The sequence below is a fragment of the Rhodococcus sp. SMB37 genome (genome assembly GCF_004345605.1).
Classification (GTDB): Bacteria; Actinomycetota; Actinomycetes; order Mycobacteriales; family Mycobacteriaceae; genus Rhodococcus.
Map to the genome: position 1 here is coordinate 285718 of NZ_SLVY01000004.1, position 57492 is coordinate 343209.

The 57492-nt window shown below is 67.2% G+C and carries 58 protein-coding genes (2 of these 58 cut by a window edge); 38 read left to right on the forward strand and 20 right to left on the reverse strand.

All coding sequences use genetic code 11. The features are described from left to right. Positions 1–246, reverse strand: the 5' end (the start) of a protein-coding gene (locus EV641_RS09130) for a carotenoid oxygenase family protein (protein ID WP_132471559.1). It extends 1149 nt beyond the left edge of the window; only the first 246 of its 1395 coding nucleotides appear in the window; it begins with the start codon at positions 244–246; the stop codon falls past the left edge of the window. A 155-nt stretch (positions 247–401) separates the two neighbouring features. Between EV641_RS09130 and EV641_RS09135 the strand changes: the two genes are divergently transcribed. Beyond that, positions 402–1337 carry a winged helix-turn-helix domain-containing protein gene (locus tag EV641_RS09135; protein ID WP_054715360.1) on the forward strand — a complete coding sequence of 312 codons (936 nt, stop codon included), beginning with the start codon at positions 402–404 and terminating at the stop codon, positions 1335–1337. Positions 1338–1452: 115 nt separating this feature from the next. After that, on the forward strand, positions 1453–2175 hold the full coding sequence (locus EV641_RS09140) for a DUF1906 domain-containing protein (RefSeq protein WP_132471560.1): 723 nt from the start codon (positions 1453–1455) through the stop codon (positions 2173–2175). 17 nt (positions 2176–2192) lie between these two features. Here EV641_RS09140 and EV641_RS09145 read toward each other — a convergent pair whose 3' ends face one another. The 3 genes from EV641_RS09145 to EV641_RS09155 form a co-directional block, all read right to left on the reverse strand. Then, positions 2193–3623: an MFS transporter gene (locus EV641_RS09145; RefSeq protein WP_132471561.1), complete on the reverse strand. Its 1431-nt coding sequence runs from the start codon at positions 3621–3623 to the stop codon at positions 2193–2195. A 122-nt stretch (positions 3624–3745) separates the two neighbouring features. Continuing rightward, entirely contained in the window at positions 3746–4093 is a 348-nt protein-coding gene (locus EV641_RS09150; protein ID WP_132471562.1) for a hypothetical protein, read from the reverse strand. Between the two features lie 109 nt (positions 4094–4202). Beyond that, the gene (locus tag EV641_RS09155) at positions 4203–5039 is read right to left on the reverse strand and encodes a hypothetical protein (RefSeq protein WP_132471655.1); all 837 of its coding nucleotides are present in this window, start codon (positions 5037–5039) and stop codon (positions 4203–4205) included. Between the two features lie 351 nt (positions 5040–5390). On the opposite strand from EV641_RS09155, the gene EV641_RS09160 reads away from it, so the two are divergent. Continuing rightward, positions 5391–6635: a mannosyltransferase gene (locus tag EV641_RS09160; protein ID WP_132471563.1), complete on the forward strand. Its 1245-nt coding sequence runs from the start codon at positions 5391–5393 to the stop codon at positions 6633–6635. On the opposite strand, the gene EV641_RS09165 is transcribed toward EV641_RS09160, so the two are convergent. After that, entirely contained in the window at positions 6580–6867 is a 288-nt protein-coding gene (locus EV641_RS09165; protein ID WP_132471564.1) for a 4a-hydroxytetrahydrobiopterin dehydratase, read from the reverse strand. The two genes, EV641_RS09160 and EV641_RS09165, sit on opposite strands and share 56 nt — an antisense overlap. A gap of 53 nt (positions 6868–6920) precedes the next feature. Then, entirely contained in the window at positions 6921–7103 is a 183-nt protein-coding gene (locus EV641_RS09170) for a hypothetical protein (RefSeq protein ID WP_132471565.1), read from the reverse strand. 356 nt (positions 7104–7459) lie between these two features. Here EV641_RS09170 and typA point away from each other — a divergent pair, with 356 nt between their 5' ends. From typA to EV641_RS09190, 5 genes are all read left to right on the forward strand, one after another. Next, the gene (gene typA, locus EV641_RS09175) at positions 7460–9358 is read left to right on the forward strand and encodes a translational GTPase TypA (RefSeq protein WP_054715314.1); all 1899 of its coding nucleotides are present in this window, start codon (positions 7460–7462) and stop codon (positions 9356–9358) included. Positions 9359–9431: 73 nt separating this feature from the next. Further along, positions 9432–11450 (forward strand): ABC transporter family substrate-binding protein, encoded by a 2019-nt coding sequence (locus EV641_RS09180; RefSeq protein ID WP_132471566.1) that lies wholly within the window; start codon positions 9432–9434, stop codon positions 11448–11450. Then, complete coding sequence (gene mshB, locus EV641_RS09185) at positions 11447–12331, forward strand: N-acetyl-1-D-myo-inositol-2-amino-2-deoxy-alpha-D-glucopyranoside deacetylase (protein ID WP_132471567.1); 885 nt, start codon at positions 11447–11449, stop codon at positions 12329–12331. Before EV641_RS09180 ends, mshB begins: the two co-directional genes overlap by 4 nt. 35 nt (positions 12332–12366) lie before the next feature. Then, on the forward strand, positions 12367–12525 hold the full coding sequence (locus EV641_RS29435; protein WP_199233193.1) for a hypothetical protein: 159 nt from the start codon (positions 12367–12369) through the stop codon (positions 12523–12525). A 55-nt stretch (positions 12526–12580) separates the two neighbouring features. Next, entirely contained in the window at positions 12581–13015 is a 435-nt protein-coding gene (locus tag EV641_RS09190) for a hypothetical protein (RefSeq protein ID WP_054715305.1), read from the forward strand. On the opposite strand, the gene EV641_RS09195 is transcribed toward EV641_RS09190, so the two are convergent. The 3 genes from EV641_RS09195 to EV641_RS09205 are packed head-to-tail and all read right to left on the reverse strand — an operon-like array spanning position 12978 to position 15771. Then, positions 12978–13715: a uracil-DNA glycosylase gene (locus EV641_RS09195; protein WP_054715302.1), complete on the reverse strand. Its 738-nt coding sequence runs from the start codon at positions 13713–13715 to the stop codon at positions 12978–12980. The genes EV641_RS09190 and EV641_RS09195 overlap by 38 nt on opposite strands. Beyond that, entirely contained in the window at positions 13712–15298 is a 1587-nt protein-coding gene (locus tag EV641_RS09200) for a PH domain-containing protein (RefSeq protein ID WP_132471568.1), read from the reverse strand. Before EV641_RS09200 ends, EV641_RS09195 begins: the two co-directional genes overlap by 4 nt. Further along, positions 15295–15771 (reverse strand): PH domain-containing protein, encoded by a 477-nt coding sequence (locus EV641_RS09205; protein ID WP_132471656.1) that lies wholly within the window; start codon positions 15769–15771, stop codon positions 15295–15297. The genes EV641_RS09200 and EV641_RS09205 overlap by 4 nt, the downstream gene beginning before the upstream one ends. 142 nt (positions 15772–15913) lie before the next feature. On the opposite strand from EV641_RS09205, the gene EV641_RS09210 reads away from it, so the two are divergent. The 9 genes from EV641_RS09210 (at position 15914) to EV641_RS09250 (ending at position 26727) form a co-directional block, all read left to right on the forward strand. After that, positions 15914–16129 carry a hypothetical protein gene (locus EV641_RS09210; RefSeq protein ID WP_241996990.1) on the forward strand — a complete coding sequence of 72 codons (216 nt, stop codon included), beginning with the start codon at positions 15914–15916 and terminating at the stop codon, positions 16127–16129. Positions 16130–16184: 55 nt separating this feature from the next. After that, complete coding sequence (locus tag EV641_RS09215) at positions 16185–18776, forward strand: bifunctional FO biosynthesis protein CofGH (protein ID WP_132471569.1); 2592 nt, start codon at positions 16185–16187, stop codon at positions 18774–18776. Positions 18777–18929: 153 nt separating this feature from the next. Beyond that, positions 18930–19253 carry a ferredoxin gene (fdxA, locus tag EV641_RS09220; protein WP_054719028.1) on the forward strand — a complete coding sequence of 108 codons (324 nt, stop codon included), beginning with the start codon at positions 18930–18932 and terminating at the stop codon, positions 19251–19253. Between the two features lie 6 nt (positions 19254–19259). Next, a complete protein-coding gene (gene dapC / locus EV641_RS09225) occupies positions 19260–20369 on the forward strand; it encodes a succinyldiaminopimelate transaminase (protein WP_132471570.1) in 1110 nt (369 codons plus the stop codon). 59 nt (positions 20370–20428) lie between these two features. Then, positions 20429–22084: an L-glutamate gamma-semialdehyde dehydrogenase gene (pruA, locus tag EV641_RS09230; RefSeq protein ID WP_132471571.1), complete on the forward strand. Its 1656-nt coding sequence runs from the start codon at positions 20429–20431 to the stop codon at positions 22082–22084. A gap of 23 nt (positions 22085–22107) precedes the next feature. Then, positions 22108–23070 (forward strand): proline dehydrogenase family protein, encoded by a 963-nt coding sequence (locus EV641_RS09235; protein ID WP_054719766.1) that lies wholly within the window; start codon positions 22108–22110, stop codon positions 23068–23070. A gap of 30 nt (positions 23071–23100) precedes the next feature. Continuing rightward, positions 23101–23784 carry a rhomboid family intramembrane serine protease gene (locus EV641_RS09240; protein ID WP_132471572.1) on the forward strand — a complete coding sequence of 228 codons (684 nt, stop codon included), beginning with the start codon at positions 23101–23103 and terminating at the stop codon, positions 23782–23784. A 53-nt stretch (positions 23785–23837) separates the two neighbouring features. Next, a complete protein-coding gene (locus EV641_RS09245; RefSeq protein WP_132471573.1) occupies positions 23838–25280 on the forward strand; it encodes an acyl-CoA synthetase in 1443 nt (480 codons plus the stop codon). A 226-nt stretch (positions 25281–25506) separates the two neighbouring features. Next, complete coding sequence (locus EV641_RS09250; RefSeq protein WP_241997007.1) at positions 25507–26727, forward strand: helix-turn-helix domain-containing protein; 1221 nt, start codon at positions 25507–25509, stop codon at positions 26725–26727. Positions 26728–26783: 56 nt separating this feature from the next. Here the strand turns inward: EV641_RS09250 and EV641_RS09255 are convergent, their stop codons facing one another. Beyond that, positions 26784–28115 (reverse strand): amino acid permease, encoded by a 1332-nt coding sequence (locus tag EV641_RS09255; RefSeq protein WP_241997009.1) that lies wholly within the window; start codon positions 28113–28115, stop codon positions 26784–26786. 85 nt (positions 28116–28200) lie between these two features. Then, a complete protein-coding gene (gene dapD / locus EV641_RS09260) occupies positions 28201–29154 on the reverse strand; it encodes a 2,3,4,5-tetrahydropyridine-2,6-dicarboxylate N-succinyltransferase (protein WP_132471575.1) in 954 nt (317 codons plus the stop codon). 98 nt (positions 29155–29252) lie between these two features. Here dapD and dapE point away from each other — a divergent pair, with 98 nt between their 5' ends. The 10 genes from dapE (at position 29253) to EV641_RS09310 (ending at position 37838) form a co-directional block, all read left to right on the forward strand. Then, positions 29253–30329 (forward strand): succinyl-diaminopimelate desuccinylase, encoded by a 1077-nt coding sequence (dapE, locus tag EV641_RS09265; protein ID WP_132471576.1) that lies wholly within the window; start codon positions 29253–29255, stop codon positions 30327–30329. A 10-nt stretch (positions 30330–30339) separates the two neighbouring features. Further along, a complete protein-coding gene (locus EV641_RS09270) occupies positions 30340–31152 on the forward strand; it encodes a TIGR00730 family Rossman fold protein (protein ID WP_054716906.1) in 813 nt (270 codons plus the stop codon). After that, complete coding sequence (locus EV641_RS09275) at positions 31146–31706, forward strand: TIGR00730 family Rossman fold protein (protein WP_132471577.1); 561 nt, start codon at positions 31146–31148, stop codon at positions 31704–31706. The genes EV641_RS09270 and EV641_RS09275 overlap by 7 nt, the downstream gene beginning before the upstream one ends. Before the next feature lie 116 nt (positions 31707–31822). Next, complete coding sequence (locus EV641_RS09280; protein WP_132471657.1) at positions 31823–33598, forward strand: long-chain-acyl-CoA synthetase; 1776 nt, start codon at positions 31823–31825, stop codon at positions 33596–33598. 19 nt (positions 33599–33617) lie between these two features. Beyond that, positions 33618–34571 (forward strand): dihydropteroate synthase, encoded by a 954-nt coding sequence (gene folP / locus EV641_RS09285; protein ID WP_132471578.1) that lies wholly within the window; start codon positions 33618–33620, stop codon positions 34569–34571. Beyond that, positions 34568–35485 carry a glucosyl-3-phosphoglycerate synthase gene (locus tag EV641_RS09290; RefSeq protein ID WP_054716279.1) on the forward strand — a complete coding sequence of 306 codons (918 nt, stop codon included), beginning with the start codon at positions 34568–34570 and terminating at the stop codon, positions 35483–35485. The genes folP and EV641_RS09290 overlap by 4 nt, the downstream gene beginning before the upstream one ends. Before the next feature lie 34 nt (positions 35486–35519). Next, the gene (locus EV641_RS09295) at positions 35520–35969 is read left to right on the forward strand and encodes a DivIVA domain-containing protein (RefSeq protein ID WP_132471579.1); all 450 of its coding nucleotides are present in this window, start codon (positions 35520–35522) and stop codon (positions 35967–35969) included. Further along, entirely contained in the window at positions 35966–36538 is a 573-nt protein-coding gene (locus EV641_RS09300) for a DNA-3-methyladenine glycosylase I (protein WP_132471580.1), read from the forward strand. Before EV641_RS09295 ends, EV641_RS09300 begins: the two co-directional genes overlap by 4 nt. Positions 36539–36689: 151 nt before the next feature. Beyond that, complete coding sequence (locus EV641_RS09305; RefSeq protein ID WP_011211259.1) at positions 36690–36857, forward strand: DUF3117 domain-containing protein; 168 nt, start codon at positions 36690–36692, stop codon at positions 36855–36857. Positions 36858–36962: 105 nt separating this feature from the next. Continuing rightward, a complete protein-coding gene (locus tag EV641_RS09310) occupies positions 36963–37838 on the forward strand; it encodes a putative RNA methyltransferase (protein WP_054716276.1) in 876 nt (291 codons plus the stop codon). Here the strand turns inward: EV641_RS09310 and glgA are convergent. After that, positions 37825–38997 carry a glycogen synthase gene (gene glgA / locus EV641_RS09315; protein WP_054716273.1) on the reverse strand — a complete coding sequence of 391 codons (1173 nt, stop codon included), beginning with the start codon at positions 38995–38997 and terminating at the stop codon, positions 37825–37827. The two genes, EV641_RS09310 and glgA, sit on opposite strands and share 14 nt — an antisense overlap. Positions 38998–39148: 151 nt before the next feature. Here glgA and glgC point away from each other — a divergent pair, with 151 nt between their 5' ends. Further along, the gene (gene glgC / locus EV641_RS09320; protein WP_132471581.1) at positions 39149–40363 is read left to right on the forward strand and encodes a glucose-1-phosphate adenylyltransferase; all 1215 of its coding nucleotides are present in this window, start codon (positions 39149–39151) and stop codon (positions 40361–40363) included. A gap of 22 nt (positions 40364–40385) precedes the next feature. Here glgC and EV641_RS09325 read toward each other — a convergent pair whose 3' ends face one another. Continuing rightward, the gene (locus EV641_RS09325) at positions 40386–41021 is read right to left on the reverse strand and encodes an O-methyltransferase (RefSeq protein ID WP_054716265.1); all 636 of its coding nucleotides are present in this window, start codon (positions 41019–41021) and stop codon (positions 40386–40388) included. 288 nt (positions 41022–41309) lie between these two features. On the opposite strand from EV641_RS09325, the gene sigE reads away from it, so the two are divergent. The 4 genes from sigE (at position 41310) to tatB (ending at position 44495) form a co-directional block, all read left to right on the forward strand. Continuing rightward, positions 41310–41936, forward strand: coding sequence for an RNA polymerase sigma factor SigE (gene sigE, locus EV641_RS09330; protein ID WP_132471582.1), 627 nt, complete (start codon positions 41310–41312; stop codon positions 41934–41936). 16 nt (positions 41937–41952) lie between these two features. Then, on the forward strand, positions 41953–42327 hold the full coding sequence (locus EV641_RS09335; protein WP_054716261.1) for a hypothetical protein: 375 nt from the start codon (positions 41953–41955) through the stop codon (positions 42325–42327). A gap of 177 nt (positions 42328–42504) precedes the next feature. After that, complete coding sequence (locus EV641_RS09340; RefSeq protein WP_132471658.1) at positions 42505–44001, forward strand: trypsin-like peptidase domain-containing protein; 1497 nt, start codon at positions 42505–42507, stop codon at positions 43999–44001. A 68-nt stretch (positions 44002–44069) separates the two neighbouring features. Then, on the forward strand, positions 44070–44495 hold the full coding sequence (gene tatB, locus EV641_RS09345) for a Sec-independent protein translocase protein TatB (RefSeq protein ID WP_054718755.1): 426 nt from the start codon (positions 44070–44072) through the stop codon (positions 44493–44495). Positions 44496–44573: 78 nt separating this feature from the next. Here tatB and EV641_RS09350 read toward each other — a convergent pair whose 3' ends face one another. From EV641_RS09350 to EV641_RS09370, 5 genes are all read right to left on the reverse strand, one after another. Then, the gene (locus tag EV641_RS09350) at positions 44574–45707 is read right to left on the reverse strand and encodes an Mrp/NBP35 family ATP-binding protein (RefSeq protein ID WP_054718757.1); all 1134 of its coding nucleotides are present in this window, start codon (positions 45705–45707) and stop codon (positions 44574–44576) included. 25 nt (positions 45708–45732) lie between these two features. After that, positions 45733–46614: a lytic murein transglycosylase gene (locus EV641_RS09355; protein ID WP_054718752.1), complete on the reverse strand. Its 882-nt coding sequence runs from the start codon at positions 46612–46614 to the stop codon at positions 45733–45735. A 296-nt stretch (positions 46615–46910) separates the two neighbouring features. Further along, the gene (locus EV641_RS09360; RefSeq protein ID WP_132471583.1) at positions 46911–47825 is read right to left on the reverse strand and encodes a hypothetical protein; all 915 of its coding nucleotides are present in this window, start codon (positions 47823–47825) and stop codon (positions 46911–46913) included. Between the two features lie 103 nt (positions 47826–47928). Next, positions 47929–48450: a DUF1003 domain-containing protein gene (locus tag EV641_RS09365; protein ID WP_054713651.1), complete on the reverse strand. Its 522-nt coding sequence runs from the start codon at positions 48448–48450 to the stop codon at positions 47929–47931. Further along, positions 48443–49717 carry a CBS domain-containing protein gene (locus tag EV641_RS09370; protein ID WP_054713650.1) on the reverse strand — a complete coding sequence of 425 codons (1275 nt, stop codon included), beginning with the start codon at positions 49715–49717 and terminating at the stop codon, positions 48443–48445. The genes EV641_RS09365 and EV641_RS09370 overlap by 8 nt, the downstream gene beginning before the upstream one ends. 58 nt (positions 49718–49775) lie before the next feature. Here EV641_RS09370 and EV641_RS09375 point away from each other — a divergent pair, with 58 nt between their 5' ends. Further along, positions 49776–50732, forward strand: a complete 957-nt coding sequence (locus tag EV641_RS09375; protein ID WP_132471584.1) for a CoA ester lyase — start codon at positions 49776–49778, stop codon at positions 50730–50732. Between the two features lie 89 nt (positions 50733–50821). Continuing rightward, positions 50822–51307 (forward strand): general stress protein, encoded by a 486-nt coding sequence (locus EV641_RS09380; RefSeq protein WP_054713641.1) that lies wholly within the window; start codon positions 50822–50824, stop codon positions 51305–51307. Between the two features lie 15 nt (positions 51308–51322). Here EV641_RS09380 and EV641_RS09385 read toward each other — a convergent pair whose 3' ends face one another. Next, positions 51323–51982, reverse strand: a complete 660-nt coding sequence (locus EV641_RS09385; RefSeq protein ID WP_054713640.1) for a response regulator transcription factor — start codon at positions 51980–51982, stop codon at positions 51323–51325. Next, positions 51973–53247, reverse strand: coding sequence for a sensor histidine kinase (locus tag EV641_RS09390; protein ID WP_199233194.1), 1275 nt, complete (start codon positions 53245–53247; stop codon positions 51973–51975). Before EV641_RS09390 ends, EV641_RS09385 begins: the two co-directional genes overlap by 10 nt. A gap of 224 nt (positions 53248–53471) precedes the next feature. On the opposite strand from EV641_RS09390, the gene EV641_RS09395 reads away from it, so the two are divergent. The 4 genes in view from EV641_RS09395 to EV641_RS09410 are tightly spaced (at most 44 nt apart) and all read left to right on the forward strand, a layout consistent with a single transcriptional unit that may run on beyond the window. Further along, positions 53472–53735, forward strand: coding sequence for a hypothetical protein (locus tag EV641_RS09395; RefSeq protein WP_132471585.1), 264 nt, complete (start codon positions 53472–53474; stop codon positions 53733–53735). A 44-nt stretch (positions 53736–53779) separates the two neighbouring features. Next, positions 53780–54511, forward strand: coding sequence for an ABC transporter ATP-binding protein (locus EV641_RS09400; RefSeq protein WP_132471586.1), 732 nt, complete (start codon positions 53780–53782; stop codon positions 54509–54511). Next, positions 54508–56997, forward strand: coding sequence for an ABC transporter permease (locus EV641_RS09405; protein WP_132471587.1), 2490 nt, complete (start codon positions 54508–54510; stop codon positions 56995–56997). The genes EV641_RS09400 and EV641_RS09405 overlap by 4 nt, the downstream gene beginning before the upstream one ends. Before the next feature lie 20 nt (positions 56998–57017). Further along, positions 57018–57492 carry the 5' portion of a hypothetical protein gene (locus EV641_RS09410; protein WP_132471588.1) on the forward strand. The gene runs 380 nt beyond the window's last position, so only the first 475 of its 855 coding nucleotides appear in the window; it begins with the start codon at positions 57018–57020; its stop codon lies beyond the right edge, outside the window.

A 57492-nucleotide genomic window follows, 5' to 3' on the forward strand; every position in this document is an offset into this window, starting at 1 on the left:
GTACCGCACTGTGCCGTCGCTGATTTCGACGCGGTGCACCATTGCGTCGCCGTCGAGCGGATAGACGTAGGTGCCGATCGGATCGAACCTCGGGTTCGGCCCGTTCCGCAGATAGCTACCGTACAGATCCGGTGGCAGCTCACCGGATACCGGGAGGTTCGCCACGTCCACTTCGTTGCGTTGCGGGGCGAACACCCCGCTCAGGTAGGGGTTGTGGGCCATATCGACCGGTGCGGGGCGATTCACGGCCGGCCCGCAGACCTCGTGGGAAGCACGGCTTCCATCGTAGGGCGCGCGGCAGGTGCCCGCGCCGAAACGGACACCGTCGATCCGATAGGGTGTTTCCCGACCTGTAGGAGCGACCGGCGGTACTGGGCAAGGCCGCAACGAATGGGGAAGGTGTGCAGCGCCGAAACGTTGTCGGAAACCCCGTCGGAAATGCAGCGAGTGCAGCCGGCGACGAGAGCGCGCTCCCGCCCTACACCGATCTGCTGTGGCCGACCCTGCAGGCGGTGATCGGACTCGGCGGATCCGGCGCGATCGACGAGATCGACTCCGCAGTATCGGAACGCGTCGGACTGCCGGCGGCAGCGCGTGCCGTGCTGCACGGCGACGGTCCGGGGACCGAGATCGAATACCGCGTGGCCTGGGCGCGCACCTACCTCAAGGGCATGGGGCTGCTCGCCAACGCACGTCGCGGGGTGTGGAGCGCTACCGATCAGGGGCGTGCGGTGCGGGAATCCGAGATCAGGCCCATGCAGATCGCCTACACCGCCGAGAAGCGGCGCAAACGGATGGTGCGCACCTCGTCGGGTGCTCAGGTCGTGCCTCTCGTCGCCGCCCCCGAGGATCCGGAACTGTGGCGCGAACCGGTTCTGGGTGCCGTCGCCGATCTGCCCGACGACGGATTCGAGCGGTTGGTCACGGCAGTGCTTCGCGCGGCCGGGTTCACGACGCTGACGACCCTCGACCCGGACGAGAGCACCGACGCCGACGTCGTCGAGGGCACCGGAGTGTTGCGGGTGTCGCTGCTCAGTTTCTCGGTGTTTTTCCGCTTCGTCCGCGGCCGCGAGCGGGTGGCTGCCGATGTCGTGCGTGAGTTCCGCGCCGCGATGGTCGGCCGGGGCGAGAAGGGGTTGCTCGTATCAACCGGTGAGTTCACCGACGACGCCCGGGCGGAGGCGCACCGGCACGGAGCTCCTCCGATCGACCTGGTCGACGGAGAAGGCCTGTGTGATCTGCTCCAGGAACACGGACTGGGTGTGCGCACCACGGTGCGGACCGTCCAGGACGTCGCCCTGGTGCCGGCGTTCTTTGCGGAGCTCGCGGGGCACTGACCACCGAACCCTGATCCGGACGAATCGGTCACCTTCGTCGATGCGACAGGTGTGACCGGTGGTGCTGTGGTGCAATACCGGGTGGCATCTGCCCCACCTGCGAAGCGAGGCGCGCATGACACTCACCCGTCGGGAACTGCTGCGGTATACGGCGATCGGATCAGGAGCTGTGGTTGCCTCCGCGCTCGCCGCGCCGGGGATCGCCCAGGGGCGCGAGGTGCTCGGCACCATCGTCGACTACTCCGCCGGTGTACCGTCCCCGTCCTCGATCCGTTCCGCTGGGCACATCGGTGCGATCCGCTACGTCTCCGACCGCCGACCGGGAGCGGAATGGATGTTGGGCAAGCCGCTCACCGAAAGCGAGGCCGACGCGCTCACCGGCAGCGGCCTCGAAGTGGTGTCGAACTACCAGTTCGGAAAGGGCGAGACCTCAGACTGGCTCGGTGGCTACCAGGCCGGGTTGAAACACGCGCGACGCGGACTCGAACTGCATCGCGCGGCGGGGGGACCCGACGATCGGCCGATCTATGTCTCGATCGACGACAATCCGACCTTCGTGCAGTTCACCACCCAGATCGTCCCGTATCTGCTGGCATGGCAGGAAGTGGTCGGACCTTCGAACACCGGCGTATATGCGAATTCGCCGACCATCGAGTGGGCGTCTGCCGTCGGCCTCGGGGCCTTCTACTGGCAGCACAATTGGGGAACGCCCAAGGGGTTCGTCCACGGATCCGCACACCTGCACCAGGTGTCCGGGGGTGAGATCGACGGCATCGGTATCGACGTCAACAACGTTCTGGCCGCGGACTACGGGCAGTGGTCACTCTCGAAACTCTGAGGTCGGTCGGCTCGAGCTCAGTTGTTGCCGAGTCGCCGCGGGGCCGGACTCGGTCTTGGGATCAGTGCGGTGATCGCCAACGAGACGACCGCTGCGACGACCGCGATCAGGAACGTGATCCGGAAACCGTCGAGGGACGGGACCACGGCACCGCCGATCCGGGTGGTCATGGCGGCAAGCACGACACCGATGACCGCTGCTGCCGACGACGTACCGATCGATCGCATGAGCGTGTTGAGGCTGTTGGCGGCGGCAGATTCGTGCAGGGGCACGGCAGCCATGATCAGAGCGGGCATCGCAGCGTACGACAGGCCCACCCCGGCGCCGATGATCATCGCCGCGACGAGCAGATGCCAGATCTCTGTGTAGAGCACGTACGCCACCAGATACCCGACCCCCACGGTTGCCGCGCCGCACGCCAGGGTTGCGCGCGGACCGAACTGTCGGGTGATCCGTGCGGACACGGGCGACAGGGCCATCATCACGAATCCGCTCGGAGCGAGCACGAGTCCCGCGCTCACCATCGACAGACCGAACCCGTACCCGGTCTCGGTGGGGGCCATGAGCAGCTGAGGGAACGCGAGAACGTTGGAATACATCGCGAATCCCAAGGCGATCGACGCGAGGTTGGTCATGAGCACCGGACGTCGCGCGGAAATCCGGAGATCGACGAGGGGACGAGGCCGACGCAGCTCGTACACACCCCACCCGAGGAACACCACGGCCGCGCCGACGAGCATTCCGATCGTCGACGGACTCGTCCAGCCCCACGCGTTGCCCTTGCTGACCGGGAGAAGGAGGAGCACCAGCGCGATCGACAGCAGTATCGCGCCGACGAAATCGAATCGGCCCGGATTGCGTTGTGGCGACTCGGGGACGAAATACAGCACTGCAGCGATGCCGATGACGCCGATGATCCCGGATACCACGAACAGCATGTGCCAGTTGGTCAGTTGCGCGACGAACGCTGCGAACGGCAGACCTATCGCACCGCCGACCCCGAGTGTGGCGCTGAGCGTCGCCATGGCGCCCGGGATCTTCCGTGGTGGAAGTTCGTCGCGCAGAATCGCGATGCCGAGGGGAATCGCGCCGACAGCGGCGCCCTGGAGGGTACGGCCGACCACGAGGGGTACCAGGGTGGTCGACAGGGCACACACGGCGGAGCCGAGGACCATCATGCCGAGGCTGACTGTCAACATCCGGCGTTTGCCGAACATGTCGCCGAGGCGGCCTGAGATCGGGGTGATGACGGCCCCGGCGAGAAGTGTCGCGGTGACGGCCCAGGAGGTGTTCTCAGGTGTTGCGTCGAGGAGTACCGGCAACTGCGGCAGGAGCGGAACGATGAGTGTCTGCATGAGCGCCACACCGATGCCACACAGTGCCAGAACCGGAACGATTGCACGCGGTACGGGCCGCTCCCGTGTGGGAATCGGGCTGTCGACGGCCATGGGGTCCTCGTCCGAGCCACGCTCGACCGCGGCCTCAACTTCGATGTGTGCGAAAACAACTATGTCGCAACTTGTCTAACATGCCGACAGTTCGGAAGCCCAGCGGACCCACCGCATATGTGTCAGGACTGGCAGTGACCGGCGGGGTCGGTTTCGTCGGTCGTGACCACGAGGCGTGGATGCTCCTCCGGCGCCGAATGCACCCCGCGCCACGCCATCAGCGACCAGCGCGACAGCGCCGACATGCACGAGCCCACGCTTCCGAACGACAACGACGACAGTGCCGAGGCTGCGGATCCGGCGGATCCGACCGACAGGATCGAGCCGACGCTGCCGATCGACAGGATCGAATAGGCGGACCCGACGGAGAGGATCGACCCCTCCGAGGCGATCGACAGGATCGAGCGGCGCGAGCGCAACGCCCGGATCGACCGGTGCCGCTGTGGTCGTGGCTGGGGTATGCGGGCCATGCCTCGGTCTACCACGTGCGGCGGCCGGTGAGAAGGGAACGGGAAACTCGGCTGCATACGCGACGAGGCCACCGGAAAGATTCCGGTGGCCTCGTGCTGACGGTGCCTGTCAGGGAACTGCGACGAGCCCCAGCGTCGGCAGGAAGGTGCACGAGCGCGCGTCCGCGCCCTCTTCCTGCGTGGTGATGCCCCCCGAGATCACGGCGACGACCTGGCCGGGCCCGGTGTCGGCGATCGCGGTCAGCGTGGTCGGGCCGTCAGGGTTGACATTGGCCTCGTTGGTCAACGGCTGCATCCCGGTGCGACCGTTGGAGATGTTGATCCAGGTCAGGGTGAGCGGCTCGGCCTGCTCAGCGGCCGCCGGTGCGGTGCCGAGTGCAGTGAACACGAAACCGGCCTGGCCGGCGCCCGGTCCCGGGGGCGGCAGCAGTGCCGGACCTGGGACTGCGAGTGCGGTGCCGACGGAGTCGGCGCCGTCGCCGATGCAGTCCTGGCCGAGCGTCGGGTACAGGAACTGGGAGATCACGACTTCACCCGGAGCCGGGAGATCGGGGCCGCCGCCTCCGCTGCCGTCGAGGAAGGTGATGACCCTCTCGAGCGTGCTCTTCACCGAATCAGGAAGCTCGGAGTTCGCGAGGAGTTCCTTGGCCTGAGCGAGGATGTCGTTCTTGCCGTCGTCCGCGATGTCGGAGGGGCCGGCAGCAGCCCCCACGATGGCGGGGGCGAGAGACGCGAGGGCCTCGGTCTCGGCGAGGTCGACCTCGGACCGGGGGAGGAACTGCGTCAGCGACTCGATGGACAGATCGGCCGGCACAGCGAACTGGGGGAGCGAGACGAGCTCGGCCAGATCCGGTAGCGCGGGCGGTGCAGGTTGCGCGACTGCGTGCGTCGGCACGGCAAGCCCCGCGGCGGCGGCGAGTGCGCACACCGTGAGCGCCCTCCGCATTCCTCGAGTACGAAGCACTGTTCCCCATCCTTGTCGTTGAAGTATCCGGTGTCCTGGACGGGCAACCAGATACTGACGGCTCGAGGAGACACTCTATGTAGCCCCCCCGTCCGGTACAAGCGGCAGCGCCCGTTTGTCGAGGGCGTGGGCTGATACCTGCGGGGAGTGTAGCCACAGGGTGTTCCGTATGGCGGTTCCCGGTTGACGGTAACGCCAAAGGGATGTGAAAGGTGTGACCAGAGATGAAATTGTTACGTGAGGGGTCATTGCTTTTCGATCTGTCGCGTCGCACCGGTAACCTCTGACGCCGGGTCGGAGCACCCGGACGACGACGACGGGAGGCGCACCGCAGTGCCAGAACGTGCTCGGTCATATCGTCTGTGGTGCGTGTTGCTTCTGCTGTTGTCGGTGGTGGCCAGGCTCGCATGGGGTCTACTGACTCCCAACGGTATGAACCTCGTCGACCTGCATGTCTACGTCGATGGTTCCGCTGCGCTCCTGAGCGGTGAGCTCTACGACTTCACCTATTCGCGCGACACCCCGGATTTCCCGCTGCCGTTCACCTATCCGCCGTTCGCGGCCCTCGTGTTTCTGCCGCTGCACTATCTACCCTTCGGGCTGCTCGGCGTCCTGTGGTTGCTCCTGACGATCGCAGCGCTGTTCTGGGTCATCCGGATCGCACTCGAACTGCTGGTCGGTCCGGCGGCGCGCGGAAGTCACTGGACGTCGGTGGCGTTGGTCTGGACGGCCGTGGCGGTGTGGAGCGAACCGGTACGCACGACCCTCGATTACGGGCAGATCAACGTCTTCCTCGTGCTCGCCGTGATGGTGGCGGTGCGCAGCAGCCGGTGGTGGCTGTCCGGCGGGATCGTCGGCATCGTGGCCGGCATCAAGCTCACCCCGGCGATCACGGGCGTGTACTTCCTGGCCAGGCGACGCTGGCGTGCCGCGTTCTTCTCGGCCGTCGCGTTCGGTGCCACCGTGGTCGTCAGCAGTGTGCTGCTCGGCGAGCAAGCACGCACCTACTTCACCTCTCTGTTCGGTGACGCCGATCGGATCGGCCCGGTGGGATCGGTCTGGAATCAGTCGCTGCGGGGTGCGCTCAGCCGACTTCTGGGCCGTGACGTGGACACCGGCGCGGTGTGGATCGTCGCTGTTGCTGCGTGCGCGGTCCTCGCGTTCGCGGCTTGGCGGTCACTCGGCCCCGACGATCGGCTCGGCACGCTCGTCATCGTCCAGCTGTTCGGGCTGTTGGTGTCGCCGATCTCGTGGGTGCACCACTGGGTGTGGGTCGTACCGATGTTGTTGTGGCTCGTCTACGGTCCGCTCGCGGGTCGTTTCGGCACCTGGGTCGTGGCGGCCTGCTGGACCGTGGTGACGCTGGTGGGAGTGCCGTGGGTACTGAGCACCTACCAGGCTTCGATGTGGGACATCGACCGGCCGGCACCGCTCGCATGGCTCGGAGCGGTGAACGTCGTCGGCGTTCTCATCGTCTACCTATGGATGGTCGTCGCGCCGCGAGTGGGTACCGGCGAGTCCGCTACGGCCCCGCCAGCGAATCGATCTGATGAGCCAGATCCGGATCGGCCGCGGTGATCCCGCCCGCGGAGTGAGTGCTGAGCGAGTAGGTCACCTTGCGCCACCGGATGTCGATATCGGGGTGGTGCTGTGCTTCCTCCGCGATCTCGGCCACTCTGCCGACCAGAGTGATCGCGTCGGGGAACGTCGGTGATTCGATGGTGCGCACCAGGGCGTCGCCGGCCCGGTGCCAATGCGGAAGGTCGGACAGTGCGGCGTCGATCTCGCCGTCGGTGAGCAACTGGGCCATGACCCATTGTGTCGCCTCACCGGAGGCACCCGCAACGGCCGGGAGGCAGCGGGTCAGGCGGCGCGGACTTTCTCCAAGTGCTTGCGCAGCTGTTTCTCGCTCATCCCGTCGTCCTGGACCTTCTTCATGCGCATGATCACGACGGGACATTTCACACAGCGCGTCTTCTTGCGGCAGCACTTCTTCTTCGGCTTGAGGCTTGTAACAGTGCTCGCCTTGAACTTCTTCTTGCCCATCGTCGTCCTGCTCCCGTCCGTGCGCGTGGAAGTCAGGTTAGCGTTCCCTCACTTGAACGCCAAGGGTCACTTTCTGGCTGTCTACCGTCCCGAAGCTGAGCTCTTCTACGTGTCGAACGTCACTTCGGGGTACGCTGAGCTGGGCCGATAGGTTCGCGATGCCGCGTGCTCACCTGTGCGGGCTGTAGGGTATTCGTGGCCGCAGTGCCCGCACGGACCTTCGGAGAATCGATCTCGAAGTCCACGCCGGGTGTCTCGCATTCGCGTCGCGGCCCAGAACGAAATTGCGCCGTACGGGCGAGGTGCCAACCGGGTCCAGTGCCGTGTGGCCGGACTACAGCCAGGAGAGCCATCGCGTGAGCACCGCTGATTTTCGAAACGTCGCCATCGTGGCGCACGTCGACCATGGAAAGACCACCCTCGTCGACGCAATGCTGCGGCAGTCGGGTGCGTTCGCCGAGCGCGCTGAACTCGTTGACCGAGTCATGGACTCCGGCGACCTCGAACGCGAGAAGGGCATCACCATTCTCGCCAAGAACACCGCGGTGCACCGCCACCATCCCGATGGCAGCGTGACCGTCATCAACGTCATCGACACCCCCGGCCACGCCGACTTCGGTGGCGAGGTCGAGCGGGGCCTGTCGATGGTCGACGGTGTCGTGCTCCTCGTCGACTCGTCCGAGGGTCCACTGCCGCAGACCCGCTTCGTTCTGCGCAAGGCACTCGCCGCGTCGCTTCCGGTGATCCTGGTCGTGAACAAGACCGACCGCCCCGACGCCCGCATCGCCGAGGTCGTCGAAGAAAGCCAGACGCTGCTGCTCGACCTCGCGTCCGATCTCGATGACGAAGCCGCCGAAGCCGCCGAGCTCGCTCTCGGTCTTCCGGTCCTCTACGCGTCCGGCCGTGAGGGCAAGGCAAGCAGGAAGCAGCCCGAGAACGGGCAGGTTCCCGACGCGGAGAACCTCGACGACCTGTTCGACGTGCTGATGGAATATGTCCCCGCGCCCAAGGGCGACGTTGCGGCACCGCTGCAGGCGCACGTCACCAACCTCGACGCCTCCGCATTCCTGGGCCGCCTCGCGCTGGTCCGTATCCACAACGGCGAGCTCCGCAAGGGCCAGACCGTGAGCTGGATGCGTGTCGTCGACGGCGAGCCGGTCGTCACCAAGGCGAAGATCACCGAACTGCTCGCCACCGTCGGCGTGGAGCGGCATCCCGCCGAATCGGCCATTGCCGGCGACATCGTGGCTGTCGCCGGGTTCCCCGACATCATGATCGGCGACACCCTCGCAGACCTCGAGAATCCGGTGGCGCTGCCCCAGATCACCGTTGATCAGCCTGCCATCTCGGTCACGATCGGCACGAACACGTCGCCGCTGGTCGGCCGCGTCAAGGGACACAAGCTGACCGCACGCATGGTCAAGTCCCGCCTCGACTCGGAACTCGTCGGCAACGTGTCGCTCGAGGTGCTCGATATCGGACGCCCCGATGCTTGGGAGGTCCAGGGCCGAGGTGAGCTGGCACTGGCGATCCTGGTGGAGCAGATGCGCCGCGAGGGCTTCGAGCTGACCGTCGGCAAACCGCAGGTGGTGACCAGGCAGGTCGACGGCAAGCTGCACGAGCCGTACGAGGAGTTGACGGTCGACACCCCCGAGGAGTACCTCGGTTCCATCACGCAGCTGCTTGCCAACCGCAAGGGCAAGATGGTGCAGATGACCAACCAGGGTACGGGTTGGGTGCGAATGGAATTCCTCGTCCCGTCCCGCGGCCTGATCGGTTTCCGCACCGACTTCCTCACCGAGACGCGCGGCACCGGCATCGCAAACGCCGTGTTCCACGGCTACGCGCCCTGGGCAGGCGAGATCCGGGCGCGCCACACCGGGTCGCTCGTCTCCGACCGCGCGGGGTCCGTGACGCCGTTCGCGATGATTCAGCTGGCCGACCGCGGCACGTTCTTCGTCGAGCCCGGAGCGGACACCTACGAGGGCATGGTTGTGGGTATCAACCCGCGTCAGGAAGATCTCGACATCAACGTCACCCGCGAGAAGAAGCTGACCAACATGCGTCAGTCCTCCGCCGACGTGATGGAGACCCTCGCCAAGCCGATCGAACTCACGCTCGAAGCGGCCATGGAGTTCTGTGCCGGCGACGAGTGCGTGGAGGTCACACCGGAGATCGTGCGGGTGCGCAAGGTGCATCTGTCGGCCACCGACCGTGCCCGTGCGCGTTCGCGTGAGAAGGCCCGTAATCAGTAGGGAATAGTGTGAAGCGGCCCCGGTAGCCCAGGCTCCCGGGGCCGTGACATAGGTCGACGAGAGGAAGCCCCGAGTGTTGCGTTCGCGCATCCGGCATCGGCGGTGGATCGGTCCGGTGGCCGTCGCGACAGTCGTACTGGCGTCGACGGCATGTACCGCAGATCCACCTCCGCCGATCGAACAGACGGAGCCGACAGCAGCACCCGCGCCCGCCCAGAAGCGCAACACCGTGGTCGTCGCGATCGACGGGGTCGAGACCGGTTTCAACCCGCACCTGCTGGCGGATCAGTCGCCGGTCGGCGACGCGATCGCACAACTGGTCCTGCCGAGCGCTTTCCGCCCCACTCCGAGCACGGAGGACCCCGCTCTCACCGAATGGGTGCTCGACGACTCGGTGCTGGTGTCCGCGGAGGTTGTCTCGCAGGCGCCATTCACCATCGAATACGAGGTTCGGACCGACGCCCAGTGGTCGGACAGCGCGCCCATCGCGGCGGAGGACTTCCATTACCTCTGGCAGCAGATGACCTCGCAGCCAGGAGTCGTCGACGCCGCCGGCTACCGGCTGATCGAGGACGTCCAGTCCTCGGGCGGCGGCAAGACGGTCACCGTGACGTTGCGCGAGCCGTACCCCGCGTGGAGAGAGCTGTTCGCCGACATGCTGCCCGCACACCTCGTCAAGGACACCCCGGGTGGTTTCGACACCGGCCTGTCGGAAACGATCCCCGTGTCGGGCGGCCCGTTCAAGGTGGAGTCCGTCGACCGCGGCCGCGGCGAGGTGCTGCTCGAGCGCAACGACCGGTTCTGGGGCGAGCCGGCTCTGCCCGACGAGATCCTCATGCGCCGTGGTGGAAGCGACGCCCAGCTCACCGAATCCATGCGTAGCGGCGACACCCAGATCGCGCAGGTCTCCGGAGGATCGGCGTTGCTTGCCCAGCTCGGTGCGGTATCGGACTTGCGGACCCACGTGCAGCTCGAGGCCCGGACGCTCGAATTGACGCTCAACACACGTACTCCCACCCTTGCCGACCCGCGGGTGCGTCGCGGTGTGCTCGGTCTGCTCGACCCGGAAATGCTGGCCTTGGTCGCAGCGGGGTCCGAGGCGGAGGTCGTCCCCGACAGGGCTCAGGTTCTCGCGCCGTCCGATCCCGGGTACGTGCCGACGATGCCGCCGCGGCCCAGTCGTGAGGAAGCGCTCGCGCTGCTCGCGGACTCCGGATATCTGCCTGCTGCACCGGATCCCGGGCCGACCCCCGAATCGTCGTCTCCGGATTCGTCGCCCCCGGGCGAAACGACGACACCGGCGACCACCACATCGGAAGAGTCGTCCTCGGATGAGGATTCGCAGGAGCGGACACCCACGGGGCGCGCCGAACCGATCACGGACGGCTCGCTCGTCCGCGACGGCGTCCCGCTCGTACTCGTGCTCGGTGTCGCGGAAGGGTCCGAGACCGCGCACACCGTGGCACGGACGGTGGCGGACGTCTTGACCGGCGCGGGAATCGCGGCCACGGTGAGCGAACTACCGCCCGACGAGCTCTACGGAGACGCCCTCGTCGACGGCGATGTGCACGCGATCGTCGGCTGGATGCAGGCGGGTTCCGACCCCGCGACGGCAGCGCTCTCCCGATTCGGGTGCCCGCCCGCACTTCCGGCCTCGTCCGTACCCGAGACGTCCGACACGACGGAGACCTCGGAGACGACGGAGATGGCGCCCACGTCGACGAGCGAGGCCGTGACCACAGTGGACGTCCCCGACTCGGGTGCTGAGAACGAGGATTCCGGCGACCAGCAATCGGGAGATGAGACGGAAGAGGCCGCCGTCGCCCAACTCGAAGCACCCAGCAACCTCTCCGGTGCGTGTGATCCCGAAGTGCAGACCCAGCTCGTCGATGCTGTACACGGGGTAGGGGACGTCCCGGCAACGCTCGCCGCGGTGGAGCCGAGGCTGTGGGATCTCGCAGTGAACCTGCCGATCATCCAGGGCCGGTCCGTTGCCGCTGCCGGTCCCGGTGTGGACGGAGTGGCCCTGGCCGGCCCGGTGTCCGCAGGCATCGTCGGTGATGCTCGATTCTGGTGGAGGAACATACAGTGACCGCTGACGAACCGCGCAGACTGCTGCTCGTCCACGCACATCCCGACGATGAAACCCTCACCACGGGTGGCACTGTCGCCCGGTATGTCGCCGAGGGAGCCGAGGTCACCGTGGTGACCTGCACTCTCGGCGAGGAAGGCGAAGTGATCGGCGACGAGTGGGCGCAGCTCACCGCCGACCGGGCAGACCAATTGGGTGGCTACCGCGTGCTGGAATTGACCCGGGCATTGAATGCGCTCGGGGTCGCGGCGCCTCTTTTCCTCGGCGGAGCGGGCCATTGGCGGGACTCCGGGATGGCCGGCACACCGTCGGCGGCGAACCCCCGCGCCTGGGTCAACGCCGATTCCGATGAAGCGGTTGCGGAGCTCGTCGGCGTCATCCGGCGCACACGGCCGCACGTCGTGGTCACGTACGACCCGGTCGGTGGGTACGGGCACCCGGACCACATCGCGGTGCACGAACGCGTGACTGCCGCGGTCGAGATCTCCGGAACCGAGGACTACCCTGCTGCCGGCGCGCCGTGGACTCCGGCAAAGGTGTACTGGACGGTGACCGAGAAGTCTGCGCTCGACGTGGGTATCGCCGAGATCGGCGACCTCCCCGACGGGTGGCGCCTGCCCGATCCGGGTGAGCTCCCGAGCGTGCCCGACGATCAGGTGACAGCCGTCGTCGACGTCCGCGGAGTGCTCGACGCGAAACGCGCCGCGATGGCTGCCCACGCCACACAGGTGACCGTGGCGCCGGGTGGAGAGCAGTTCACGCTGTCGAACCTCGTCGCCCAACCGGTCTTCGGCGAAGAACACTTCCGCCTGGTTCGAGGAGAACCGGGCGAAACGGACGATTCCGGGCGGGAGCGTGACCTCTTCGCCGGCATCGGATAACGTGACCGCCGTCACTGATGGAGGGGAGGACGGCGATGTACGACTGGTCCGTTCAGAATCAGATCATCGCGTTCGTCGACTCGTTGCGTCCGCACGCCGACGAGATCCGCGCCGGTTATTTCGATGCGCTCTACGGGTTCGTCGACATGCAATCTCACCTGCTGACCATGCTCGGCTACCCGCCGGTGCCGTGACCTCCCTGCCGACCCCGCGTGGCTCGGATGAGGGGTCGTCGCGCACTATGGAACGATGACCGTCGACCCTGCAACCGCACTGCCGGACGTACCCGCACTGCCGCCGGAGCCCCGTAGAGGCGTGGTCGCGTTGCTCGTCTTCGACGGGTTCCTGTGCGCGATCCTGTCGGTGATGTTCCTCGGTCTCTACATCGGTTCGGTCCCGTTCCCTATCACGATCCTGCTCGCCGCGGTGCTCAATCTGCTGCTGGTGATGGCCGTGTACAGCGAGACCGGGTCGTTTCGTACCGCGATGCTGCCGCTCGCGGCGTGGTTGCTCGGATTCGCTGCCTGCCTGGCCGTCGGGCCAGGTGGCGATCAGCTCGCCATGGCCGACTGGCGGATCCTGATGCTGCCCGTCGCGGCTCTCCTGCCCGCCGGCGGCTATCTGTTCTCGGCGCGGATCAAGGCGATCATGCAGGTAGCTCGGCCGCCCGCGCAGCAGACCTGAGCACAGCCGTGGTCATCTCCCGGGTGAGACGACCGGTGAAAGTGTTCTGCTGACTCACGTGGTAGCACCCGAACAGGTGCAGCGGGGTCTTCTCCCCGGTCGCGGAGGCAAGGGTGACACTCGCACCATGCCCGAACTTCGGGCGTGGCGACGGCACGACCCATCCCGCGGCGGTCAGCACAGGGAGCAGTGCTTGCCACCCGAATCCACCGAGCACCACGACAGCCCGCAGCGTCGGCGAGAGCAACCCGAGCTCCTGCTCGAGCCAGCCCCGGCACGTGTCCCGCTCGGTCACGGTCGGTTTGTTGGCGGGTGGTACGCAGTGCACCGGTGAGGTGATCCGAGTGCCGAACAGTTCGAGTCCGTCACCGATACGGGTGGCGGTGGGTTGCGACGCGAGACCGGCCTCGTACATCGCTGCGTACAGGAAATCGCCGGAGCGGTCGCCGGTGAACATCCGTCCCGTCCGGTTGGCGCCGTGCGCCGCGGGCGCCAACCCGACGATCAGCAGCGCCGCATCGGTGGGGCCGAAACCCGGCACCGGCCGGCCCCAGTACTCCTCGTCGCGGAACGAGGCCCGTTTCTCCCGCGCGACCCGTTCACGCCACTCGACCAACCTCGGACAGGCCCGGCAGTCCGTGAGCAATTCGTCCATCGCTGCGAGGGTGTCGGCTCCGGGTCTTCTCCAAGGGTCGATCATGAGACCTGACCTCTGCGTGCCCAGATGTCGCCTGCGCCGGGTGTCACGGATTCGATCAACGACCAGGCGTCGCCCTCGGGGACATCCACAACCGCATAGTGGCCTGCTCCCGCGGGCGTCGCGGCGATCACCGTCGCCACGCCTGCACGCCGCTGGAAGAACGTCTGGCGCACTGTCCACCCGATGATTCCGTCCGACTCGAGGCAGATCCGGTGGCGGTCGAGCGAGCCCGCACGTGTGACGAGATACCCGGCGGGTGAGGCATGCCCGAGACCCCGATAGCGATCCCACCCGAGAGCTGCCACGGCCACGACGAGCACAGTCGCTCCCACCACGATCGCGGGCAATGGCAGCGGCCGGTCGACGAGGGCGGCAACTGCGATGCCCACCGCGATCAGGCACAGCACGGGAGCGACGGCCCGGGTGAAGCGACGACGACGTGCTGCGGAGCCGTGGGGGACCAGTGGCGCCGTCAGGGGTGAGTCGGTGGTGAGTACCTCGCCGGCGACTCGACGTACCTCGCTGTCGGGCGCGGACGGCAACACGAGCGACGACTCGCCGCGTTCGGCCGACACCCCCGTCATGATCGCGTCGAGCCGCGCCGCTCCCACGAGCCTCAACGCAAGCGGTTCGTGGAGGTCGACGCCGCGAAGCCGTGCGCGATCGAGCGTCGTGTGCCGCACCCGCAGTAGGCCTCGCCCGACGCGCAGCATCCGCCCGTCATCGGTGACCAAGAGGTTCCCGTACAACAGCAGGTACCGGATGCACGCGGCGATACTCGCCACGATGAGGATCACGACGACGGCGACGGCGACGACGACCGCGATACCGGCCGCCGCGAGCGCATCGACCCCGCGCTCGACGGTGTCCGATTCGGTGAGTCGTTCGCCGATGCCGTACTGGAACGCCAACCCGACCACGGCGGCGACGCCGATCAGTCCGGTGGCCGAGAACGGTGCGTAGCGCACCCACCCGGACCGGAACCGGGCCAGTTCGCGTTCGCTCGGAGCCCCGCCCACGGGGTGGGACTCGGGGACGCCCGCCGGTGCGGCGACGTTCTGTCCACCCTCGAGGAGTGCGGCACGCAGAGCGGGAACGTCTTCGATCGCGATGCCGTTGAGCTCGAACTTGTTGTGGTCGGTGCTGCCGCCTCCACCGGATTGTCCGGTGCCGATCTTCACGACCGCGAGACCGAGCAGCCGGTGCAGTAGCCGCCGATCGACATCGACCGACCGGATGCGGCTGCGCGGGATCGACAGCTCGCGGCGCTGCACCAGGCCGCGGCGCAGCTCGACGTGCACGGGTCCGACCCGATAGCTCGTGGTGAACCAGCGTGCGAGTCCGACGAGGACCAGCAGCGCCGCGACACCGAGGCCCCAGTAGGGGTTGCCGCTGCTGCTGCCCAGCAGCACCGAACCGATCAGGACGGGAAACAGCTTCAGGATCTCTTCGACCGGATGAACCAGCAGCATCCGGCGGTCGAGACGCTGCCAGCCGGCGGTGCTTGCGATGGCGGCCCCGGCGGCCTGCGGAGTATCGGATCCGGGCGTATCGGGTCCGGCGGTGTCGAGTCCGGGGCTCATGTCGCGTCGGCTCCGTTGCTCCCCGCGATCGCGGTGAGTCGTGCGACCGTCTCGTCGGCCACCGCCGTGTCGAGCGCGGTGATCTCCACGGCACCGGCGGACGACGCCGTGGTGACGGTGACGGTCGCGAGCCCGAGCAGACGATCGATCGGACCGCGCTCGGTGTCCACGGTCTGAATCCGTGAGATCGGCGCGATCCGGCGCTCCTGCGTGAACCAACCCGAGCGGGTGTGCACGGCGGTGTCGCTGATCTCCCATCGGTGCACCCGATACCGCCACAACGGAACCACCCCGATGTGCAGCCCCGCGACGACCACCGTCGCGACGGCCGCAGCGACGTGCCACCCGAGCCGGCCGGAATCCAGCACACCCCACACGACCTGTGCAATGACGACCGGGATCCACATCAACGCGGCGTTGATCGCCCACAACACGCGCGCCTTCGGACTCGGCCGCCACGCGGGTTCGTCCATCACCGTTCCGGTGCTGCTGTCCACATTCACACTCCCGACTCGGTTCCGGGTTCCAGGCTAGGCTTGCGAAGGCCCCCGATTCGGGTGGCCCCGGGTATCCCCACACCGCCGGGCGTTTTTGGTCACGACGAGGAGGATCGACATGAGTGAAGCCGACATGACCGGCACATCCGATGCAGTCGAGTTCCAGAGCCTGTCGACGGAGGATTCCGAAGGGGATCGCGTCGAACAGTCGACGCCGGCCTATGACGATCCTCGCGACACGTTCCCATCCGACCTGCCGCTCGAGGTCGACCCCGCCGACGCCGCCGAGCAGAATCGCGAGGTATCCGTGGACGACGACTATCCCCACGAGTGACCGGCGAGTGCACCCCGAAGTGGCATGCGACACGGTGGGAGCGCATGATCGGCCCATGACCGATTCCGCTGACGACACCCAGCACTCCGCGATGCTCCCGTCGCCGTCGCTGCGACCCGGTGCCGCCCCGCAGCCGACTCCGTCGGCGATGCGCCGAGCGCTGCGCCGCGCCCGCGACGGGGTGAGCCTCAACGTCGACGAGGTCACTGTGCTGCTGCAGGCGCGCGGCGCCGATCTCGACGACCTGTGTACGTCGGCGGCGCGGGTCCGCGATGCCGGCCTGCTCGCAGAGGACCGGCCGGGAACGGTCACCTACTCGCGGAAGGTGTTCGTCCCGATCACCCGGTTGTGCCGCGACCGTTGCCACTACTGCACGTTCGTCACTGTCCCGGGCAAGCTTCGCGCCGAAGGCCGGGGTATGTACCTCGAGCCCGACGAGATTCTCGAGATCGCACGACAGGGCGCCGAGCTCGGCTGCAAGGAAGCGTTGTTCACGCTCGGCGACCGCCCCGAGGACCGGTGGCCCGAGGCGAGACAGTGGCTCGACGAACGCGGGTACGACTCGACGCTCGACTATGTGCGGGCGATGTCGATCCGGGTGCTCGAGGAGACCGGGCTGCTGCCGCACCTGAACCCGGGTGTGATGAGCTGGGCCGAGATCTCGCGGCTCAAGCCGGTGGCGCCGTCGATGGGCATGATGCTCGAGACGACGTCGGAGCGGTTGTTCACGGAGAAGGGCCAGTGCCATCATGGCAGCCCCGACAAGGAACCGTCGGTGCGGCTGCGGGTGCTCACCGACGCGGGCCGCCTGTCGGTGCCGTTCACCACGGGCATTCTCGTCGGCATCGGCGAGTCCTTCGTCGAGCGTGCCGAGTCGATCCTGGCGATCCGGAAGACGCACAAGGCATTCGGCCACATCCAGGAAGTCATCGTGCAGAACTTCCGGGCCAAGGACGACACCGCGATGCGCGATGTCGACGACGCCGCGCTCGACGAGTTCCTGGCCGCGATCGCGGTCTCACGTCTGATCCTCGGCCCGGGTATGCGAATCCAGGCGCCGCCCAACCTGGTGTCGCTCGATGAGTGCCGCGCGTTGCTCGCGGCGGGAGTCGACGACTGGGGTGGCGTGTCGCCGCTGACGCCGGATCACGTCAATCCCGAGCGGCCGTGGCCGAATCTCGACACGCTGGCCCGGCTCAGCGCCGAAGCGGGATTCAGGCTCACCGAACGCATCGCGGCGCAGCCGCAGTACGTGCTGGCCGGTCAGCCGTGGATCGACCCGAGGATCACTGCTCACGTGCGTGCACTCTCCGATCCGGAGACGGGCCTCGCGCAGCAGGTCATCCCGTCGGGGCTGCCGTGGCAGGAACCCGATATCGACTGGGAGTCGTCGGGACGTGTCGACCTCAACTCCGAGATCGACGTGACCGGACGCAACACCGATCATCGCTCCGACCTGGGTAGCGCCTTCGGTGACTGGGACACCGTGCGCGAACAGGTGCTGGCGCTCGGCGAGGCGGCGCCGGTGCGACTCGACAGCGACGTGCTGTCGGCGTTGCGGTCTGCGGAGCGCGACCCGGGTGGATGCTCCGACGCCGAATACACTGCTCTCGCGAACGCCGAGGGGGCGGGCCTCGAGGCGATGGTGGCGCTGGCAGATCAACTGCGTCGTGACACGGTCGGCGACGACGTCACCTATGTCGTCAACCGGAACATCAACTTCACCAACATCTGCTACACGGGATGCCGGTTCTGCGCGTTCGCGCAGCGCAAGGGCGACGCCGACGCATTCACGCTCTCGGCGCAGGAAGTTGCCGACCGGGCGTGGGAAGCGCACGTCGCCGGGGCCACCGAGGTGTGCATGCAGGGCGGCATCGATCCCGAGCTTCCGGTGACCGGCTACGCGGATCTGGTGCGCGCGGTCAAGGCGCGGGTGCCGTCGATGCACGTGCACGCGTTCTCGCCCATGGAGATCGTCAACGGTGTCGCGCGGAGTGGTACGTCCATCCGTGAATGGTTGACCGAGCTGCGTGAAGCCGGCCTCGACACGATTCCGGGTACGGCCGCGGAGATCCTCGACGACGAGGTGCGCTGGGTGCTCACGAAGGGCAAGTTGCCGACCGCGGAGTGGATCGAGGTCGTCACCACCGCGCATGAGGTGGGACTGCGGTCGAGTTCGACGATGATGTACGGGCACGTCGACCAGCCGCACCATTGGGTGGGGCACCTGAATGTGCTGCGCGGGATCCAGGACCGGACGGGCGGGTTCACCGAGTTCGTGCTGCTGCCGTTCGTGCATCAGTCGTCGCCGCTGTATCTGGCGGGTGCGTCACGGCCGGGGCCGACGATGCGCGACAACCGTGCGGCGCACGCGCTGGCCCGCATCATGCTGCACGGTCGCATCGCGAACATCCAGACCAGCTGGGTCAAGCTCGGTGTTGCGGGGACGCAGGCGATGCTCGAGGGCGGAGCAAACGACCTCGGTGGCACGTTGATGGAGGAGACGATCTCGAGGATGGCGGGTTCGCAGCACGGGTCGGAGAAGACCGTCGCCGAGCTGGTGGCGATCGCCGAGGGCATCGGTCGTCCTGCCCGTGAGCGCACCACCGCGTACGCGCGTCGTGAGATCGGCGTCACTGTCCGGTAGGTCCGACTCCGACGCGAGGGATAGGTCAGGGCACCCTAACAGGAAGTCGGCCACCGGAGACGGTGGATACTGTTCGGTTGTGGGCGCTAGTGCGCCGATGCGCTGGGACCGTACCGGGTCGGCGGGCATTGTAGAGAGGCAGGGAGAACAGCAGTGACGTACACGATTGCGGAGCCGTGCGTGGACGTGTTGGACAAGGCATGCATCGAAGAGTGCCCGGTCGACTGCATCTACGAGGGTGGTCGCATGCTGTACATCCACCCGGATGAGTGCGTGGACTGTGGCGCCTGCGAGCCCGTGTGCCCCGTCGAGGCGATCTTCTACGAGGACGACGTGCCGGACGAGTGGTCCGAGTACGTGCAGACCAACATCGACTTCTTCAAGGATCTCGGGTCTCCCGGCGGCGCGGCGAAGCTCGGCAAGGTCGATTACGACACGCCGTTCGTCAAGAACCTGCCTCCCATGGGCGAGGAATAGGCGGCTGTGGCCACACGTACACGCCGGTCGGTCGCACAGAGCCTTCCGGACTTTCCGTGGGATTCACTGACCGACGCGAAGGCGAAGGCTGCCGCGCACCCGGACGGGATCGTCAACCTCTCGGTGGGAACTCCCGTCGATCCGGTCGCACCGGTGATCCGGGAGGCACTCGCCTCGGTTGCGGAGGAGCCCGGCTACCCCACGACACACGGGACGCCCGAACTGCGACAGGCCGCAGTGGGTGCGCTCGCGCGTCGCTACGGGATCACCGGGATAGACGAGGCATCGGTTCTGCCTGCGATCGGCACCAAGGAGATGATCGCGTGGCTGCCGACCCTGCTGGGCGTCGGCGCCGCGGATCTCGTCGTCATCCCTGAACTCGCGTACCCGACCTACGAGGTCGGCGGGCTGCTCGCGGGCGCACGGTTGATCCGTGCCGACGGACTCACCCGCCTCGGGCCGGAGGGCGCGTCTCTGGTGTTCGTCAACTCGCCGTCGAACCCGACCGGCAAGGTGCTCGGTCTCGATCATCTGCGCAAGGTCGTCGACTGGGCCCGTACTCGGAACGCGATCGTGGTATCGGACGAGTGCTACCTCGGGCTCACGTGGGAGGGCGAGGCGCTCTCGATCCTGCATCCGAGTGTGAGCGACGGCGACCACACCAATCTGCTTGCGGTGCATTCGCTGTCGAAGACGTCGAACCTCGCGAGTTACCGCGCGGGATTCGTCACCGGCGACGCCGAACTCGTCGCCGACCTTCTCGAGGTGCGCAAGCACTCCGGCATGATGGTGCCGTTGCCGATCCAGGCCGCGATGACCGCGGCACTGAACGACGACGAGCACGAGAACATCCAGCGTGAGCGGTACCGGGTGCGCCGCGAGACGCTGCTCGAGGCCGTGCGTGGTGCCGGTTTCACCGTCGACCATTCCGAGGCCGGCCTGTACCTGTGGGCAACCCGTGGCGAAGAGTGCCGCACGACCGTCGACTGGTTCGCCGAACGAGGCATCCTCGTCGCACCGGGCGAGTTCTACGGACCCGGCGGTGTACAGCACGTGCGGATCGCGTTGACCGCCACCGACGAGCGGATCGAGGCGGCGGCACAGCGACTGGCCTGATCGATCGGAACCTCCCGCTCGATCGTTTACCCGGCGCTACCCTGGGCCCAGGAGGCACCATGGACGCCGTCACAGTTGTTCCTGAGCCGACGAACGAGCCGGTACACGGATACGCCCCGGACAGCCCCGAGCGGGCCCGACTGCTCCGCAAGCTTGCGGAACTCTCCGCCGAACCGATCGATGTCGCCCACGTGATCGGGGGAGCGCACCTCCACGGGGAGGGCGATCGCATCGACATCGTGCAGCCGCACAACCACGTTTCGGTGCTCGGCACCCTCCGCAATGCCACCGCGGCGGACGCGGCAGCGGCGGTCGATGCCGCCACCGCGGCGGCACCGGCGTGGCGCGACATGTCGTTCGACGCGCGTGCCGCGATCCTGCTGCGGGCCGCCGACCTGATGTCCGGCCCGTGGCGGGAGACCATCGCTGCTGCCACGATGCTCGGCCAGTCGAAGTCGGTGCAGCAGGCCGAGATCGACGCGCCGTGCGAGCTGGTGGACTTCTGGCGGTTCAACGTGCACTTCGCACGCGGACTCCTCGCGGAGCAGCCGAAGTCGTCGTCGGGTGTGTGGAACCGGATGGATCACCGTCCGCTCGAAGGGTTCGTGTACGCCGTGACGCCGTTCAACTTCACGGCGATCGCCGGCAACCTGCCAACGGCGCCTGCGCTCATGGGCAACACCGTCGTCTGGAAGCCTTCCCCCACGCAGTCCCTGGCTGCCTACTGGACCATGCGGGTCCTCGAAGCGGCCGGGCTGCCGCCAGGGGTGATAAACCTGCTCACCGGCGACGGCAGAGCCGTGTCCGACGTGGTTCTGAGCGATCCCCGCTTCGCGGGTCTCCACTTCACCGGATCGGTCGCGACGTTCCGGCACCTGTGGAAGGAGATCGGCGGCAACCTCGACACGTACCGGGCCTATCCGCGGATCGTGGGAGAGACCGGCGGAAAGGATTTCGTCGTCGCGCATCCTTCCGCCGACCCCGCTGTCCTGACCACCGCGCTGATCCGTGGCGCGTTCGAGTACCAGGGGCAGAAATGCTCGGCGGCGTCGCGCGCGTTCGTGCCGCGCTCGGTGTGGTCGCGGATGCGGGAGGACTTCCTCGCGGAGGTCGATGCGCTCACCTACGGCGACGTCACCGATCTGTCCAATTTCGGTGGTGCGTTGATCGATCGTCGCGCATACGAGAAGGTCGTCGGTGCTCTCGACCGCGCTCGGGACCGCACTGCCGTGGAGTTCGCCGTCGGCGGTGGATACGACCAGTGGGTCGGCTGGTTCGTACGACCCACGGTGCTGCTCGTCGACGATCCCGGCGACGAAGCGCTCACCACCGAATACTTCGGTCCGATCCTCGCCGTGCACGTCTACGACGACACTGTGGCCGGTGCGTGGGAGAACGTGCTCGAGATGATCGACACCGCAACCCCGTACGCACTCACGGGGGCTGTGGTCGCGGAGGATCGCGCCGCGATCGAGCAGGCCTCCTCCGCACTGAGGTTCACAGCGGGCAACTTCTACGTCAACGACAAGCCCACCGGCGCGGTCGTCGGACAGCAGCCGTTCGGCGGTGGTCGGCTCTCGGGCACCGACGACAAGGCGGGCTCACCGCTGAACCTGCTGCGCTGGGTGTCGCCGCGTGTGCTCAAGGAGACGTTCGTCCCGCCCACCGACCACCGCTACCGGCACATGGAACCCGAACGCGAGGCGGGGTCGTGACCAGCGCGGCCCTGGGCGGTGCGATGTCGAATCCGCTGCGCCCGGTCATTCTCACGGCCGCGAAATCCAACGCGGTGCGTCGCCTGGTCACGGTGGCGCCGCCCACCCGCCGGATCGTCGACAGATTCGTCGCCGGAACGACTCGCGCGGACGCGATGACCGTCGCCACGCAGTTGTTGGGCTCGGGCCGGGGCGTGAGCATCGACCATCTCGGTGAGAACACCCTCGACGTCGGGCACGCGCGCATCGTTGTCGGCGAATACTGTGATCTGCTCGCCGATCTCGGGACGCTCGGCGAACTCACGCCCGAGACGTTCACCGGTTCGCCCGCAGTCGAGGTGTCGGTCAAGCTCACCGCGCTGGGGTTGTCGCTCGGGACGGACGGCAGCAAGATCGCGCTCGACCACGCTCGGGAGATCTGTGCCGCCGCGCAGGAAGCGGGCGCGTGGGTCAGCATCGACGCCGAAGACCACACGGTCACCGACGACACGCTCGCGATCGTCCGCGACCTGCGCGCCGATTTCCCCGATGTCGGGGCGGTCGTGCAGGCGTATCTGCGCCGCACCGAGGGGGACTGTCGAGAACTGGCGGGGCCGCGGTCGAGGGTGCGGCTGTGCAAAGGCGCCTACGACGAGCCCGAGTCGGTGGCGTACCGGGACCGCGCCGAGGTCGATGCGTCGTATCTGCGGTGCCTGCAGATCCTCATGGCGGGCGACGGCTACCCGATGGTCGCCTCCCACGATCCCGCCTTCGTCACGGCGGTCGATCCGCTGGCCGCGGTCGAAGGACGTGGCCGCGGAGAGTTCGAACATCAGATGTTGTTCGGGATTCGCGACAACGAGCAGCAGCGCTTGGCAGATGCCGGGCGTCGGGTGAGGGTCTACGTACCGTATGGGTCGCAGTGGTACGGCTATCTCATGCGACGCCTCGCCGAGCGCCCGTCCAACCTGCGATTTTTCGTGCGTTCGCTCCTGAGCCGCGACTGAACGGGCCACCTCGCCGGTAGATTGGCGCTCGTGAGCACCTCCGGCGACGACCCCCGTTCGTGGGTGCTCTACGTCGTCGTGGTGGCTCTGACCGCTCTGATGGCAGGCCCGGGCCGAAGTGCCGCGAAGGGCTGGTGGTGGCCGCCTCCGATCGCGGCGATCGCATTGTGGGTGCTGGTCGCCGTGCCGTCGGTGATCCGGTTGATCTCGCCATCGCTGCTCGATGTGTTCCGCCGCTACCCGGTCCGCACCCGCGACGGGGAATGGTGGCGGGTGCTCACGTCGGCGCTGACCCAGGACGGTGGTGTCGCCGGCACGGTCGGCAACCTGGTGATGCTCGCGATCGTCGCGATCGCGGCGGTGCGCGTCTGGGGGTGGCAACGCGCGGTTGCGTTGTTCGTAGTCGGACAACTCTTGTGGGGGTTGTTCACGTCGTTCGTCGCGCCGTCGGTGGGGGCGGGCGTCTCCGGCGCGACCTTCGTGATGGCGGCGTCCCTCGCGGGCCTGTGGACGGTGGTGGGGGCGCGGCGCACCCTGCTGGTGGCATCGGCCGGCACGTTCGTTGCCGGGGTACTGCTGGTGGTCCTCGACGATGCCCACGGTGTGGCGGTGCTGATCGGCATGCTTCTCGGGGCAGTGCTCGGAATCGTGCTCCCGCCGTCTCGGCAGGTCACCGCGTCCGGCCCCGAGATGCACGGTCGTCTCCGTTCCTGACCGTGCGCACAGCGATACGTGCGATCGGCGATCGCGACAGTATCGTGACAGCTGTGTCTGCACTACTGCGATCGTTGAACCCGCTTGCCGTCGCCCGCGGTGACGATGTGTCCGATGCCGTCCGGATCGACGGCCATACCTTGTCGCGCAGCGACATTCTCGGGGCGGCGACCGCGGTGGCCGCGCGTGTGTCGCGAGCCGAGCGGGTCGCGGTGCTCGCCACCCCCACGGCGACGACGATCGTGGCGGTTGTCGGCTGCCTGCTCGCGGGCGTCACGGTGGTACCGGTGCCGCCGGACTCGGGTCCTGCGGAACTCGCTCACATTCTGAAGGATTCGGGTGCACAGGCCTGGCTGGGGCCAGGACCGGATACAGGCGATGCGGCTGCAGGTGCGCAGGTGCCGGAACTCCCGGTGCTACCGGTCCGACTGCATGCGCGCGACTGGCACCATGTACCGGAGCCGAGCCCGAAGAAGATCGCGTTCGTGCTCTACACCTCCGGCACCACGGGAGCCCCCAAGGGAGTGTTGCTCAGCCGTCAGGCAATTGCAGCCGGTCTCGACGCGCTCGTGCGGGCCTGGGACTGGACCGAGCGAGACACCCTCGTGCACGGACTGCCGCTGTTCCACGTGCACGGGCTGATCCTCGGTGTGCTCGGTCCACTTCGGGTGGGCAGCAGGCTGATCCACACGGGCAAGCCGACACCGCAGGCGTACGCGGAGGCCGCCGGCACACTTTATTTCGGTGTGCCGACGGTGTGGTCGCGGGTGGTCGAGGACGAAGAGTCTGCGCGCGCTCTGGGGCGTGCGCGACTGCTCGTCTCGGGTAGTGCGCCACTTCCGGTGCCGGTGTTCGAGAAGCTGCGTGAGCTGACCGGGCAGGCCCCGATCGAGCGCTACGGCATGAGCGAAACGATGCTCACGGTGAGCACCCGTGCCGACGGTGAGCGTCGACCCGGCTGGGTGGGGGTACCGGTCGCCGGGGTGCAGACGCGGCTGCGCGACGAACACGATGCCGACGTGCCCCACGACGGGGAGAGCATCGGCGTGCTGCAGGTGCGAGGTCCGATGTTGTTCGACGGCTATCTGGGTCGCCCCGAGGCCACGGCGGCATCGTGGACCGAGGACGGCTGGTTCATCACCGGTGACGTCGCGGTGATCGATGCCGAGGGTTTTCACCGGATAGTCGGCCGGGAGTCGACGGATCTGATCAAAACGGGCGGCTTCCGAGTGGGGGCAGGGGAGATCGAAACCGTGCTCCTCGGACATCGGTCGGTAAGAGAGGTTGCGGTTGCGGGGCTGGAAGACGATGATCTCGGCCAACGTATCGTCGCGTTCGTGGTTCCTCACGTCGATGGTCCGGAAGTGGTCGAGGAAGAGTTGATCACGCTTGTTGCTCAGCAGCTTTCGATCCACAAGCGCCCGCGTGAGGTGCGAGTGGTCGACTCGTTGCCGCGCAACGCGATGGGAAAGGTACAGAAGAAACTGTTGCAGTAGTGACGTTGGCGGAACATTCTCCGGCCCAGTGCCGGTGCCGACGGAAAGTCGACACACAGTCGGCTCGGGGGTTGCGTGTGCCACACTCCAGGGCGGATTGTCTACTGCAGAGTAAGTAGGTCTACTCACTTCGATGGGGGTTCGAGGTATGTCTTTGACGGATCAGGTTCGCGAAACCGAGCAAGCGCTTCGTCCGGATCGCTACGACGGCGCGAGCCCGGCCTTCATGGTCGACGGCAAGCCCGCGTCGGTTCCGCTTCGCGACCTGCCGGCAGTGGCGCGCAAGCTGGTCGCGCACTTCGCCGACAATGTCGCACCGTGCTCACTGCGTCCCGGAGAGTCGTTGCGGGGCGACGTCACCGAGGTCACCGTCCGGTGCTTGCGCATCGCGATCCACCTGCTCGATTCCGGCGAACTCCCGTCGGACGCCGATCTCGCAGATCTGCGCAGCAGCGCAGCACAGTGGGCGCGGGCGGGATTCCGCCTCGAATACATGCTGCGCATCTACCACGAGGGCATCCGCCTCGGTTGGGAGCTCGTCAGTGACCGTGCCCGCGAGGGCGACGTCATGTCGGTCGCGGATGCCTCGCGGCTGTGGATGGCGCTGCTCGAACGCGTCACCGTGACCGCCACGACCGGATTCGTCTCGGAACTCGAGGTCATCCGCCGCGAGCGTGACGTCGCCGCACAGGAACTCATCGCCGCACTGCTCAGCGGACAGGATGCCGCGTCGGTCGCACGCCGTTCCGGGCTCGAACTCGCCGACGGATACACCGTGCTCGCCGTGTCGCTGGCGCGGCACCCCGACGAGCGGAATCCGCACGTGCGCCCCGAAGTCGTCGCACGCCGGACCCTGCGCCGCGTCGAGGTCGAACTGGAAGCCATCTGCGACGGCAAACACCTGGCGCTGCTCGGGCCCGAAGGGGGGACGGTGTTGCTCGCGGGGGCGTCGACCTCGCCCGTGGTCGACGACCTGCGCCGCCGGATCGAGACGGTGGCCGGTGTGTCGGTGACGGTGGCGCTGGTGCACGCGTCTGTGCCGGAAGTTCCGGCAGCGGCGAAGCAGGCCCACGAACTGCTCGACCTCGTCCGATTGCTGGGACGCCCGGTCGGCACGTACGGGATGCACGATCTTGCTCTCGAATACCAGCTGACCCGTCCGGGGCCGGCGCGGCAGTACCTCGCGCGTGTCCTCGACCCGCTCGACGACTCACCCGAACTCGTCGAGACCCTCGAAACGCACATCTCGCACGACCTGAGTCGGCAGCTGACCGCGCGCACACTGCACGTGCACGCCAATACCGTCGACTACCGGCTCAAGCGGGTTGCTCAGCTGACCGGTTTCGACCCCACGCGGCCCTCGGGCCTGCGGCAGTTGCAGGCCGCGCTGATCGCCCGGCGGCTCGAAGGCCTGGGTGCGGATCGGGAATTCCTCGCCGCCCAGTAGGTTCTCGCCCCACGCAGTCGGGGCTGGGTCCAGCGCTCTGCTGGGCCCGGCATCCGTCAGGATGCGGGGCGGTCGGCTGTGTCGACGGAGACTGCGGGGTGGTACCGGCGCCAGCCGATACCGATCACGGTGATGACCACGAACAGCGCGGCAGTAGCCGTGAGCTGCGCGCGGGCAGCGGAATCGGAGAGCATCAAGGCGATGAACGCGACGAGCATGGCGAGCGTGAACCAGCTCAGGTAGGGGAACGCCCACATCTTCAGTTTCAGCGTGCCGTCCTGCTCGAACTGCCGCCGTAGCCGCAGGTGTGCGACCACGATGAAGAGCCAGATCGCGATCAGTGCCGAGCCGACGGCGTTGAGCAGGATCCCGAGGATTTGATCGGGAAGCAGCCAGTTCAGCCACACGCTGACGAAGCCGAAGAAGACCGACACCAGTACTGCGTTGCGGGGCACTCCGTTGTGTGAGAGCTTGCCGAGCCACGCCGGTCCGTCCCCACCGCGCGCGAGGGAGTATGCCATCCGTGAGGTTCCGTACACGTTGGCGTTGAACGCAGACAGCAGCGCGATCACGACGACGAGTTCCATGAATCCGGAAACGTAGGGGATCCCGGCGATATCGAGGACGGACACGAACGGCGAGGCGTCGCCGCTCGCGGTGGTCCACGGCAACACGAGCACCATGATCGCGATCGAACCGAGGTAGAACAGGCTGATACGCCAGACGACCGAGCGGACGGCGGTGGCGATCGACCGTTCCGGATCCTTTGATTCGGCAGCGGCGATCGTGACGATCTCGATGCCGCCGAACGCGAACGCGACCGCGAGCAGGCCGGCGGCGATGCCTGCGAGGCCGTTGGGCGCGAAACCGTCGCCGTCGCCGAGCAGATGCACCGTGCCGACCGGATCGGTACCGGGCAGCAGACCGAACACCAACAGCACACCCAGCACGAGGAAACCGAGGATGACGGCGACCTTCAATGCGGCGAACCAGAATTCGAACTCACCGAAATTCGCGACACGTGCAAGGTTGACCACGGCGAAGAAAGTGACGAACACGAGCGCCACAACCCATTGGGGCACACCGGGAAGCCACGACTGCACGATGGCCGATGCGCCGGTGATCTCGACGCCCAGGACCATGATCAGCATGAACCAATACAGCCAACCCATCGTGAATCCGGCCCAGCGGCCGATTCCGATGCGGGCGTAGTGCGAGAACGACCCCGACACCGGTAGTGCCGCGCCCATTTCGCCGAGCATCCGCATCACGAAGATGATCATGATGCCGGCGAGGGCATACGAGACGAGGACGGCGGGACCTGCCGCTGCGATACCCACACCCGAGCCGAGGAACAGACCCGCGCCGATCGCGGAGCCGAGCCCCATCATGGTCAGATGTCGGACTTTGAGCCCGCTCCCGAGGTGCTGCGGTTCGGTTGCGGGCGACTCGGCTGTGCTCAAGGGACCCTACTCAGTCGTTTGCGTGGAGGGCTGCGTTCAGCTCTACACCGGTGCCCTTGTTCGGGACCACTTCCACAGCACCACTGACCGAGTTACGGCGCAGCATGAGATTGGACTTGCCGTTGAGTTCCTTGGCCTTGACAACGGTGCCGTCGGGGCCGGTGACCTTGGTTCCGGCGGTGACGTACAGGCCGGCCTCGACGATGCAGTCGTCGCCGAGCGAGATGCCCACACCGGCGTTCGCGCCGAGGAGGCAGCGCTTGCCGATGGCGATGACTTCCTTGCCGCCACCCGACAGGGTGCCCATGATCGAAGCACCGCCGCCCACGTCGGAGCCGTCGTCGACGACGACGCCCGCCGAGATCCGGCCTTCGACCATCGAGTTGCCGAGGGTGCCGGCGTTGAAGTTGACGAAGCCCTCGTGCATCACGGTGGTGCCGGACGCAAGGTGCGCACCGAGGCGGACGCGGTCGGCGTCGGCGATGCGGACACCGGACGGCACGACATAGTCGACCATGCGCGGGAACTTGTCGACGCCGTAGACAGTGACGGGGCCGCGGATGCGCAGGCGCGAACGGACGAGCTCGAAGCCCTCGACCGCGCAGGGGCCGTAGTTGGTCCACACGACGTTCGCGAGGAGTCCGAAGAGGCCGTCGAGGTTGACGCCGTGCGGCTGGACGAGACGATGGGAGAGCAGGTGCAGACGCAGGTAGGCGTCGTGTGCGTCGACAGGTGCCTGCGACAGATCGGCGATGGTGGTGCGGACCGCGACCTGGTTGACGTCGCGCGCCTCGTCGGTCCCCGCGAGCAGCGCGAGGTCGGACGGGATGTCCTTGCCTTCGAGCCGCGTCGTCCCGGTTTCGGTGTGTTCGCCCAGCGTGGGGGCCGGGAACCAGGTGTCGAGGACGGTGCCGTCCGTCGCGATGTTCGCGATGCCTACTGCTGATGCTCCGTGTGCACTCACGGTCGAGAAGCGTACGCGAGGCACCCGCGCTCCTGTGTAGGCCCTGTGAAAAACCGATGCCGAACCTGTGAAAATCGATGGTTCCGTATTGTGCGGCTATGGCCGTACCGCACCTTGACCTGCATGCCGATCCGATCGACCTCACCGCAGCCCTGGTGGATATCCCCAGCGTGTCGCAGGACGAATCGGTCATTGCCGACGCCGTCGAGAAGGCGTTGCGCGAACAGACGTCGGGGTTCGAGGTGATCCGCAGTGGCAACGCCGTCCTGGCCCGGACGAATCGGGATCTCGGCAGTCGCGTGATGCTGGCCGGTCACCTCGACACGGTGCCGATCGCCGACAACGTGCCGTCGCGGCGCGAGGGCGACCTGATGTACGGGTGCGGGACCTCCGACATGAAGTCGGGCGACGCGGTGTTCCTGCATCTCGCGGCGACCGTCGCCGAACCCGTCCATGATCTGACGCTCGTGTTCTACGACTGTGAGGAGATCGCAGCCTCCTTCAACGGGCTCGGCCGAATCGAGACCGATCTGCGCGAGTGGCTCGACGCCGACGTCGCGATCCTCGGCGAGCCCACAGGTGGGCTGATCGAAGCGGGTTGTCAGGGGACGCTGCGGGTGAGGATCACCACGGGAGGTGTGCGAGCACATTCGGCAAGGTCCTGGCTCGGCGACAATGCGATCCACAAACTCGCGCCCGTGCTCGACCGACTGTCTCGGTACGAAGCGCGGTCGGTCGACATCGACGGCTGTGTGTACCGCGAAGGACTGTCCGCCGTGCGGCTCGGAGGGGGAGTGGCCGGCAATGTCGTGCCCGATGCGGCGGAGGTCGACGTCAACTTCCGATTCGCACCGGATCGCGGCCCCGATGAGGCTCTCGCGCATGTGAAGGAGGTCTTCGCGGGCCTCGACATCGAGATGGAGCTGACCGACATGTCGCCGGGCGCTCTGCCCGGCCTGTCGAACTCTGCCGCGGCGGCGCTGGTGGCGGCGGCCGACGGCCGGTTCCGCGCGAAATACGGATGGACCGACGTGTCGCGGTTCGCGGCCCTGGGGATCCCCGCAGTCAATTACGGCCCGGGCGACCCGAACCTCGCGCACAAGCGGGACGAGAACGTGGACGTGCGTCACATCACCGAGGTGACCGCGGTGCTCCGCGGGTACCTCACCCGATAACGTGACCGACATGCCAGGCGACGAACCCCCCACGAACTCCGACAGTCGACGCGATCGCGACGAGATCGTGCATCGGGGACCCGTGCAGTTGCGCGGCGACCGTGCGTTCGAGTCCACCATGATGGATCAGCGCCTCCTCGACCGACGTGGGCCCGCCGACTGGGTGCACACCGACCCGTGGCGGGTCCTGCGGATCCAGAGCGAATTCGTCGAAGGGTTCGGTGCGCTCGCCGAGGTCCCGCGCGCCGTCGCGGTGTTCGGGTCGGCGCGTACACCGACGGACCACGCGGACTACGCGATCGGTCGTCGTCTCGGTGCCGCACTCGTCGATGCGGGTTACGCCGTGATCACCGGTGGCGGGCCCGGAGCGATGGAGGCCGCGAACCGCGGGGCGAGCGAGTCGGGCGGTTTCTCGATCGGCCTGGGCATCGAGCTGCCCTTCGAGCAATCGCTCAACGACTGGGTGGATCTGGGCCTGAACTTCCGGTACTTCTTCGCGCGTAAGACGATGTTCGTGAAGTACTCGCAGGCGTTCGTCTGCCTGCCGGGCGGGTTCGGAACGCTCGACGAGTTGTTCGAAGCTGTCACGCTGGTGCAGACCCACAAGATCACCCAGTTCCCGATCGTGTTGTTCGGCACCGAGTACTGGTCGGCGCTGCTCGACTGGATCCGCGCGACGATGCTGCGCGAGGGCAAGATCTCGGCCGAGGACTTCGACCTGATCTCGGTGACCGACAGCATCGACGAAGCGGTGCAGATCATCGTCGCTGCGCACCGCGGTGAGGACGAGCACGAGCTCTACGGTGAGGAGGCCTCGTGGTGAGCGAGCCCGGCCTGGCGGTGTGCGTCTACTGTGCGTCCGGTCCGGTGGACAAGTCGTACCTCGAGTTCGCGAGCGCGGTCGGCACGGCGCTGGGACGACGCGGATGGCGGTTGGTCTCCGGCGGGGGCAACGTGTCGATGATGGGTGCGATCGCCGAGGCCGTCCGCGCCGCAGGTGCACACACGGTCGGAGTCATCCCGAAGGCACTTGTGCACCGCGAGGTCGCCGACGTCGATGCGGACGAGCTCATCGTCACCGACACGATGCGGCAGCGCAAGGAGATCATGGAGACCCGCGCCGACGCGTTCATCGCCCTGCCCGGTGGAATCGGCACTCTCGAGGAGCTGTTCGAGACCTGGACCGCGGGATACTTGGGTATGCACGACAAGCCAATGGTGCTGCTCGACCCGGTCGGGCACTACACCGGTCTGCTCACGTGGCTCGAGTCGATGGTCGACACCGGGTTCGTGGCTCGGCGTGCGCTCGATGCTCTGCAGGTCACCGGTGATATCGAGGACGCGCTCGATCGGTGCGGCGCGGCCGCGCGAGTGTAGAGGGGGTTCCGTTCGGAGAACCGATTATCTACTCTTCGGTAAGTTCGGGGGAGCTGCGACTTCGTCCGAACCTGCTGCCCTGCCGACCGCCGTGAGGAACGACGTTGACCAACCCCGTGTCCACCGAGCGTGATTCGACCGTATCCCCGATCGGTCTGCTTGCCCAACTACCGGCCATGTTGCCCGATGCGCCGAGCCTGCTGCGCGGAGCGCTCGGGATGACCCGCACCCCGAAGGCCCGCGAAACGATCGGGTCGGTGTTCCAGAAGCTCGCCGACCGTCGGCCTGATCAACCGTTCCTGCGCTTCGACGGCGACACACTGAGCTACGGCGACGCGAATGCACAGGTCAACCGGTACGCGGCCGTGCTGACTGCGAGGGGAGTGCAGGTCGGTGACGTCGTCGGCATCCTCATGGCGAACCGACCCGAGGCGCTGCTCATCACACTTGCAGCGGTCAAGCTCGGTGCCGCGGCCGGCATGCTCAACAATCACCAGCGTGGGGAGGTGCTCGCCCACAGCCTCGGACTGCTCGACAGCCGAGTCCTCGTGATCGGCGAAAAATGCGAGGAGGCGATCGAGTCGCTCGACGGGCCGCCGCAGGCGGAGGCGGTGCTGCGCGTCGACGAACTGGACTCACTCGCCGCCGAGGCCGATTCCGCGAACCCGGCAGTCACCGAACGCCTGCAGGCATCCGAGACCGCGTACTACATCTTCACGTCCGGAACGACGGGGCTGCCCAAGGCCAGCAAGATGTCGCACTTCCGCTGGCTGAAATCGATGTCCGGGCTCGGCGGGCTGGGTGTGCGCCTGCGTCGTGACGACACCCTGTACTGCTGCCTGCCGCTCTATCACAACAACGCACTGACGGTCGCGCTCTCGTCGGTGCTCGGCTCGGGTGCGACCCTCGCGTTGGGCCGCAAGTTCTCTGCGTCGGGATTCTGGGCGGATGCCCGTCGCAACGGTGCCACCGCGTTCATCTACATCGGTGAGATCTGCCGCTACCTGCTCAACCAGCCCGAGCGTCCCGACGACCGCGACAACGGCATCCGGCTGATGGTGGGCAACGGACTGCGACCGGAGATCTGGACCGAGTTCACCGAACGCTTCGGAATCGACCGTGTCGCGGAGTTCTACGGCGCGAGCGAATGCAACATCGCATTCATCAACGCCCTCAACCAGACCCGCACCGCGGGAATCTGCCCCCTGCCGCACGCGGTGGTGGACTACGACCCCGATACGGGCAAGGCACGACGCGGTGCGGATGGGAATCTGAAGAGCGTCCGGCGCGGTGAGGTCGGTCTGCTCCTCGCGAAGGTCACCTCCCGTGCCCCCTTCGACGGCTACACCGATCCCGACGCCACCGAGGCCAAGCTCGTCCGCAACGCGTTCGACGACGGAGACGTCTGGTTCGACACCGGCGACCTCGTCCGCAAACAGGGCTTCATGCATGTGGCGTTCGTCGATCGCCTCGGCGACACCTTCCGGTGGAAAGGCGAGAACGTCGCGACCACCCAGGTCGAAGGGGCAGTGTCGTCGCACGACACGATCGCCGAAGCGGTCGTCTACGGGGTCGAGGTGCCCGGCGTCGAAGGTCGTGCGGGCATGGCTGCGGTGACGCTGCAACCGGACGCGACATTCGACGGTGCGGAACTCTCGGCAGCGCTGCACCGCGCGCTCCCGGACTACGCAGTTCCGCTGTTCGTGCGGATCGTCGACGAGCTCGAGCACACGACGACCTTCAAGAGTCGCAAGGTGGATCTGCGCAAGCAGGGCTACACCGACACCGGCTCCGACGGCCTGTTCGTCCTCGAGAATCGTTCGGAGGGATACCGCCGCCACTACGACGGATACGTCGATGCAGTCGCGCGGGGTGAAATCCCCCGGCGCTGATCATGTCAGGATGGGAGCCATGACCGGTTCCGCCGCAGAGGTTCCCGAGTTGCCCGCGCAGCCCGACGCGCGCCCATCCGGGCCCGCGTCTCCGACGCCGGACGGACGACCGTCTCCGACGCTGTGCGGCCGACCGGTCGCGGCCGACCGGGCCCTCGTGATGGCGATCGTCAACCGCACCCCGGACTCCTTCTACGACCGAGGTGCGACGTTCACCGACGACGCTGCGCTCGCTGCCGTCGACCGGGCCGTCGTAGAGGGCGCCGATCTCGTGGACATCGGCGGTGTCAAAGCAGGCCCCGGTGATCTCGTCGACACCGCAGAGGAGATCAGGCGGGTGGTGCCCTTCGTCGCAGCGATCCGTGAGCGGTACCCGGATGTGATCATTAGTGTCGACACGTGGCGCAGCGAAGTGGCCCGCCGCTCGGTTGCCGAAGGCGCCGACCTGATCAACGACACGTGGGCGGGCGCCGATCCCGAGCTCGTCGACGTCGCAGCCGAGCTCGGTGCGGGCATCGTGTGCTCCCACACCGGTGGCGCGATCCCCCGGACGCGCCCTCACCGGGTGCGGTACGCCGACATCGTCGCGGAGGTCGCTGCCGAGGTCGTCGGAGCCGCCGAAGACGCTGCGCGACGAGGCGTCGCGGCCGATTCGATCCTCATAGATCCGACGCACGATTTCGGAAAGAACACCTATCACGGGCTCGAATTGTTGCGGCACGTGGACGTTCTCGTAAAAAGCGGGTGGCCTGTGCTCATGGCCCTCAGTAACAAGGACTTCGTAGGCGAGACTCTGGGTGTCGAACTCGCCGAGCGGTTGGAGGGCACATTGGCAGCGACAGCATTGTCCGCGGCAGCAGGCGCGAGGGTGTTCCGGGTGCACGAGGTCGCAGCGACCCGTCGCGTGGTCGACATGACGGCGGCGATCATCGGGACCCGCAGGCCCGCACGCACGGTCAGGGGGCTGGCATGAGCGCCCCCACACGCACGTGGAGCGAAGCGAACAGTTGGGACCGCCCCACGTGGACGGTCGACGAACTCGAGCGTGCGAAGGCAGGGCGCACGGTCACGGTGGTGTTGCCGGCCCTCGACGAGGAGGAGACCGTCGGGAAGGTCGTCGACACGATCCATCCGCTCCTGGGTGGGCTCGTCGACGAACTGGTGGTGCTCGATTCGGGTTCCACGGACGACACCGTGGCCCGTGCGCGTGCCGCCGGTGCACGCACGATCTCACGCGAGGAAGCGGTGCCCGGTCTGCCACCGGTCCCCGGCAAGGGCGAGGTCCTGTGGCGGTCGATCGCGGCGACGTCCGGAGATCTGATCGCGTTCGTCGATTCCGATCTCATCAACCCGGACCCGGCGTTCGTGCCGAAGCTCCTCGGCCCGCTGCTGCTCGGTGACGGGATTCACCTCGTCAAAGGTTTCTACCGCAGACCCCTGCGTGTCAGTGGCGCGGAGGAAGCCTCCGGCGGTGGCCGGGTCACCGAACTGGTCGCGCGGCCGCTGCTCGCGGCACTGCGGCCGGAACTGACATGTGTGCTCCAGCCTCTCGGAGGTGAATACGCGGGTACCAGGGAGCTGCTGCAGTCGGTTCCGTTCGCGCCGGGCTACGGCGTCGAGATCGGACTTCTGCTCGATACGTACGACCGGCTCGGTCTCGATGCGATCGCCCAGGTCAACCTGGGAGTGCGCAAACATCGGAATCGCCCCCTGTCCGAGCTCGGTGCGATGAGCCGGCAGATTGTCGGAACGATGCTGGGTCGTTGTGGAATCGCGGATTCGGGTGCGCCGCTGACCCAGTTCCTCGTCGACGGCGACTCGTTCAGTCCCGTCGAGACCCGCGTGAGCCTCGAGGACCGTCCACCGATGGCGACGATCACCGGCTGACTCTGATGTCGGCGCGGCGTGTCAAGATCGAGGAATGCTGACGGTCCTGCTGTACGTGCTTGTCATCGTCGTCGTCGGCGCCGCGCTGTACTTCGTCGCGAGCGTGGTGTTCGGGCGGGGTGAGGCGCTCGCGCCCATCCCGCCCGGCACCACCGCGACGGTCTTACCTGCGTCCGACGTGACGGGGACCGACGTGCGAGATCTGCGCTTCCAGCAGACGCTGCGCGGATACAAGATGGGCGAGGTCGACTGGGCACTCGATCGGCTCGCCCGTGAGATCGACGAACTCCGGGCCAGGATCGAGGAGTACGAAGGGCCGGCCGAGACCCTCGGCGACGATGCGCCGGTGTCCGAGGATCCGGTCGTCGAGGAACCCACCGAGACCGAGACCGAGCCGGAGGAACGGGACACAGACGAAGACCGAGACGAAAAAGGCACAGACCGAACAGGCCAAGAAGGCGCCGACAGGGAGACCACCTCATGACCGAGGTCGTACGGGTGCGGTGCCCCTGGGCGATCGACCGCCCAGGCGAGACGCTCTACCGCGACTACCACGACATCGAGTGGGGACGAGAGCTGCACGGTCGCGATGAACTGTTCGAGCGGCTCGCCCTGGAGGCGTTCCAGTCGGGTCTTTCGTGGTTGACGATCCTGCGGAAACGCGAGAGGTTCCGTGCGGCGTTCGACGGTTTCGACGTCGATGTCGTGGCTCGCTACGACGACGATAAGATCGCTGAGCTGATGGTCGATGCGAGCATCGTCCGCAACCGGCGCAAGATCGAGGCTGTGGTATCGAACGCGCGAGCGGTGCTCGACCTCGACGATTCCGACCTCGATACCTTGCTGTGGTCGTTCGCGCCGGCGCGGCGCGCCCACCGACTCGACTCCGTCGATCGGATTCCGGCGGTGACCCCGGAATCGACGGCGATGGCACGTGAGCTCAAGCGCAGGGGTTTCCGTTTTGTGGGCCCCACCACCGCGTATGCCCTCATGCAGGCCACCGGGATGGTCGACGACCACATAGCGCAGTGCTGGGTTCGAACGGACGCTTGACCTACTTCGCGTGGGCGCGCGCGGGAGTCCGCTGTCCAGCGAGGACCGCGATAGGGAACAATGGTGGAGCGCGCATCGTCGACCGCGACGAGGCAACCACACGGTAACCCACGCGCCCGGAGGTCGGGTGCAGATTTGGAGGGAGCAGAGGATGGCGGCCATGAAGCCCCGGACCGGGGACGGTCCCCTCGAAGCAACCAAAGAGGGACGAGGAATCGTCATGAGGGTTCCACTCGAGGGCGGCGGACGTTTGGTCGTCGAGCTCACGCCGGACGAGGCTGCGGCCCTCGGCGACGAACTCAAGAGTGTCACCAGCTGATCAGCGCCTCTTTCGACGTTTCCGGGCCTCGCGCTGTTGTATGTGCGCGGGGCCCGGTTTCGTACCGGCGGAAGCTGCCGCGTGCGTCGTGGATGAAGGGAAACCATGCTCGATTCGGTGATCGACCTCCTCGCGTGCCCGCAGTGTGAGTCCGCGCTGGACCTCGACGATACAGCGGTGTTGTGCGAACGAGGCCACAGCTTCGACATCGCGCGGCAGGGATACGTCTCGCTCCTGACCGGCGCGGCGACCCGCTTCACCGGCGATACCGCGGAGATGATCGCCGACCGCGCCGCGTTCCTCGGCGCCGGCCACTACGACCCGATTCGCGACGCGGTGACGGCTGCGTGCGCGTCCGTCCCGTCGGATTCGGGTGTGCTCGAGGTGGGTGCGGGAACCGGCCAGTACCTTGCGTCGGTGCTCGACGGGATGCCTGGTGCGCGAGGCATCGGTCTCGACGTGTCGAAACCGGCGGTGCGTCGTATCGCACGGAGCCATCCCCGGGCCGGCGCCGTCCTGGCGGACGCGTGGGCACAGATCCCGGTGCGGTCCGGGATGCTCGGTCACGTGCTTTCGGTGTTCGCTCCCCGCAATGCGTCCGAGGTGCACCGGGTCCTCGAGCCGGGCGGGGCGCTCGTGGTGGCCACTCCGACCCCGGAGCACCTGCGCGAACTGGTGTCGCTGCCCGGGATGGTCAGCGTCGACGAACACAAGACCGAACGCTTGTCGGCCGCGTTGTCCGGCCTGTTCGAGCGACACGACCGCACCGAGATTCGGTTCGCGATGGAGCTGACCCGCCAGGCACTTGATGCTCTCGTGGGTATGGGGCCGTCCGCCTTCCATCTCACCACGCAGCAGCGCGCCGAGATGCTGGAGGTGCTGCCCGGCGGATTCGAGGTGACCGCGTCGGTGACGGTGTCGACGTGGGTCCGACGGCCCGGTGACAGGGTCCGGCGGGACGATGCGGTCAGCGGCGACTGATCGCGTCCTGGTAGACGGCGAGGGTATCGCGCGCGATCTGCGCCCACGAGAACTCGTCGATCGCCCGTGCGCGCCCCGCCCGCCCGAATTCGGCCGCACGTACGGGGTCGGTGGCGAGGTCGTTGACAGCATCCGCGAGTGCGTGTTCGTAGACCGCGGGTTCGTACGAGTTGTAGTGCACGAGTGTGCCGGTGACGCCGTCATTCACGACCTCGGGGATTCCGCCCACATCCGACGCCACCACCGCGGTCTCGCAGGCCATCGCTTCGAGGTTGACGATGCCGAGCGGCTCGTAGACCGAGGGGCACACGAACACCTGCGCGGCAGCGAGCAGCTCGCGGACCGATTCGCGTGGGAGCATCTCCTGCACCCAGATGACATTGCCCCGTGAATTCTGCACCTCGGCGACGGCCCTTTCGGTGTCCGCTGCAAGTTCGGGGGTGTCGGGGGCGCCCGCGCACAACACGAGTTGGATCTCGGGTGCGATGCGGTGCGCTGCCGCGATCAGATGGCCGAGGCCTTTCTGCCGGGTGATACGTCCGACGAACACGGCGATCGGGGCTGCGGGGTCGACACCGATGGCCGGAAGCACCGATTCGGCGCCCGGCGTGAGGGGGCCAGGGTGCCATGCCGAGGTGTCGATCCCGTTGCGCACCACGTGGACGCGCGCGGGGTCGACGAACGGGTACGCGTCGAGGACATCGAGTCGCATGCCGTCGCTGACTGCGATGACGGCGTCCGCGTATTGCACGGCGTTTCGCTCGGACCACGACGAAATCCGGTAACCGCCACCGAGCTGTTCGGCTTTCCACGGGCGCCGGGGCTCGAGCGAGTGAGCGGTGAGGATATGCGGGACGTCGTACAGTTCGGCGGCGAGATGGCCGGCCAGACCCGAGTACCAGGTGTGTGAGTGGACGATGTCCGCTCCGGCCGCTCCGTGGGCCATGCGCAGTTCCGCCGACAGGGTGGTCAAGGCGGCGTTGGCTCCGGCGAGAGCCGGGTCGGGGGAGTACACGATTGCGGTCTCGCGGGGTGCCCCCATGCAGTGCACGTCGACCTCGCACAGTCGCCGTAGTTGCGACACGAGCTCGGTTACGTGAACGCCTGCGCCGCCGTATACCTCGGGCGGATATTCCCGTGTCATCATTGCCACCCGCACCGCATCAAACTATCCGGCCGCCGAACTTCCGGCCACTCGATCCCGAACGCCGGGGCAACGGGCCACCCGCGGCAGCCGAGGACGCGGGTCCGATTGCTACTTGTTCCCACTTGGCTGGCGGCATCGTGGGCAGTGCGGATAGGTTGAGCGTGTGAGGAGCCAGCCACATGTGCTTGGAATCGTGCTCGCCGGCGGCGAGGGTAAGCGGTTGTATCCGTTGACCGCGGACCGCGCGAAGCCCGCGGTGCCGTTCGGAGGTGCGTACCGGCTGATCGACTTCGTGCTGAGCAACCTCGTCAACGCGGGTTATCTACGCATCTGTGTGCTGACTCAGTACAAGTCGCACTCACTCGATCGGCACATCTCCCAGACGTGGCGACTGTCCGGTTTCACCGGCGAGTACATCACCCCGGTGCCCGCCCAGCAGCGCCTCGGGCCGCGCTGGTACACCGGGAGCGCCGACGCGATCCTGCAATCGCTGAACCTCGTGTACGACGAGGACCCCGAATACATCGTGGTGTTCGGCGCGGACCACGTCTACCGCATGGACCCCGAGCAGATGGTGCGTCAGCACATCGAATCCGGCGCCGGCGTCACCGTCGCGGGGATCAGGGTCCCGCGCAGCGAGGCGTTCGCATTCGGATGCATCGACAGCGACGAGACCGGCCGCATCACGCAGTTCCTCGAGAAGCCGGCGCACCCGCCCGGCACGCCCGACGACCCCAACGTCACCTTCGCCTCCATGGGCAACTACGTCTTCACCACCAAGGTGCTGGTCGAGGCATTGCGGGCCGATTCGGAGAACTCGGACTCCGACCACGACATGGGCGGCGACATCATCCCCGCGCTCGTGTCGCAGGGAGCCGCACACGTCTACGACTTCAACGACAACGTGGTGCCGGGCGCCACCGAACGCGATCGCGCCTACTGGCGCGACGTCGGAACGCTCGACGCGTTCTACGACGCACACATGGATCTCGTGTCCGTCCATCCCATCTTCAACTTGTACAACAAGCGCTGGCCCATCCGCGGGGCCGCTGAGAATCTTCCGCCGGCGAAGTTCGTGCAGGGCGGTCTCGCGCAGGAGTCGATTGTCGGGGCCGGAAGCATCCTGTCGGCTGCTACCGTCCGCAATTCGGTGCTCAGTTCCAACGTGATGGTCGAGGACGGCGCCACCGTGGAGGGCAGCGTGGTGATGCCCGGGGTCCGGATCGGCAAGGGCGCAGTCGTGCGTCACGCGATTCTCGACAAGAACGTCGTCGTCGGAGACGGCGAGATCATCGGAGTCGACCTCGAACGCGACCGTCAGCGTTTCGCGGTGAGCAACGGCGGAGTCGTCGCCATCGGCAAGGGTGTGTGGATATAGCTCACCTCAAGAGCCACAGCGTTCAGCTCATGCGCACAGCGCACAGCAGTCCGTCGCCGAGCGGCAGCACCACCGGTGCCAGCCGGTCGTCCTGAGAGATTGCGCGCGCAGCCTCACGAACAGCGAGCACCGTCGAGTCCCTGGCGGCCGGGTCGGCGACGCGTCCGTCGAGCAGGGCGTTGTGCAGCACGATGACGCCACCGGGTCTGAGTAGCCGGACCCCCTCTCGGACGAAGTGGGGGTGGTCGGCGGGGGTGGCGTCGACGAAGACGAGGTCGTATCCGGAATCGGCGAGGCGCGGCAGTACGTCGAGTGCGCGGCCGTTGATCAGCCGGGTACGGGAGGCGACCACCCCGCCGTCCCGGAACGCGATCTTCGCGGCGCGGTGGTGCTCGGGTTCGCTGTCGATGGTGGTGAGCACGCCGTCCTCGCGTACTCCGTGGAGCAACCACAGACCGCTCACACCGGCGCCGGTGCCGATCTCGACGACGGTGCGCGCATCGAGCATGCGCGCGAACAGGGACAATGCTGCGCCCACGGACGGAGAAACGGGTTCGGCACCGAGATCGAGGGCGCGTTCGCGTGCGTTGACGAGAGCGTCGTCCTCGACAACGACGTTCTCCGCGTGGGCCAGAATCCGGTCGGCATTGGTCTGCACCCTGATGAGGCTATCCTCGCGACGGCATCAGTGCAGGCAGGCGCGCCCCAGAATCCCGCGTTCGTGGTTTCTCAGGTGACTTTCAGGGTACTCATACGGCGTCCACATCGCTGTGGTGAAAAGTGATGGTCGGATACGCAACAGACCGCAGGTTCGACGATCGTCAGGCGTCGGTCGGAAGTGACGTAAGGGAACGCGGCGGGAAATAGAATCCCGCGCCAGAACGTTGCACACCGGAGAATGTCGTTTTCGATCAGCGGTCCCGAAGAGGAGGATCCACAGATCCACATGCAAAGATCCGACACTGTCCCCACCCCCGACGTGATGACGCCCACCGACGCCGACCTGAGTGGCACAGCGGTGTTCGATGCTACCGGCGATCGTGCCGCCATGCCGTCATGGGACGAGTTGGTACGTCAGCACGGCGACCGCGTGTACCGCCTTGCCTACCGTCTTTCCGGCAACGCACAGGATGCCGAAGATCTCACCCAGGACACGTTCATCCGGGTGTTCCGTTCACTGCAGGATTACCAACCGGGCACTTTCGAGGGTTGGTTGCACCGAATCACCACGAATCTCTTTCTCGACATGGTGCGCCGCCGGAATCGCATCCGGATGGAAGCTCTGCCGGAGGACTACGATCGGGTACCGGCCCACGGGCCGAACCCCGAGGAGATCTATCACGACGCCCGCCTCGGTGCCGATCTGCAGTCCGCACTGGACTCGCTGGCACCGGAGTACCGTGCCGCAGTAGTGCTCTGTGACATCGAGGGACTCTCCTACGAGGAGATCGGTGCCACACTGGGGGTCAAGCTCGGTACGGTGCGTAGCCGCATCCACCGGGGCCGCCAGGCGCTGCGCGAGCACCTGCGCGAGCATGGGAAGGTCGAAGTCGGTCGCGTCGATGCGGGGTAGCCGCCAGGAGGATTTGATGACGATGGTGCAACCACCTCGCAGGTTCGGTTCCACGGAGCACCTGGCCAGCGAAGCCGTTGCCGCATTCGTCGACGGGGAGCTCCGGATGTCGGCGTATCTCCGCGCCGCCCAGCACCTGTCCATCTGTGCCGAATGTGCGGCCGAGGTCGAATCGCAGGAACAGGCCCGCCGCGCACTGCGGTCAGCGGCCCGTCAGGCGCCGCAGATGCCGTCGTCGTTGCTCGGTGCACTGAGCAACATTCCCAGCCATCTCTGCGACAAGCCCACCGCCGACCCCGGTGGTTCGCCTGGTGCGGCCGGTCTTTTCGGCGCACCCGCCCAGGATCCGTGGAGTACCGCGCGTCGGTGGTCGATCCGCCGTCGTCGGTGACAGCGAGCGGGCGGTAGCAGCAGACACAGTGCGATCGGTGATACTGGGCTGCGTGACGGACCTACACGGGGGAGACGGACACGCGTGAGCGGCGATTCTGTGCAACGGACGGGTGTGCAACGTAACGGGCGAGGCGACATCGGGGTCGACGACAACGGGACTGCGTCCGCCGACGGTATGCCCGACGCCACTTCTGGCCGGCCCGACGGGTCGTCCGGGGTGATCGAACGACCCGCCGACGCGCCGCGCCTCGAACCACGACCCGTGTATCGACCCTCCGTCGATCCGAACGCCGCGCAGGTCTTCGGTCGCCCGGCCGGGGCCGTCGGTTCCTTCGGCGCGCCCGCACGAGACCGGACACCCGACCCACGGATCCAGCACGCACCTCCGGCCGACCCGATCTTCGCCGAGGCGTACGGACGCCCCGACGAGGCCGTCGATACTCTCCAGCGCCCGCCCGGCGCCACCGACGAGGAACCCGCCGAGACCACCGACCCCGATCCGTGGCGCGACCCGGACTCGGCTGTGCGACTCGGCCCGCCCGTCGCGGACACCGTCGACGAGGCACTCCCGCCGGCCCGCAAACTGGCGCTCCGAGAAGTGCTCTTCGACCGTCGCGTCGAACCGCGGGCACTCGCCACCCTCGCCGCCGTTGCCGTCGTCATAGGAATGGTCGGTGGGCTCGTCGTCGCCCTCCTGCTGTCAGAGGACGGATCGCTGACCAGTCGCGGTGTGTCGCTGACGCAGGTCGCGGCAGGCGAGGACGCCCCGACCGGCACTGTCGCGCAGGTTGCCGACGCCGTGCTCCCCGCGGTCGTATCGATCCAGGTCACGCTCGGCCAGGACGCCGGAACCGGGTCGGGTGTCGTGATCGACGGTGAGGGCTACATCGTCACCAACAACCACGTGGTGTCGATGGCCGCCAACAATCCCGAAGCCAACGTGCAGGTGTCGTTCAACGACGGTACGAAGGTGCCTGCCTCGATCGTCGGGCGCGACATCAAGACCGACCTTGCGATTCTGAAGGTCGAGGACGTCGACAATCTCGTCGTCGCCGAACTCGGCCGGTCGGAGGACGTCCAGGTCGGCGAGGACGTCGTCGCGATGGGGTCGCCGCTCGGACTGAACAAGACCGTCACCCGCGGCATCGTCAGTGCATTGCACCGGCCCATGCGGTTGAACGGGCAGGGTACCGACACCGACGCGGTCATCGATGCCGTGCAAACCGACGCGGCCATCAACCCGGGTAATTCGGGTGGACCGCTCATCGACTCGGAAGGTCGGGTGATCGGCATCAACTCGGCGATCAAGTCGGAGACCGGCGGATCCGTCGGCCTGGGCTTCGCGATCCCGATCGATACTGTTACCGAGGTTGCGCAGGCGCTCATCGGTGACGGCGTGATGCACCACCCCGAGATCGGTGTGAATGCACGAACTGTCGTCAACGACGTCGCCAGCGGCGCCGAGGTGGCGAATGTGCAGCAGGGCAGCCCGGCACAGCAGGCCGGGATCGTCGAGGGAGACGTGATCGTCAAGGTCGGCGACCGGGAGGTCACGAGCGCCGACGAACTCGTCGTCGCGGTTCATCTGCAGGAGATGGATCAGCCCGTCACCGTGCAGTTGGTACGCGAGGGGCGTCTGGTCGACCTGGAGGTCACCCCCGCATCCGATTGATCTGGATCGGGGAATGTGACATCCGCTGCGGGTACTGCAATTCTGTGCGGACCACGTAGTCTGGTGCGGTGTTCGGCAACATCGGTTGGGGCGAGTTCATGGTCCTCCTCATCGCGGCCCTCGTGGTCCTCGGTCCGGAGCGACTTCCGGGTGCGGTGTCGTGGGTGACCAAGTCCCTGCGTCAGGTGCGTGACTACGCATCGGGCGCCCGGCAGCAGCTCAAGGACGAACTCGGACCCGAGTTCGAGGATCTGCAGAAGCCCCTGTCCGATCTCAATCAGTTGCGTGGCATGACGCCGAGGGCCGTCATCACCAAGCATCTTCTCGACGGCGACGACTCGATCCTCACGGGCAACTTCGATTCGCCGTCGACACCGTCGGCCAACGGATCGGGTTCGTCACCGGGCGGCTCGACTCCTATTCCTCCGCGACCGAACATGTCGAAGCCCCTCGCTCCGGGCGAGATCCCACCGATCGATCCCGACGCGACGTAGAGTCCGCATCCCGGGCCTCTGATCGAGCGCAGGGCTCTCACGGCCCCTGGAGAGGGGCCGTGAGGCTTCGGAGACGGTTCACAGATGCCGGGTGGTGTCGATCCCCAGCGACATGCCGGCCAGACCACGGCGACGGACTGCGAGCTTGTCGGCGATCTCCCGCATCGCGATGCCCGGTGCTGAATCGGGTGCACTGAGGACGATCGGAGTACCCGCGTCGCCGGACTCACGGACGGCCGGGTCGAGGGGAATCTGTCCGAGCAGCGGCACCGTGGCTCCCACGGCGCGTGAGAGCCGTTCTGCGACAGCCTGCCCGCCACCGGTTCCGAAGACTTCCATCCTGGTGCCGTCGGGTAGTTCGAGCCACGACATGTTCTCGACGACGCCGGCGATGCGCTGACGGGTCTGCAACGCGATCGACCCGGCACGCTCGGCGACCTCTGCGGCTGCCTGTTGCGGGGTGGTCACCACGAGGATCTCCGCGTTGGGGATCAACTGTGCGACCGAGATCGCGACGTCGCCGGTGCCGGGCGGGAGGTCGAGCAGCAGCACGTCGAGATCGCCCCAGAACACATCGGCGAGGAACTGCTGCAGCGCCCGGTGGAGCATCGGGCCGCGCCACACCACCGGAGTGTTTCCTTCGGTGAACTGGGCGATGGAGATCATCTTCACTTCATGCGCGACAGGTGGCATGATCATCCGCTCCACCTGGGTGGGCTTGGCGGACGTGCCCAGCATGCGGGGAATCGAGTGGCCGTAGATATCGGCGTCGAGCACACCCACTGACAGCCCGCGGTCGGCCAGCGCAGCAGCGAGGTTGACGGTCACGGACGATTTGCCGACGCCGCCCTTGCCGGAGGCCACCGCGTAGACGCGGGTGAGTGAACCGGGTTGCGCGAACGGGATGACGGGTTCGGCGGAATCGCCGCGAAGGGACTTGCGCAGGGCGGTCCGCTGCTCGTCGTTCATCACGTCGAGCGTCACCCGGATCTCACCCACGCCTGCGACGTCGGCTACGGCTTTGGTGACGCGATCGGTGATCTCGGTGCGCATCGGGCACCCGGCCGTCGTGAGATACACCTCGATGTCGACACTGCTGTCGTCGCGGATGTCGACGCTCTTGACCATTCCGAGGTCCGTGATGGGCTTGCGGATCTCCGGATCCTGGACCCGTGCGAGCGCGCTTCGGATTTCGGACTCAAGGACTGCCATGGTGACCATGGTAGGTGGCGGTGGGTCAGTGGATACGCGGCAGGTCGGCTGCGCTGGGCGTGATGCCGGTGGAGTAGGCGGCGGACCAGGCGAGGACGTTCGCGACGTACGCCATCGAGTTGTTGTAACGGTGGATGGCCTTGGTCGAGTGCGCGAGGTTGCGCATGTCGAGGCCGCCGTCGCACAGGTACCGCGCGGTGGTCAGCGTCGAGTCGTACAGGTTCTGGGGATCGGACTTGCCGTCGCCGTTGCCGTCGCCCGCGTACTGGTTCCACGTGCTGGGGATGAACTGCATCGGTCCGACGGCCCGGTCGTACACGGTGTCGCCATCGAGAGCGCCGCCGTCGGTGTCGTAGATCACGGCCTGTCCGGGGAGGCTGCCGTTGAGCGGCAGACCGATCACGGGCTCGTTCAGGTTTCCGTTCTCGTCGGCCTGGCCGCCGTTGGCATGGCCGGACTCGACGCGGCCGATTCCGGCCAGCAGTGTCCAGTACATGCCGCAGCCGGGGTTCTCCTCGTTGAGGATCCGTTCGGCGTTGATGTAGGCGTCGAAGTTGATACCGGGGATTCCGAGGGGGCCTTCGTTCAGAACCTTGGGCTCGGGTTCTGGTTCGGGCGCAGCCTTCGGTGCGGGCGTGGCTGCGGGCTCCGGCGCGATCATGACGTTCTGGGCGACAGCGATGGCCTGCGGGATGTCGACGGAGTTCACGGCTGCGGTGATGTCGTCGATCGGTGTCGCGGCCGCTGCGGGCTCGGCTTCCTGCTGATGGATTCCGAGTAGGGTGCGCGGCGATGCGCCCGCGGTGGTGGCGGCTGCGGCGACCAAGCCCACCGGCACCAACCCCGTCATGGCGATGACGGAATTGCGTCGGATCTTCGAATCCAATGGCTTCGCGTGCCGGCCCACTACTACCTCCCTCGGGCACCCATTCGAGATGCCTCCGTTATATGGCCGGGCCGACACTACAGGATTCGATGCGCTTCCGTTACTCAACCGTGATGTAACGAAGGTTTACGGATATCCGCGTGCGGCGTCATCGCCGGTGACGGCGGATATCGAAAACCCACGGTCGGGGAGCTGTAGGGCGATCGACTCGTCGCAAGCGGGGGGGAATTGCCGTTACAACGGTGTGATTTTAGTAACAGTGATGCTAGTGGAGATGTCCGACTCTGCGCACAGGCGGGAGTATGCCGGGTCGGATATCACTGCCCGCAGAGGGTGGGGACGAGGCACGGAATGTCCGGTAGTTCCGGAATCGTCATCATGGGCAACTCCGGGTCGATATCCCCGGAGGCCGGCTCTTCGGTCGTGTTCTGTTCGGCCGGCGCAGCCGCGTCAGCGGTGGGAATCGGGACGGCGGCAGGAGTGGGGACGGTGGTCGGTGGCACAGCCGGTACCGCCGGGGCGACCTCTGCGCCCTTCTTGTAGGCCGCAGACCACGTGCGCACATTCGCCAGGTACTCGGGGGAGGAATCGAACATGGCGGCCACCCGGGCCTCACCGGCCTCGTCTCGCGCGGATGCGCCGTCCGCGCATGCCCACGCGCCCGCTGCGAGGGTCGCATCGAACACGTTCTGCGGGTCCGTCACGCCGTCCACGTTCCCGTCCGAGGGGAATCGCTCCCACGCGCCGGCCGGGAGCTGCATCGGGCCGACGCGGCCGTCGGGTGTGGTCCTCGGTGTAGTGAGGGTGCCGAGGACGTCCGTGTGCCCGTTGTCGGCGTGGTTCGATTCGAGGCGTCCGATCGCCGCCAGTAGGTGCCACGGCAGTCCGCATTCCGGCGAGTTGATCGCAAGCTGCATCTCTGCCGCGCGGTACGCGTAGAACACGAGCTCCGGGATTGCGAGGGGGCCGTCGCCGAGAATTGCGAATCCGTCACCGGGCATCGCCGGCGGCGCCTGGGAGAGCGGATCGGCCGGATCTTCGGTGGCTGCGGACGGACTGCGCATCGCCTGCGGTGCTGCGGGCTCGGCGGGCAGGATGCCCACTTCCCGTACGGCGGCGGTCTGTGCGGGTACGGGATCGGCGGACGCGCCGCTCGGTGCGGGCGCCGACGCTGTCGCGGCAAATCCTGCTGCCGCGAGCAACGGAACAACCAGAGTCGTCTGCCAGCGCACCCGAACACCCACCTTTGACCGAACCGACGCCATCATCGTTGTGACGCACATTACAGAACGGGGCCCGGTTATGTGCAACCGGTCGTTGCGGTATCGGGCGTCTTCAGCGTCGCGGTGGTCTCGCCTGACCGTTGCCGGTGTCGTCGCCGCTGTCGGCTTCGGTGATCAATGCCTTCAGGTCTTCGAGTTCTCGTCGCAGATAGTCGCGTGTCGCGACCTCACCGACGGCGAGTCGCAACGCTGCAAGCTCACGTGCGAGGAACTCGGTGTCGGCCTTCGTCTGTTCGGCGCGTGTCCGGTCTTCCTCGAGCGACACCCGGTCGCGGTTCTCCTGACGGTTCTGGGCGAGCAGGATCAGCGGTGCCGCGTAGGCCGCCTGCGTCGAGAACGCCAGATTGAGCAGGATGAACGGATACGGATCCCACTGCAGGCCTATCGCGGTGATGTTGAGCGCGATCCAGACGATCACCACGATCGTTTGGATCGCGAGGTAGCGGCCGGTACCGAGGAAACGGGCGATCCGCTCGCTGACCCGGCCGACGGCTTCGACATCGAAATTTACCCGCAAGCGGGAGGTCCGGGGAGTCTCGAGGCGCTGTGTACCCAGGAGATTGCGGTCACTCATCCTCTTCCTCCTCTTCACGCCAGTCCTCGGGCAACAGATGGTCGAGCACGTCGTCGACACTCACCGCACCGAGCATGTGCTGCTCGTCGTCCACGACCGGAGCGCACACCAGGTTGTACGTCGCGAAGTACCTGGTGACCGAAGCCAAGGAGTCCTCGGGATCGAGTCGGGGGAGATCGTTGTCGATGATGCCGCCGACGAGGCTCGCCGGCGGTTCGCGAAGCAATCGTTGCAGATGAACGCACCCCAGATATCGGCCGGTCGGTGTCGCGGTCGGCGGCCGGACCACGAACACCATCGATGCCAGGGCGGGGGTGAGATCCGGATTGCGCGCTCGGGCGAGAGCCTCCGCCACCGTGGTCGCGGGAGTGAGCACCACCGGCTCCGGGGTCATCAGGCCACCCGCAGTGTCGGGGGAGTGTTCGAGCAGGCGTCGAACCGGTTCGGAATCCTCCGGGTCCATTCGTTGGAGGAACCACTCGGCGTCGGTCTCGGGCAGTTCGCCGAGCAGGTCTGCGACGTCGTCAGGGTCCATCGCCTCGAGGACATCGACGGCACGGTCGACCTCGAGGTGCTTGAGCAGATCGGTCTGATCGTCCGAGGGCAGCTCCTGCACGATGTCGGCGAGTCGTTCGTCGTCGAGCGCAGCGGCCACCTCGTTGCGTCGCTTGACCGGGAGATCCCGCAGTACGTTGGCGACGTCGGCGGGACGCATGTCCTCGAACTGCAGGAGCAGCTGCGACACGCCCTGCCCCGGCAGCGACAACGCCTGTTGCGTCAGGCCGTGTACGTGCTGCCACTCCACGACGTGCACGGGGGCGCGACGCGCGAGCCGTCCGCGATGTCGTCGCACCGCGACACGCGAGACCAGCCAATCCCGGCTGCGGGTGAGGTCGATCCCGAGATCGACGACGGTGAGGTCCGCCCCATGGAGATCGGAGAGCTCAGGATCATCGATCCGCACGCGGGAATCCAGTACCTGCGCCAGGGCAAGCACCTCGGAGGGGCGCTGAGTGAACCTGCGCAGACTGACGTTGCCCGTGACGAGAGTGACCGAGCCCGGCTCGATCGCCGTCACCCTCAGCATTGGAACGAAGATCCTTTTTCTCGTCGGAAGCTCCACGACCAGACCGAGTACACGCGGCGGCTGGCGGCCTATTCGTATGGTGAGCACGACGTCGCGGACACGACCGATCGATTCGCCGTCGGGGCCGAGCACGACCAGGCCGGCCAGCCTCGCTGCGAATACCTTGCTCACTGCTGCCATGATTGCCAGGCTAGAGGCTGCCAATGTCGATCACGGAACACGGAGGTTCGGTCACCCCATGTCGTTCTCATTCAGGCCCCGACGGTCGGTTCTCGCGGTTCCGGGGAGTAGCCGCAAGATGATCGACAAGGCGAAGGGCCTCCCGGCCGATGCGCTCTTCCTCGATCTCGAGGACGCCGTGTCGCCGCTCGCCAAGGAGCAGGCACGCACGACCATCGTCGAGGCACTGAACGAGGACGGTTGGGGCGACCAGCTGAAGGTCGTGCGGGTCAACGACTGGACCACCGACGCCACCTATCGCGATGTGGCCGCCGTCGTCGGCGGCGCGGGTGCGCACCTCGACGCGATCCTGCTGCCCAAGGTGCCGGACGCGAGCCACGTCAAGGCGCTCGATCTGCTGCTCACCCAGGTAGAGAAGGCGCATGGACTCGAGGTCGGGCGGATCGGGATCGAACCGCAGATCGAGGATGCCCTGGGGCTGACGAACATCAACGAGATCGCGACGGCCGGCCCGCGCGTCCAGACCCTCGTCTTCGGCCCCGCCGATTTCATGGCCAGCATCAACATGCGCACGCTGGTGGTGGGGGAGCAGCCCGAGGGGTACGACCGCGGCGATGCCTACCACCACATCCTCATGACGATCCTCATGGCCGCGCGCGCACACGGCCTCCAGGCCATCGACGGCCCTTACCTGCAGATCCGGGACGTCGAGGCGTTCCGCCGGTCGGCGCAGCGCTCGGCGGCACTCGGATTCGACGGAAAGTGGGTGCTGCACCCCAGCCAGATCGATGCCGCCAACGAGGTGTTCAGTCCGCGGCAGGACGATTACGACAAGGCAGAGATGATCCTCGACGCCTACGAGTGGCACACCTCCGCAGCGGGTGGAGCGCGCGGTGCCGCGATGCTCGGTGACGAGATGATCGACGAAGCGAGCCGCAAGATGGCCCTCGTGATCTCCGCCAAGGGCCGTGCCGCGGGAATGGCCCGGACCACGTCGTTCGAACCGCCGAAGTAGCCGTCGCCCCGAGCTGACGCCGTGCGCCATCGGCGACGCCAGGGGAATCCCGGCAGAATGGACGCGGACGGAAACGAGAAGGAGCCACAATGACGAATCCCATGGGTGCAGGACGTCCGGCGCCGGGACTCCCGGAACCGCCGAGCGGATGGCCTGTCGGTTCGTACTCGACATATGCAGAAGCGCAGCGCGCTGTCGACCACCTCTCCGATCAGAACTTCTCGGTCGAGGACGTCACGATCGTCGGTGTCGACCTGATGCAGGTCGAGCGTGTCACGGGTCGGCTGACGTGGGCGAAGGTGATCGGCGGCGGCATCGTCTCCGGTGCGTGGCTCGGCCTGTTCTTCGGTCTGCTGCTCGGGATCTTCTCCACCGACTTCCTGGGCCCGCTCATCGTGGGTCTCGTCGGCGGCATCATCTTCGGGTTGATCTCGGCGACGATCCCGTACGCGGCCACACGCGGGCAGCGCGACTTCTCGTCGACGATGCAGCTGGTTGCCGGTCGCTACGATGTGCTGTGCCAGCCGCGCAGCGCCGAGACGGCACGCGACCTGCTCGCGAAGCTGGCTTTGTAGGCGCCCACACCCGATTCAGCCGGTTCGCTGCGTGGCTTCGAGGTGCCGGAGCACCGCGACGACCCGTCGGTCGGAGTCGTCACCGGCCTGCAGGTCGAGCTTGGCGAAGATGTTCCGGATGTGTTTGTGCACGGCGTTTTCGGTGATGACCAGCCGAGTCGCTATTGCGCTGTTTCCCAGCCCCTCGGCCATCAATGCCAGTACCTCCCGCTCCCGGGCGGTCAGGTCGGACAGCCGGTGGGCGGCACGCTCTCGCGCGAAGAGCTGGGCCACCACTTCGGGATCGATCGCGGTGCCGCCATCCGCGACACGGTGCAGGGCTTCGAGGAAGGTGTGGACCCGCCCGACCCGTTCCTTGAGCAGATACCCGGTGCGATGGGAGCCGCCCGCGAGCAGTGCGGTGGCGAAACTCTGCTCCACGTAGGCCGAGAGCACCAGAATCGCGAGTTCGGGATGCGACGCCCGGGCTGCGACGGCCGCCCGAATGCCCTCGTCGGTGTGGGTCGGTGGCATGCGGACGTCGACGATGGCGACGTCGGGGTGATGGTGTTCCACGACTTCCAGCAACGCGTCGGGTTCGCCCACCGCGGCGACCACATCGAGTCCCTCGCCGCGCAACAACAGCACGAGCCCTTCCCGGAGCAGCGCGTCGTCCTCGGCCACCACTATCCGCACGGGATCACCACCTCCACGATCGTCGGCCCGCCGGCGGGGCTGTGCACCTGCAGTGTCCCGTCGTGGGCCTCGACACGTCCCCGGATTCCGGCCAGCCCGGATCCGTGCCCGACGACGGCGCCGCCGGAACCGTTGTCCTCCACCTCGATCACGAGTTCGTCGCCTCGCTGCCGCACTCGCACCTCCGCTCGCTGTGCCCCACTGTGCCGGGTGACATTGGTGAGCGCCTCCGCCACCGTGTAATAGGCGATGGCTTCGATGGCCACGGGACATCGCGACATCACGCGTGCGTCGACACGGGTCTCCACCGGGCACTGCGCCGCCAGCGCAGACAAGGCTCCCGACAGGCCATCGGATTCGAGGACGGGCGGCAGGATGCCGCGCACCACCGAGCGCAGTTCCGCCAAGGCCGCCTCGACGCTCTGTTGGGCGCGCTCGAGCAAGGGGTCGGCAGTGGACGGGTCGCGGGCCAGCGCCTGGCGGGCCGCTCCGGTGAGTACGGCGACGGTCACGAGCCGATTCTGCGCGCCGTCGTGCAGCGCCCGCTCGATCCGGCGCAACTCCACGGCGTGTGCGTCGAGAGCGGCCGCTCGTGTTGCGGTGAGCTCCGCGATGCGTTCGGACAGGTCGACGTCCGGGTGCGGGGCCAACAAGCGGATGCCGGGGGCGACCTGTGCCCGGAGCAGCAATGGGGGCAACGCGAACCACAGGATCGCCCAGCAGAGACCGGTGACGATTGCCCAGCGTGCACCGGCCCATGAGTCGACGGTGACAAAGCCACCGAGGATGGTCGCGCCACCCGACGGCACCGAGTTCCACCACAGCGGAGCGCTGAGCTCCTCCACCGCATTCGAGAGCAGTTCCAACGGCAGCAGGCCGACGACGAGCCCGAATGTCGCGTGGATGCACATCCATGCGATGTCTCGTCGGGGTCCGGGATCGGAGCGCAGGAACCGCCAGGCCTCTCGCCACTCGGTGGGAACGCGGTTGTACGGCGACGGAACAGCAGTTCCGATCGCGGCGAGTCGTCGTCGTTCCAGATCTGCGATCCACCGGACACCGGACAGCGCCGGCGCGAGCAGAAGCACTCCGACACCCACCAGGCACAGCGCTGCAACCAGGATCAGAGCAATCACGCCCAGAAGCGCCAGCGTTGCGGTTCCGGCTCCGAGCACCAGCCATTTCGTCGCGACGGCTGTCTTCGTCACCGCGGCAACTGCATTCGCGCGCAGCGCAGTTCGTCGGGTGTCGCTGACGGCAGTCACGGGTCCTCCTCGGATCCTCGCGTGGAGGCAGTGGGTGTGCCGACGGTATGCCCTGCGTGCCCGTGCCGTCCATACGAGTGCGTCGACAGGGACGAACAGTACAGCCTGCTGTACCGGAAGCCGGTAGCTGTCGGGATGTCGGGATGACGTGACTGCTCATAGCGTCGAGACCAGTGGACGTACAACCGCGCCGCGCAGCGGCCTCGACTCCTGGAGGAGACATCGTGGACGACCCGTACGGCATCCGACCGAACCAAGGATCCGGAACACCCCAACCACTCTCGGCAGCCGACATTCGACCGGGCGGGGAACCTCGTGAGCGGGCGACGGGGACGCTGTGGGTCGCACTCGCGGTCTGCGTCGGCCTGAACGCCGTGTTCTCGATCCTCAAGCCCGACGATGTGCTGTTCTCGCTGGTGTTCGGGATCCCCGCAGTCCTCTGTCTCGTGATGCTGGTGGCGCGCTACCTGGGGCGGCGACGTTCGTGAACACTGGCGTAGCGCACACCGGGTCCAGCCTCGAGGGAAAATCCGTGACGGCTGCGATCCGGTTGGAGCAGGTGACCAAAATCCATCGGCCCAAGGGCGATAGAGGAGGCGCCCCCGCACTCGACGACGTGAGCCTGACCGTCCCGCGCGGCGCATTCCTTGCCGTCATGGGTCGATCCGGTTCCGGGAAGAGCACGTTACTGCACTGCGCGGCCGGACTCGATGCGCCGACACGCGGCAGGGTGTGGATCGGAGACACGGAGATCGGCCGGCTGCGGGAGACCGCCCGAACACGGCTTCGGCGTGAACGGGTGGGATTCGTGTTCCAGGCCTACAACCTGATCCCGTCCCTGACTCTCGAAGAGAACATCACCCTTCCTCTTCGCTTGGCCGAGACACCCGGCGACGAAACGTGGCTCGGAGCCATCGTCGACCGGGTCGGTCTGGGCGACTTCCTGTCTCGCAAACCCGGAGAACTCTCCGGCGGACAGCAACAGCGGGTCGCGGTGGCGCGCGCACTCGCGACCCGCCCCGACGTCGTCTTCGCCGACGAACCGACGGGCGCGCTGGACCCGGCCACCGGCGATCAGATCCTTTCCCTCCTGGATGATCTCGTGCGCGACCTCGGGCAGACCGTCGTGATGGTCACGCACGACCCGTCGGCTGCAGCCCGAGCACACGATGTCGTGGTGATGGAAGGTGGCCGCATCGTTCAGGTCCTGCACAGCCCCGACGCACCTCTGTTGACCGCCGTGCTCGGAGGACGAGCCCGATGACGGTGCGATTGCCTGTCCGGGTCGGTGAAGTGCTCGCGGTGGTGTGTGCGGTGGCGGCGGGCGCGGCGCTGGTCACGTTCTGTCTCATCATGGCCGAGTCGGGACTTCGTTCGCAGGTCCCCACGGATCGGTTCGCCGGTGTCGACATGGTCGTCGGCGGCGACCAGAGTGTCCCGCAGGACGAAGACTTCGATCCGGTACTGCCCGAGCAGGCCGGGGTCCCGTCGGATCTCGCCCACGAGGTGTCGGAGATACCGGGGGTGCGTGCGGTTGCGACAGATCTGAGCTTTCCGGCTGTGGTCACCGACGGTCGCGGTGGGGTGCTGTCGGTGGAGTCGGTCCGAGACAACGGACACGGATGGAGCTCTCTACTCGGAACAATCGACCTGACCGGTGACGCACCGAGGGGTCCCGCCGACGTCGTGCTGACCGCGGATGCGGCTGCCCCGGCGGGTGTCTCGGTCGGCGACCAGGTCGAGGTACTGCTCCGGGGACAGGCCCGGGACATGCGGGTCACCGGTGTCGCAGATCTCCCGGGCGGTGGCGTATTCGTCAGCGACTCCTCGGCGCGGGAACTCTCCCGGAAGCCGGCGGACACCGCAGATCTCCTCACCGTCGCGTTCGACGACGACGCGGATGCGGCCGCGGTCACCGACCGCGTCGAGGAACTCGTCGCGGGACGAGGTTTCGTGGTAGCGACGGGCGCTGACATCGGCCGAGTCGAGCGGCCGGCGGCGGCCTCCGGGACGCGCATGCTGACGGCCGCGGCGTTCTCCGTCGGGGGAGTGGTCGTAGTCCTCGTCGGATTCATCACCGCGGGAGCGGTTTCCGTCGGGGTGGCCAACCGGTCACGGGAAATCGCATTGCTCCGTGCTGTGGGGGCGACGCCGCGACAGATCCGGTCGATGACGGCGCAACAGACGACCCGTGCGGCCTTCGGGGCCGTGATCGTCGGCGTCATCGGCGGCCATCTGTTGTCTGCGGCGGCCACGCAGTCGTTGGTCTCGGTGGGAATGCTGGCGACCGGGCAGTCGCTGAGTTGGAGTCCCGGTCCGGCGCTGGGTGCCGGGCTGCTGATGCTGGGCATGGTTCAGGTGGCGGCGCGCGCGGGATCGTTACGTATCTCCCGGATGTCGGGCGCCGAGGCGATCGTCGAGACCGAGGCCGAACCTCGCGGCGGCGGTCCGGGTCGGACCCGGGTGGGGTTCGTGGTGCTGGCGCTCTCGGCCGGATCCGCCCTCGTCCCCCTCGGCATCCGAAGCGAGGAAGCCCTCATCGGTACGGCGTCGGGAACGCTGCTGGCGAGCATCGGTGTGTCGCTGATCGCCCCCGCGATGGTGAGGCGTATCTGCGGGTGGATCGCGCCAAGGACCGGTTCTGCGAGCAGGTGGCTCGCCGTGCGTAACTCGGGCAGCCATGCGCTGCGGACCGGTGGTGCCGTCAGTGTCCTCGCACTCGCGGTCGGACTGCTGACCACACAGATCTTCGCCGGGACCACTGCGAGCGCCACGATGGATCACGAGGTGAGGGAAGGCGCAGTCGCCGATGTGGTCGTGTCCGCACCCGCCGCGGGCGGAGTGTCGTCGTCGGCGCTCGCGGCGATCGAGCGCGCGCCCTCGTCGACCGCGGCCGTCGCTATGATCCGGTCCACCGTGATACGTCCGTTTCAGCAGGACGGCGGACCACGTGCCGAGGAGTATCCGATGCTCGCTGTCGGTCCCGGCGTCGGACGAGCACTCGATCTCGGGGTCACCGACGGCGACCTGACGCACCTCACCGGTGATTCCGTTGCAATGGATTCCGCTGCTGCCAGGCTTGCCGGGGTCGATGTCGGCGACACCCTGCCGCTGATCCTGTCGGATGGGACGGAGGTGGAGCCGACGGTGGTCGCGACATACGCGCGCGGCTTCGGTTTCGGCAAGATCGTCGCGGCGTCGGACCTACTCCCGGACGGTTCGTCCGGGCCCTACGACGAGGTGCTCGTCGCCGGAGACCACGCGCGGATCACCACCGAACTCGCGCCGCTTCTCACGGACTCGCCCGGCATGCAGATCGACGATGCCCGCACGGCCCTGACGGGACCGTCCGCGCAGGATCCTTCACGCGTGCTCAACATCGCCGTGTCCCTCGCCCTGATGGGGTACATCCTGCTCGGTGTCGCCAACCGTCTCGTGGCGAGCACACTCCGCCGTCGACGGGAGTGGCAACTGCTGCGGGCCGTCGGGGCAACCCCGCGCCAACTCCGCACGATGGCGTGGTCCGAAACCCTGCTGGTCTGCCTCATTGCAACGGTCATCGGACTGGTGATCTCCCTCGGCCCGATGACGATGCTGGCCATCGGTTTCGTCGGGAAACCCTGGCCCCAGGGCCCGTTGTGGACCGTGGTGGCGACGGTGTTCGTCACCTGTGTGGTCGCGCACCTGGCGACGACGATGCCAGCGCGCCATCTGCTGCGAGGATCGGGCGTCCCTGTGCCGGCGGGGTGATCCGCCACTAGTCTCGACACATGCCCACGCTCGATTCGGTGGCGGACTCCCTGTACGGCCTGGACCCCGGGGGGTTCATCGCCGCGCGCACCGAGTACGCGGCGCAGGCCCGCGAGTCGGGTGATCGCGAGCTCACCGCTGCGATCGGCCGGCTCCGCAAACCGACGGTTGCCGCATGGCTGGTGAACCTGCTGGCACGTGAGCGGGTCGACGAACTCGGTGTCCTCCTCGAACTCGGCGACGCCCTGCGTACCGCGCAGCGAACCCTGTCCGGCCAGGACCTGCGCACACTGTCGGCCCAACGACGGCAAGTGATCTCCGCCCTCGAGAAGGACGTCGCCGAACTCGCCTCCGAACGGGGGAGAAACGTCAGCGAGAGCGCGCTGCGGGAGGTCGCACAGACCCTCAACGCCGCTCTTGCGGACCCGGCGATCGCCGACCGTGTGCGCGCGGGGCGGCTCGACGCGATCATCGAACCGAGTGGCATCGGCGACC

Bases quoted from the DNA above. Each gene is read 5' to 3' on its own strand.
- EV641_RS09140 (WP_132471560.1), top strand. From the start codon at position 1,453: ATGACACTCACCCGTCGGGAACTGCTGCGGTATACGGCGATCGGATCA.
- EV641_RS09145 (WP_132471561.1), bottom strand. From the start codon at position 3,623: ATGGCCGTCGACAGCCCGATTCCCACACGGGAGCGGCCCGTACCGCGT.
- EV641_RS09150 (WP_132471562.1), bottom strand. From the start codon at position 4,093: ATGGCCCGCATACCCCAGCCACGACCACAGCGGCACCGGTCGATCCGG.
- EV641_RS09155 (WP_132471655.1), bottom strand. From the start codon at position 5,039: ATGCGGAGGGCGCTCACGGTGTGCGCACTCGCCGCCGCCGCGGGGCTT.
- EV641_RS09165 (WP_132471564.1), bottom strand. From the start codon at position 6,867: ATGGCCCAGTTGCTCACCGACGGCGAGATCGACGCCGCACTGTCCGAC.
- EV641_RS09170 (WP_132471565.1), bottom strand. From the start codon at position 7,103: ATGGGCAAGAAGAAGTTCAAGGCGAGCACTGTTACAAGCCTCAAGCCG.
- EV641_RS29435 (WP_199233193.1), top strand. From the start codon at position 12,367: ATGTACGACTGGTCCGTTCAGAATCAGATCATCGCGTTCGTCGACTCG.
- EV641_RS09190 (WP_054715305.1), top strand. From the start codon at position 12,581: ATGACCGTCGACCCTGCAACCGCACTGCCGGACGTACCCGCACTGCCG.
- EV641_RS09195 (WP_054715302.1), bottom strand. From the start codon at position 13,715: ATGATCGACCCTTGGAGAAGACCCGGAGCCGACACCCTCGCAGCGATG.
- EV641_RS09200 (WP_132471568.1), bottom strand. From the start codon at position 15,298: ATGAGCCCCGGACTCGACACCGCCGGACCCGATACGCCCGGATCCGAT.
- EV641_RS09205 (WP_132471656.1), bottom strand. From the start codon at position 15,771: ATGGACGAACCCGCGTGGCGGCCGAGTCCGAAGGCGCGCGTGTTGTGG.
- EV641_RS09210 (WP_241996990.1), top strand. From the start codon at position 15,914: ATGAGTGAAGCCGACATGACCGGCACATCCGATGCAGTCGAGTTCCAG.
- EV641_RS09215 (WP_132471569.1), top strand. From the start codon at position 16,185: ATGACCGATTCCGCTGACGACACCCAGCACTCCGCGATGCTCCCGTCG.
- pruA (WP_132471571.1), top strand. From the start codon at position 20,429: ATGGACGCCGTCACAGTTGTTCCTGAGCCGACGAACGAGCCGGTACAC.
- EV641_RS09235 (WP_054719766.1), top strand. From the start codon at position 22,108: ATGTCGAATCCGCTGCGCCCGGTCATTCTCACGGCCGCGAAATCCAAC.
- EV641_RS09250 (WP_241997007.1), top strand. From the start codon at position 25,507: ATGGTCGACGGCAAGCCCGCGTCGGTTCCGCTTCGCGACCTGCCGGCA.
- EV641_RS09255 (WP_241997009.1), bottom strand. From the start codon at position 28,115: ATGGGGCTCGGCTCCGCGATCGGCGCGGGTCTGTTCCTCGGCTCGGGT.
- dapE (WP_132471576.1), top strand. From the start codon at position 29,253: ATGGCCGTACCGCACCTTGACCTGCATGCCGATCCGATCGACCTCACC.
- EV641_RS09270 (WP_054716906.1), top strand. From the start codon at position 30,340: ATGCCAGGCGACGAACCCCCCACGAACTCCGACAGTCGACGCGATCGC.
- folP (WP_132471578.1), top strand. From the start codon at position 33,618: ATGACCGGTTCCGCCGCAGAGGTTCCCGAGTTGCCCGCGCAGCCCGAC.
- EV641_RS09290 (WP_054716279.1), top strand. From the start codon at position 34,568: ATGAGCGCCCCCACACGCACGTGGAGCGAAGCGAACAGTTGGGACCGC.
- EV641_RS09295 (WP_132471579.1), top strand. From the start codon at position 35,520: ATGCTGACGGTCCTGCTGTACGTGCTTGTCATCGTCGTCGTCGGCGCC.
- EV641_RS09300 (WP_132471580.1), top strand. From the start codon at position 35,966: ATGACCGAGGTCGTACGGGTGCGGTGCCCCTGGGCGATCGACCGCCCA.
- EV641_RS09305 (WP_011211259.1), top strand. From the start codon at position 36,690: ATGGCGGCCATGAAGCCCCGGACCGGGGACGGTCCCCTCGAAGCAACC.
- EV641_RS09310 (WP_054716276.1), top strand. From the start codon at position 36,963: ATGCTCGATTCGGTGATCGACCTCCTCGCGTGCCCGCAGTGTGAGTCC.
- sigE (WP_132471582.1), top strand. From the start codon at position 41,310: ATGCAAAGATCCGACACTGTCCCCACCCCCGACGTGATGACGCCCACC.
- EV641_RS09335 (WP_054716261.1), top strand. From the start codon at position 41,953: ATGACGATGGTGCAACCACCTCGCAGGTTCGGTTCCACGGAGCACCTG.
- EV641_RS09340 (WP_132471658.1), top strand. From the start codon at position 42,505: ATGCCCGACGCCACTTCTGGCCGGCCCGACGGGTCGTCCGGGGTGATC.
- EV641_RS09350 (WP_054718757.1), bottom strand. From the start codon at position 45,707: ATGGCAGTCCTTGAGTCCGAAATCCGAAGCGCGCTCGCACGGGTCCAG.
- EV641_RS09365 (WP_054713651.1), bottom strand. From the start codon at position 48,450: ATGAGTGACCGCAATCTCCTGGGTACACAGCGCCTCGAGACTCCCCGG.
- EV641_RS09370 (WP_054713650.1), bottom strand. From the start codon at position 49,717: ATGGCAGCAGTGAGCAAGGTATTCGCAGCGAGGCTGGCCGGCCTGGTC.
- EV641_RS09375 (WP_132471584.1), top strand. From the start codon at position 49,776: ATGTCGTTCTCATTCAGGCCCCGACGGTCGGTTCTCGCGGTTCCGGGG.
- EV641_RS09380 (WP_054713641.1), top strand. From the start codon at position 50,822: ATGACGAATCCCATGGGTGCAGGACGTCCGGCGCCGGGACTCCCGGAA.
- EV641_RS09405 (WP_132471587.1), top strand. From the start codon at position 54,508: ATGACGGTGCGATTGCCTGTCCGGGTCGGTGAAGTGCTCGCGGTGGTG.